This is a genomic window from Flavobacterium granuli (assembly GCF_900129705.1).
Taxonomy (GTDB): domain Bacteria; phylum Bacteroidota; class Bacteroidia; order Flavobacteriales; family Flavobacteriaceae; genus Flavobacterium; species Flavobacterium granuli.
On the sequence record NZ_FQWO01000008.1, the window covers coordinates 115,343 to 170,931 of the forward strand.

The 55,589-nt window shown below is 37.0% G+C and carries 39 protein-coding genes (1 of these 39 cut by a window edge); 31 read left to right on the forward strand and 8 right to left on the reverse strand.

Features of this window, described 5'->3' with window-relative positions; genetic code table 11:
- The 12 genes from tgt to BUB25_RS11565 all read left to right on the forward strand — a co-directional run.
- Positions 1 to 230, forward strand: partial view of a tRNA guanosine(34) transglycosylase Tgt gene (tgt, locus tag BUB25_RS11510; RefSeq protein ID WP_072944451.1) — the end only. The gene continues 901 nt to the left of window position 1, outside the view; 230 of the gene's 1,131 nt are visible here — the last part of the coding sequence; the start codon falls outside the window, past its left edge; its stop codon occupies positions 228 to 230.
- A 90-nt stretch (positions 231 to 320) separates the two neighbouring features.
- The gene (locus tag BUB25_RS11515) at positions 321 to 1,409 is read left to right on the forward strand and encodes an LptF/LptG family permease (RefSeq protein WP_072944453.1); all 1,089 of its coding nucleotides are present in this window, start codon (positions 321 to 323) and stop codon (positions 1,407 to 1,409) included.
- Entirely contained in the window at positions 1,396 to 2,277 is an 882-nt protein-coding gene (locus BUB25_RS11520; protein ID WP_072944455.1) for a DMT family transporter, read from the forward strand. The genes BUB25_RS11515 and BUB25_RS11520 overlap by 14 nt, the downstream gene beginning before the upstream one ends.
- Positions 2,278 to 2,383: 106 nt before the next feature.
- Positions 2,384 to 4,312 carry an LTA synthase family protein gene (locus BUB25_RS11525; protein ID WP_072944457.1) on the forward strand — a complete coding sequence of 643 codons (1,929 nt, stop codon included), beginning with the start codon at positions 2,384 to 2,386 and terminating at the stop codon, positions 4,310 to 4,312.
- Between the two features lie 221 nt (positions 4,313 to 4,533).
- Positions 4,534 to 5,487 carry an acetyl-CoA carboxylase carboxyltransferase subunit alpha gene (locus tag BUB25_RS11530; protein ID WP_072944459.1) on the forward strand — a complete coding sequence of 318 codons (954 nt, stop codon included), beginning with the start codon at positions 4,534 to 4,536 and terminating at the stop codon, positions 5,485 to 5,487.
- A 140-nt stretch (positions 5,488 to 5,627) separates the two neighbouring features.
- On the forward strand, positions 5,628 to 7,172 hold the full coding sequence (gene dnaB / locus BUB25_RS11535; protein ID WP_072944460.1) for a replicative DNA helicase: 1,545 nt from the start codon (positions 5,628 to 5,630) through the stop codon (positions 7,170 to 7,172).
- Between the two features lie 231 nt (positions 7,173 to 7,403).
- Positions 7,404 to 8,618 carry an asparagine synthetase B gene (locus tag BUB25_RS11540; protein WP_394336298.1) on the forward strand — a complete coding sequence of 405 codons (1,215 nt, stop codon included), beginning with the start codon at positions 7,404 to 7,406 and terminating at the stop codon, positions 8,616 to 8,618.
- Positions 8,619 to 9,012: 394 nt separating this feature from the next.
- Positions 9,013 to 12,249, forward strand: coding sequence for a glycoside hydrolase family 2 TIM barrel-domain containing protein (locus BUB25_RS11545; protein WP_211297013.1), 3,237 nt, complete (start codon positions 9,013 to 9,015; stop codon positions 12,247 to 12,249).
- Positions 12,250 to 12,268: 19 nt separating this feature from the next.
- Positions 12,269 to 14,890, forward strand: a complete 2,622-nt coding sequence (locus BUB25_RS11550) for a family 20 glycosylhydrolase (RefSeq protein WP_072944464.1) — start codon at positions 12,269 to 12,271, stop codon at positions 14,888 to 14,890.
- Between the two features lie 129 nt (positions 14,891 to 15,019).
- A complete protein-coding gene (locus BUB25_RS11555) occupies positions 15,020 to 16,702 on the forward strand; it encodes a DUF4091 domain-containing protein (RefSeq protein ID WP_072944466.1) in 1,683 nt (560 codons plus the stop codon).
- A 111-nt stretch (positions 16,703 to 16,813) separates the two neighbouring features.
- On the forward strand, positions 16,814 to 18,064 hold the full coding sequence (locus BUB25_RS11560) for a glycoside hydrolase family 27 protein (protein WP_211297014.1): 1,251 nt from the start codon (positions 16,814 to 16,816) through the stop codon (positions 18,062 to 18,064).
- Between the two features lie 139 nt (positions 18,065 to 18,203).
- Entirely contained in the window at positions 18,204 to 19,754 is a 1,551-nt protein-coding gene (locus BUB25_RS11565; protein WP_072944468.1) for a putative Ig domain-containing protein, read from the forward strand.
- 19 nt (positions 19,755 to 19,773) lie between these two features.
- On the opposite strand, the gene BUB25_RS11570 is transcribed toward BUB25_RS11565, so the two are convergent.
- Positions 19,774 to 20,643: an AraC family transcriptional regulator gene (locus BUB25_RS11570; protein WP_072944471.1), complete on the reverse strand. Its 870-nt coding sequence runs from the start codon at positions 20,641 to 20,643 to the stop codon at positions 19,774 to 19,776.
- A 112-nt stretch (positions 20,644 to 20,755) separates the two neighbouring features.
- Between BUB25_RS11570 and fucP the strand changes: the two genes are divergently transcribed.
- The 19 genes from fucP (at position 20,756) to BUB25_RS11665 (ending at position 48,751) form a co-directional block, all read left to right on the forward strand.
- A complete protein-coding gene (gene fucP, locus BUB25_RS11575) occupies positions 20,756 to 22,123 on the forward strand; it encodes an L-fucose:H+ symporter permease (RefSeq protein WP_244533821.1) in 1,368 nt (455 codons plus the stop codon).
- Positions 22,124 to 22,140: 17 nt separating this feature from the next.
- Entirely contained in the window at positions 22,141 to 23,796 is a 1,656-nt protein-coding gene (locus BUB25_RS11580; RefSeq protein ID WP_072944473.1) for a UxaA family hydrolase, read from the forward strand.
- Positions 23,797 to 23,863: 67 nt separating this feature from the next.
- Positions 23,864 to 24,628, forward strand: coding sequence for an SDR family NAD(P)-dependent oxidoreductase (locus tag BUB25_RS11585; protein ID WP_072944475.1), 765 nt, complete (start codon positions 23,864 to 23,866; stop codon positions 24,626 to 24,628).
- Between the two features lie 3 nt (positions 24,629 to 24,631).
- A complete protein-coding gene (locus BUB25_RS11590) occupies positions 24,632 to 25,369 on the forward strand; it encodes a (Fe-S)-binding protein (RefSeq protein ID WP_072944477.1) in 738 nt (245 codons plus the stop codon).
- Between the two features lie 89 nt (positions 25,370 to 25,458).
- Entirely contained in the window at positions 25,459 to 26,835 is a 1,377-nt protein-coding gene (locus tag BUB25_RS11595; RefSeq protein WP_072944487.1) for a lactate utilization protein B, read from the forward strand.
- 17 nt (positions 26,836 to 26,852) lie between these two features.
- The gene (locus tag BUB25_RS11600) at positions 26,853 to 27,437 is read left to right on the forward strand and encodes a LutC/YkgG family protein (protein WP_072944536.1); all 585 of its coding nucleotides are present in this window, start codon (positions 26,853 to 26,855) and stop codon (positions 27,435 to 27,437) included.
- A gap of 35 nt (positions 27,438 to 27,472) precedes the next feature.
- Positions 27,473 to 28,978 (forward strand): alpha-L-fucosidase, encoded by a 1,506-nt coding sequence (locus tag BUB25_RS11605; RefSeq protein WP_072944488.1) that lies wholly within the window; start codon positions 27,473 to 27,475, stop codon positions 28,976 to 28,978.
- A gap of 5 nt (positions 28,979 to 28,983) precedes the next feature.
- Positions 28,984 to 31,365, forward strand: a complete 2,382-nt coding sequence (locus tag BUB25_RS11610; RefSeq protein WP_211297015.1) for a family 20 glycosylhydrolase — start codon at positions 28,984 to 28,986, stop codon at positions 31,363 to 31,365.
- A gap of 44 nt (positions 31,366 to 31,409) precedes the next feature.
- Positions 31,410 to 32,741 (forward strand): alpha-L-fucosidase, encoded by a 1,332-nt coding sequence (locus tag BUB25_RS11615; protein ID WP_072944490.1) that lies wholly within the window; start codon positions 31,410 to 31,412, stop codon positions 32,739 to 32,741.
- A 10-nt stretch (positions 32,742 to 32,751) separates the two neighbouring features.
- Positions 32,752 to 33,603 carry a fumarylacetoacetate hydrolase family protein gene (locus BUB25_RS11620; protein ID WP_072944491.1) on the forward strand — a complete coding sequence of 284 codons (852 nt, stop codon included), beginning with the start codon at positions 32,752 to 32,754 and terminating at the stop codon, positions 33,601 to 33,603.
- Positions 33,604 to 33,610: 7 nt separating this feature from the next.
- A complete protein-coding gene (locus BUB25_RS11625) occupies positions 33,611 to 33,949 on the forward strand; it encodes an L-rhamnose mutarotase (protein WP_072944493.1) in 339 nt (112 codons plus the stop codon).
- Positions 33,946 to 34,773: an amidohydrolase family protein gene (locus BUB25_RS11630; protein ID WP_072944494.1), complete on the forward strand. Its 828-nt coding sequence runs from the start codon at positions 33,946 to 33,948 to the stop codon at positions 34,771 to 34,773. Before BUB25_RS11625 ends, BUB25_RS11630 begins: the two co-directional genes overlap by 4 nt.
- 9 nt (positions 34,774 to 34,782) lie before the next feature.
- Entirely contained in the window at positions 34,783 to 35,562 is a 780-nt protein-coding gene (locus BUB25_RS11635; protein ID WP_072944496.1) for an SDR family oxidoreductase, read from the forward strand.
- A gap of 174 nt (positions 35,563 to 35,736) precedes the next feature.
- Positions 35,737 to 37,068 carry an alpha-L-fucosidase gene (locus BUB25_RS11640; RefSeq protein ID WP_072944498.1) on the forward strand — a complete coding sequence of 444 codons (1,332 nt, stop codon included), beginning with the start codon at positions 35,737 to 35,739 and terminating at the stop codon, positions 37,066 to 37,068.
- A gap of 470 nt (positions 37,069 to 37,538) precedes the next feature.
- Positions 37,539 to 39,860 (forward strand): glycosyl hydrolase family 95 catalytic domain-containing protein, encoded by a 2,322-nt coding sequence (locus BUB25_RS11645; RefSeq protein WP_072944500.1) that lies wholly within the window; start codon positions 37,539 to 37,541, stop codon positions 39,858 to 39,860.
- A 24-nt stretch (positions 39,861 to 39,884) separates the two neighbouring features.
- Complete coding sequence (locus BUB25_RS11650) at positions 39,885 to 42,143, forward strand: glycoside hydrolase family 95 protein (protein WP_072944501.1); 2,259 nt, start codon at positions 39,885 to 39,887, stop codon at positions 42,141 to 42,143.
- A 120-nt stretch (positions 42,144 to 42,263) separates the two neighbouring features.
- Complete coding sequence (gene galB / locus BUB25_RS11655; protein WP_072944540.1) at positions 42,264 to 44,819, forward strand: beta-galactosidase GalB; 2,556 nt, start codon at positions 42,264 to 42,266, stop codon at positions 44,817 to 44,819.
- A 109-nt stretch (positions 44,820 to 44,928) separates the two neighbouring features.
- On the forward strand, positions 44,929 to 46,836 hold the full coding sequence (locus BUB25_RS11660) for a peptide-N-glycosidase F-related protein (RefSeq protein WP_072944503.1): 1,908 nt from the start codon (positions 44,929 to 44,931) through the stop codon (positions 46,834 to 46,836).
- A gap of 280 nt (positions 46,837 to 47,116) precedes the next feature.
- Positions 47,117 to 48,751, forward strand: a complete 1,635-nt coding sequence (locus BUB25_RS11665) for a beta-N-acetylhexosaminidase (RefSeq protein WP_072944505.1) — start codon at positions 47,117 to 47,119, stop codon at positions 48,749 to 48,751.
- Positions 48,752 to 48,885: 134 nt separating this feature from the next.
- On the opposite strand, the gene BUB25_RS11670 is transcribed toward BUB25_RS11665, so the two are convergent.
- The 7 genes from BUB25_RS11670 to thrS form a co-directional block, all read right to left on the reverse strand.
- Positions 48,886 to 49,308 carry a hypothetical protein gene (locus tag BUB25_RS11670; RefSeq protein ID WP_072944507.1) on the reverse strand — a complete coding sequence of 141 codons (423 nt, stop codon included), beginning with the start codon at positions 49,306 to 49,308 and terminating at the stop codon, positions 48,886 to 48,888.
- A 204-nt stretch (positions 49,309 to 49,512) separates the two neighbouring features.
- Positions 49,513 to 50,181 carry a DNA-binding transcriptional response regulator gene (locus BUB25_RS11675; RefSeq protein WP_072944510.1) on the reverse strand — a complete coding sequence of 223 codons (669 nt, stop codon included), beginning with the start codon at positions 50,179 to 50,181 and terminating at the stop codon, positions 49,513 to 49,515.
- Positions 50,182 to 50,192: 11 nt separating this feature from the next.
- A complete protein-coding gene (locus BUB25_RS11680; protein ID WP_072944512.1) occupies positions 50,193 to 51,911 on the reverse strand; it encodes an ATP-binding protein in 1,719 nt (572 codons plus the stop codon).
- Positions 51,912 to 52,074: 163 nt separating this feature from the next.
- Positions 52,075 to 52,419, reverse strand: coding sequence for a 50S ribosomal protein L20 (gene rplT, locus BUB25_RS11685; RefSeq protein WP_035633036.1), 345 nt, complete (start codon positions 52,417 to 52,419; stop codon positions 52,075 to 52,077).
- 100 nt (positions 52,420 to 52,519) lie between these two features.
- Positions 52,520 to 52,717 (reverse strand): 50S ribosomal protein L35, encoded by a 198-nt coding sequence (gene rpmI / locus BUB25_RS11690; protein ID WP_022827375.1) that lies wholly within the window; start codon positions 52,715 to 52,717, stop codon positions 52,520 to 52,522.
- Positions 52,718 to 52,833: 116 nt separating this feature from the next.
- Positions 52,834 to 53,391 carry a translation initiation factor IF-3 gene (gene infC / locus BUB25_RS11695; RefSeq protein WP_394336299.1) on the reverse strand — a complete coding sequence of 186 codons (558 nt, stop codon included), beginning with the start codon at positions 53,389 to 53,391 and terminating at the stop codon, positions 52,834 to 52,836.
- A 16-nt stretch (positions 53,392 to 53,407) separates the two neighbouring features.
- Positions 53,408 to 55,354, reverse strand: a complete 1,947-nt coding sequence (gene thrS, locus BUB25_RS11700) for a threonine--tRNA ligase (protein WP_072944517.1) — start codon at positions 55,352 to 55,354, stop codon at positions 53,408 to 53,410.
- Positions 55,355 to 55,589 lie beyond the last annotated feature (235 nt).

Sequence of the window (55,589 nt, forward strand, 5' to 3'; positions counted from 1 at the left end):
ATTTTTCTCCAATTGATGAAATGGGACATACTTTTGTAGATACTGAATATACTAAAGCATATTTGCGTCACCTATTTGCAGCCAATGAATATTTAGGAAAACAAATTGCGACAATCCATAATCTTGGTTTTTATATGTGGCTGGTTCGTGAGGCTCGAAAACATATTATTGCCGGTGATTTTAGATCTTGGAAAGAAATGATGGTGCGCAATATGAGTCAGAGATTATAAAAAAAATGTTTATTCGTTTATTTGTTTAATCGAATAAGAAATCATACGCTTTGCCTCTAAACAAATAAACGATTAACCGATTAAACTTTTATGTTAACAATAATAGACAAATACATCTTGAAGAGATACTTGGCCACTTTTTCGGCCATGTTGTTGATGTTTATACCTATTGGGATTATTATTGATGTTTCGGAGAAAATCAATTTCATGATTGAGAATAAGATTCCCTTTTTTGATATTGCGGTTTATTATTATAATTTCACAATTTATTTTGCCAATAACCTATTTCCGATATTCCTGTTTTTATCCATTATTTGGTTTACTTCCAAGTTGGCTAATAATACGGAGATTATTGCCATTTTAAGTTCAGGTATTTCGTTTACCCGATTTTTACGACCATTTATTATAGGAGCTTCAATAGTATCCCTTTTTGTTTTATTCTTAGGGTTTTCAATTGTTCCGGCTGCCAACGAAGGATTTAATAATTTTAGATACACCTATCTCAAGACAGGAGGTAAGGAATTGATGCGCGGCGACAATACCGATGTGTATCGACAAATAAGCAGCAACGAATTTTTATATGTGAATAGCTTCAATACAGAATCAAAAGTGGCATTTAATTTTGTTTTGGAAAAATTCGACAAAGAAAAGTTAGTATCAAAAATTACCGCCAGCAGAATAAAATGGAATCCAAAAGATAGTACATATACGATGTATGATTATTCAAAAAGAACCGTTGGGGAATTTGGTGATAAAATAGAGAAGGCATCGGAGAAAAATGCGAAGTTCAGTTTTGAATTGGAGGATTTGACACCGGTAGTTTATATAGCAGAAACCTTGAGTTTGAATAAACTGTACCGTTTTATTGATAAGGAAAAAAAACGAGGTTCTTCTAATATCAATGTTTACTTGGTGGTGTTGTATAAGAAATACAGTGTGCCAGTATCGGCATTTATTTTAACCGTTATTGCTGTTTCGGTTTCTTCAATGAAAAGAAGAGGAGGAATGGGAATGAATCTAACCATTGGAATTGCTGTGGCATTTGGTTTTGTTTTTTTTGATAAAATATTCGGCACTTTAGCTGAGAAGTCTACTTTTTCCCCTTTGATTGCCGTTTGGTTTCCAAATATTGTTTTTGGAATTCTGGCTATATTTTTACTACGCAATGCAAAACGATAAATTCAAAAGTTATTTAAATCTTCATTTAATTGTTTTTATTTGGGGTTTTACCGCCATTTTAGGCGCATTAATTACTATTTCTGCCGATGCTATCGTTTGGTATCGAATGCTTTTTGCAGCAGTTTTTTTATTCTTTTTTATAGCTTTTCAAAAGAAGACTTTTCGAATTCCTTTTAAATCTTTTCTGAAATTGATTTTTGTGGGACTGTTGATTGCGTTGCATTGGATCTTTTTCTTTCATGCTATTCACGTTTCTAATGTGTCAATAACGCTTTCTGTTTTCTCGTTGGGTGCTTTTTTTGCTTCGTTGTTAGAGCCTATTTTTTATGGTAGAAAAGTGCTTTGGTATGAGGTGTTCTTCGGTTTGATAATTATGGCGGGATTAGCGATGATTATGAAAGTAGAGGTGGGCTATATGAGCGGGATGATTTTTGCCTTGGTTTCTATAATTTTAGGTGTTTTGTTTACATTGATAAATGGGAAACTGATTGAAAAACATGATGCTACTGTTATTTCTTTTTATGAATTTCTGGCGGGCATGGTTTTTATTTCTGTTTATTTTTTATATCAAAATAAGTTCTCCGTAGAGTTCTTTGATTTGAACCTTAATAACTGGATGTTGATCCTGCTTCTTGCTTCAATTTGTACGGCCTATGCTTTTACAGCTTCGGTAAAAGTAATGGAGAAACTAAGTCCTTATACGGTGATGCTTACCACTAATTTAGAGCCTGTTTACGGTATTATTTTAGCGTATTTTATCATTGGCGGAAAAGAAAAAATGAGCTTTTCTTTTTATGTTGGAGCCGTGATAATTATTATAACGGTTATTTTGAATGGCATTATAAAGCACAGACAGAAAGATGTTTAAGTTGTTTTTTACATTTAATTTTGGTTTCCAATTAGAGTTTTTTTAACAGTAGGGAACAAATTAAATGTGATACCTTTGCAAAGTTTTACTAATTAATAAATACAGAATGCAAAAACACTTGCGCCTAAACGAGTACAAAGTCTTATTTTACAGGATAGCTTTAGCCTATTTATTTTATTTTATTGCCCGGGTTTTATTTTATTATTTCAATGCTGATTTGCTGAGAGTTGAGTCTGTTAGTGATTTTTTATCGCTTAGTTATTATGGATTGGCTTTTGATACTACAGCTATTTTATATATAAATCTGTTGTTTGTTGTTTTTTCGATTCTTCCTTTTTGGAAAAATACCAATACAGGATACCAAAAGTTTCTGTTTTATTTGTATTTCGGTACTAATTTACTGGCTTTTGCTACTAATTTTATAGATTTTATTTACTATAAATTTACTTTTGCCCGTACTACAACTGCCGCCTTGAATGTTTTGGAACATGAAACGAATAAAACGACCTTGTTTCTTAATTTTCTTGTAGAATACTGGTATGTTTTTGCGTTGTTTGTTTTGACTTCGGCACTTTGGGTATTTTTGTATAAAAAAATAAAAGTACAGGATTTTAAACCTACAGGATATGTGCCTTATTTTAGCTTTTCTACCGTTGGGTTTTTAATAATCGTTTTATTTGTTATTGGAGGAATTCGTGGTGGTGATTTCAAGAAATCCACGCGACCGATTAATCTGTTGGATGCCAGTCGTAATGTGAAAAATATTGTACATTCGGATATTGTTTTGAATACCCCTTTTGCTATAATTCGAACTTTGTTCTCTAATAGTTTTTTAAAGGTGGACTATCCTGAGGTCAATCCGCAAGTTATTGCTGATAAAATTCAGCCTGTAAAAAGCTATCATAACAATCCGAAAACCAAGCCGAACGTAGTGGTTTTTATTCTGGAGAGTTATGGACGCGAATATATTGGTGCTTTTAATAAAAAATCGAATATTCCGGATTATAAAAGTCATGCGCCTTTTTTGGATTCTTTGGCACAGCATAGTATGATTTTTACCAATGCTTATGCTAATGGAAGACAGTCCATTCACGGGATGTCATCTGTTTTGGCTGGAATTCCTTCGTTTAAGGATGCTTTTACTTCTTCGCCTTATCCAAAACAAAAAATAGAGTCGCTTGTTTCTACTTTAAAAGGAGAAGGATACAATACTTCCTTTTTTCATGGTGCGGCCAATGGTTCTATGGGATTTTTAGGTTTTAGTAAAATTCTGGGAATAGATGATTATTATGGAAGGACAGAGTTTAATGATGATTCTCAGTTTGATGGTTTTTGGGGGATTTGGGATGAGCCTTTTCTGCAGTATATGAAAAAAACTTTGGATACAAAGAAAACACCGTTTTTCGCTTCTGTTTTTACTGTTTCCTCACACGAGCCTTATGTTATTCCAGAGAAGTATAAAAAGCGTTTTCACGAGGGAGGCGTTCCTATTCATAAAGCTGTCGAGTATACAGATTATGCAGTGAAACGTTTCTTCGAAGAGGCCAAAAAAGAACCTTGGTTTGAGAACACCATATTTGTGATGGTGGCAGATCATTGTAATCAAATTTACTATGATGAGTATCAAAAACCGATAAATCGTTTTGCGGTGCCCATATTAATTTATAAACCAAATAGTAGTTATGTGGGAGTCGATGAAGATTTAGCACAGCAAATCGATATTTATCCTACTATTTTAGATATGATAGGTTATGATAAGCCTTTTAGAAGCTGGGGTAGAAGTTTGTTGGATAAAAAAAGCTCAATTCCATTTGTAATAAACTCTACCGGAAATATTTATCAATTCGCAAAGGGAAATTACATTTGTACATTTGACGGAAAGAAAGCCCTTGGTTTTTATGATAAAGAGGATAAAGCATTGAAGCATAATTTAATAAAGAAAAGAAATGCTGAAATGGATGAAATTGAGTTAAACTGCAAGGCTTTTATTCAAGATTATATGGAAAGAGTGGTCGATAAAAAACTGGATAAGTAGTAATTGGCTTATGTTCTTTGTGTTAAAGAATCAATAAATTAATTTCTGGCTATTATTTTTTAAAATTAAATCAAAAGCTGTCCTCAAGTATTGCTTTGACTTTGAAGTAAATTGCAAATTCAGACCGATAGTTTTAGGACATAAATTAAAAATATAGCTTTATGAACGATATAATATTTTATATTTGCAGTCCAAAATAAAAACAAAAACGCACAAATCCTATGGAATATTTAGATTTTGAGCTTCCGATAAAAGAACTAGAAGATCAGTTAGATAAATGCCTTGTTATTGGTCAGGAGTCAGATGTTGACGTTACAGATACTTGTAAACAAATCAACAAAAAACTAATAGATACTAAGAAGAAGATTTACAAAAATTTGACGGCATGGCAAAGGGTACAATTGTCCAGACATCCAAGTCGTCCGTACACAATGGACCATATCAATGCGCTTTGCGGAGATAGTTTTCTTGAACTTTTTGGAGATAGAAACTTCAAAGACGATAAAGCCATGGTTGGTGGATTGGGTAAAATTGGAGGACAATCGTTTATGATTGTTGGTCAACAAAAAGGCTATAATACAAAGACAAGACAATACAGAAACTTTGGGATGGCAAATCCTGAAGGATACCGTAAAGCATTGCGATTGATGAAAATGGCTGAAAAATTTGGAATTCCGGTTATAACGCTCATCGATACTCCGGGTGCTTATCCTGGACTTGAAGCTGAAGAACGTGGACAAGGGGAAGCCATTGCCAGAAATATCTTTGAGATGGTTCGTCTTAAGGTGCCTATTATTACAATTATTGTAGGTGAAGGTGCTTCTGGTGGTGCTTTGGGAATTGGTGTTGGAGACCGAGTTTATATGTTAGAAAATACTTGGTATTCTGTTATTTCTCCTGAATCTTGCTCTTCTATTTTATGGAAAAGTTGGGAATATAAAGAAATAGCTGCTGAAGCTTTGAAATTGACTTCTTCAGACATGAAAAAGCAAAAACTGATTGATGATATTATACCTGAACCATTAGGTGGAGCGCATTACGACAGAGAGGCTACTTTTAAGACAGTGGAGCATTATATTATGAAAGGTTATAATGAATTGAAAGACTTATCAACAGCAGATCTAATCGCTCAGAGAATGGATAAATACTGTAAAATGGGCGAATACAAGGAGTAAAATCTTACATTTTTGTAAAAAATCCGAAGCCTTGTTGTTTCGGATTTTTTTTTGGTTGTAAACAAAATTTGAGTACTTATAAACAATTCTTTGTGATAACTCAATAGCATTTTTTTTTAATTTTATGGTACATTCGCTATATGGAAAACTTCAAAAATATTAGTCCTGTTAAGGTAGATAAAACAACAATTATAAGCCTGGAAAAGGGGAAGTTACCACCACAGGCTATCGAGCTGGAAGAGGCAGTGCTTGGTGCTATGATGATTGATAAAAAAGGAGTTGACGATGTAATTGACATCTTGCAACCGGACGCTTTTTATAAAGAGGCACACAAACATATTTTTGAAGCAATAGTTCAATTATTTACAGATACACAGCCAATTGATTTATTGACCGTTTCGGCTCAATTAAGAAAAAACGCAAAACTAGATTTAGCGGGAGGTGATTTCTATTTGATTCAATTGACGCAAAAAATTTCTTCATCGGCCCATATTGAGTTTCACTCTAGAATTATTCTGCAGAAATTTATTCAGCGAAGTTTAATTCGAATCTCATCGGAGATTATCGAAGATTCCTATGATGATACTGCAGATGTTTTTGATTTATTGGATAAAGCCGAATCAAAACTGTACGAAGTTACTCAGGGTAATATTAAGCGTAGTTCTGAAACGGCTCAGAGTTTAGTATTACAGGCTAAAAAAAGAATTGAAGAAATAGCAGGGCAAGAAGGATTAAGTGGAGTAGCGACCGGTTTTGAGAAATTAGATAAATTAACTTCTGGATGGCAACCAAGTGATTTAATTATTATTGCGGCTAGACCTGCGATGGGAAAAACGGCCTTTGTATTATCGATGGCTCGAAATATGGCTATTGATTTTGGAATGCCTGTAGCATTGTTTTCGCTGGAAATGGCATCCGTGCAGTTAATCACCCGTTTGATTTCTTCCGAAACGGGATTGTCTTCCGAAAAATTACGTACTGGAAAACTCGAAAAACACGAATGGGAGCAATTAAGTACAAAAGTGAAAAACTTAGAAAAAGCACCACTTTTTATTGATGATACTCCTTCGTTATCGATTTTTGATTTAAGGGCCAAAGCAAGGCGTTTAGTTTCGCAACACGGAATACGAATTATAATTGTAGATTATTTGCAGTTGATGACTGCCGGAGGAAGCGGAAAAGGCGGAGGAAACAGGGAACAGGAAATTTCGACAATTTCTCGTAACTTAAAGGCATTGGCTAAGGAATTGAATGTTCCGGTTATTGCGCTTTCTCAATTATCGCGTGCGGTAGAGACGCGTGGATCCAGTAAAAGACCTTTGCTTTCTGACCTTCGTGAATCGGGAGCGATTGAGCAAGATGCTGATATTGTTTCGTTTTTATATCGTCCGGAATATTATAAAATTGACGAGTGGGATGATGATGAAGCTTCTCCAACTGCCGGACAGGCTGAAATAATGATTGCCAAACACCGTAATGGTGGTATTGAAAACGTACGTTTGAAATTTATTGGACATCTTGGTAAATTTGATAATTTAGAAGATTACAGTGGGAATTATGATGATTTGCCATCGTCTATGAATCAAGATGAAAATCCTTTTGCTACTAAAAATTTGCCATCAGCACATGAGGCTTTTGGAAGTAATTTAAATGATGATGATGACGATAGTGATATGCCGTTCTAAAAAAAAAGAAAAATCCATTAGAAATAATGGATTTTTTTTTGCCTGAATTCTGAATATGATGAATGAATTTCATTCGTTTAGTGTTATTATTGAGTTTTACGGTAAGTATGAATGCGTTAAAAAGCAAGGTTTTGAGGCGTTTAAATCGTATGCTTTTATATCTTTGATAGAAAATAGTTTAAAATGATGTTCAAAAGAGTATTATGTTTTCTTTTCTTGCTGATTTCAATAATGGCTAAAGCTTCCTTTATTCTGTTACCAATGGATGAAAAGACGCAAAAAAATCATCTTAAAGCTTATGGAATCACCTTTTGGTGTTTAGAAAAAAACTATAAAGCCAGCTGGTTGCTCAATTACCGTGGCGGATCGTTTTTACTTCCTGATGTATTAGAAATACGCAAAGAATGTCAGATTCGTGGCGTTAGTTTTGAAATCCTATCTGATGCTGAGCAAACCAATATATTGAACGAGATAGGCAGTCCTTCGCAAAATATGGAAGCGGTTATCCTGGAAAAAGCTCCTAGAATTGCCGTTTATACCCCTAAAGGAAAACAGCCTTGGGATGATGCTGTTACACTGGTTTTAACCTATGCTGAAATCCCTTTTACGGCTATATATGATGAAGAGGTTTTAAGTGATCAATTGCTGCTTTATGACTGGTTGCATTTGCATCATGAAGATTTTACGGGGCAGTACGGGAAGTTTTTTGGTACTTACAAAAATGCGCCTTGGTATATTGAGCAAAAAAATGAGGCAGAGCTTTTAGCGTCCAAATTGGGCTATACAAAAGTCTCGCAAGAGAAAAGTGCTGTTGCTAAAAAAATCAGGGATTTTGTCATTGGTGGCGGATTCATGTTTGCCATGTGTTCTGCTACTGATAGTTTTGATATTGCTTTGGTTGCTGATGGGGTTGACATTTGTGAATCCATGTTTGATGGAGATCAGAGCGATGCCAATTATCAGTCCAAAATGAATTTTGCTAATTCCTTTGCCTTTAAAGATTTTACCTTGGAAAGAAAGCCAGAAAGATATGAATTTTCAGATATTGATATGACAGATAAAAGAAGAATTCAGGTGGATAAAGATTATTTTAGTCTAATGGATTTTTCGGCAAAATGGGATCCTATTCCTAGTATGCTGTGTCAAAATCATACCCAACTGGTGAAAGGATTTATGGGGCAAACGACTTCTTTTGATTCCAGTCTTATTAAATCTAATGTATTGATTATGGGTACTTGCGAACTGAACGGAGAAGCGCGATATATTCATGGTGAGAAAGGAAAGGGAATGTTTACTTTTTATGGCGGTCATGATCCCGAGGATTATCAGCATCAGGTAGGTGATGCGCCCACAGTTTTGGATCTGCATCCCAATTCGCCAGGATATCGTCTGATTCTGAATAATGTGCTGTTTCCTGCAGCCAGGAAGAAGAAACAAAAAACATAAATATTGATTTAACCTTTAAAAGCCAATCATTTGTGATTGGCTTTTTTGTTTTTAGTGATAAATCACGGTTTTTTGGTAATTAAAATAGGATATTCTCTGGCAGTGGGAGTTTTTTTTGGAAATAAAAAAAAACTGGTAGGGACTGGTATATTTTATAGCTAAAGTATCCTATTTTTGGATTTGGTTTTTTTTTAAATGGAAATAAAATATCGTTAAATAAATGATATTGTAAATCTATTCAGTAAATAAATGCAAATAATAAGTTTTTTGTGTTAATTAAAAAGCAGCAGTTGTTATTTGTTGATGATTGATTTTGTAGTCATATTGAAATAAAACCGAATAGTGAGAGACAGCTAAGTCTACTAATTTAAAACTAAAAATGATATTAAAAGTTATGAAAAAAGCAAAGCCAAGCAAGATTGCCTATCGACAGATTCTTAGTAATAGTATTAAAATTAAAAGATTGGAAAAAATCACGATGCTAGTCGCTATGTTTTTTTTATCAGCTGCCAGTTTTGCTCAACTACCCGCCGAACTGCTCAATCCTGAGATTGTTTCTATAAATAGAATGCCCATGCGAAACAGTGCTTTTAGTTTCGAAAGCATGGAGAAAGCCAAGCTGTACGACAGAGAGAAATCGGCTAACTATTTCTCATTAAACGGAAGTTGGAAATTCAATTGGGTGCAAGATCCGAACCAGCGTCCAGAGAATTTTTTCGAAACTACTTATGATGATTCTAAGTGGACGGATTTTAAGATTCCTGCCAGTTGGGAAGTTAACGGTTATGGTTTGCCCATTTATGTAAACCAGCCCTATGATTTTGCCGGCCATAATTTACGCTATTCCAAAATGAATCCACCATTTGATATTCCTTTCAATAACAATCCGGTAGGTTCATATCGTAAAAAAATCACTTTGCCTGACAATTGGAAGGGAAAACAGATTTTTATTCACGTAGGTAACGCTAAATCCTGTCTTTTTGTTTGGGTAAACGGAAAAAAAGTAGGTTATAGTGAAGACAGTAAATTAGCGGCTGAATTTGATATTACAAAATTTTTGAAGCCAGGAGAAAACTTAATTGCTTTTCAAGTGTACCGTTGGAGTGATGCCAGTTATTTAGAATGTCAGGATATGTTTCGTTTTTCAGGAATCGAAAGAGACGTTTTTTTGTATGCGACAGAAAAATTGAACATTCGTGATACTAAGATTATCAGTACTCTTGACGATACTTATACAAATGGATTGCTTAGCATTGATGCCGAAATTAACAGCTATAAAACGGAAAAAGGACTATACAGCAAGAAAGACAGCTTAACGGTTGAGGTGCGTTTAGAGGATGCCAAAGGAAATGTGGTTTACCAAGATAAAACCAAAGATTTTAAAACCATATTAGGGAAATATAAGACGAACGTAGAATTTCAAACTACTATAAAAAACGTGCAAAAATGGACGGCAGAAACGCCTTATTTGTACCGTTTATACCTTACTTTAAAAAATGCAAAAGGTGCTGTGATAGAAGTAGTACCACTTCGTATTGGTTTCAAAAAAATAGAAATCAAAGGTGCCGATTTTCTGGTAAACGGAAAAAGAGTTTTCATAAAAGGAGTTAACAGGCATGAACATCATCCTACAAACGGTCATACCTTGAGTAAGGAAGACATGAGAAAAGATATGGAGATGATGAAGAAACTGAACGTTAATGCGGTTCGTCAGTCGCATTATCCGTCAGATCCGTATTGGATGGAACTTTGTGATGAATACGGTTTGTATGTGGTGAATGAAGCCAACATTGAATCGCACGGTTTGGGTTACGATTTGGATGTGACTTTGGCTAACAATCCACTTTGGAAAGAATCGCATTTGCAACGTATTCAGCGTATGTATGAAAGAGATAAAAATCATGTTTCGGTAGTAACTTGGTCTTTAGGAAACGAAGCCGGTGACGGAACTAATTTTTATGCCGCTTACGATTGGTTGAAACAGCATACGACTTTGCCTATTCAGTATGAAAGAGATATTAATTATGAAAGGCCAAATGATACGCATTATTCAGAGATTTTTTGCCCGCAATATATGTCTCCTGACGCTTTGTTGAGGTATTCAAAAAGTGATGCCAAAATTCCAAATATTCAAAGTGAATACGCCCACATTATGGGAAATAGTTTGGGTAATTTTCAAGATTATTGGGATGTGGTAGAAAATAATCCAAAACTTCAGGGAGGATTTATATGGGAATGGATTGACCAATCTATCGATACTCTTAAAAACGGCAAACGTATCAAGGCGTATGGCGGAGATTTCCCGCTAGAAGGACCAGTTGATGAAAATTTAAGCGATAATAATTTCTGTGTAAAAGGAGTGGTTACGGCTTATAGAGAAATTACGCCAATGGCTTTGGAAGTGAAAAAAGCACACCAAAACATTAAAACAAAATTCATTGGCAACAATACGATTGCCATTAAAAACGGTTTTTTCTTTAAAAATCTGGATAATGTAATGATGCGTTGGCAATTGATGGAAAATGGAATTGCCAAAGAAAACGGCATCATTAACACTATTTCATTAGAGCCACAAACTGAAAAAGAATTCAGATTAGCAATCAAAATAGCGCAGAAAGCCGATAAAGAATACCAGTTGAATGTGTATTATTCGCTAAAAACTGAAGAGCCTTTCTTGCCAAAAGGGTACGAGATTGCCGATGATCAGTTTGTACTAAAATCACTTCCGGCAGCTGCATTTACGCCAAAAACAAAAAAAGCTTTGGTCTTGAAAGAAACTAAAGAGCAGTGTACTATTTCTGGAGACAAATTTGAGGTTGTTTTTGATTTGAAAAAAGGTATCATGACGAGCTATAGTGTCAAAGGGGAGCAATTTATCGAGCAAGGACCAAAACCTTCATTCTGGAGAGCACCAACAGACAACGATATTGGAGCCGGATTCAATACCAGCCTAAGAAAATGGAGAAATGCCTATGATAATGCTACTGAAATGCAGACCGCTGTTTCAAAAAACACAGATGGTTCGGTTCAAGTAAAATTTACAACGAAATTGATTGACGGAGAGGCTTCTCACCAACAACTATTTACAGTTTACGGTGATGGAAGTATCAAAGTAGATAATGAATTTACGGCTATTAAAGGTAAAAATTCGTTGTTGTTGAGAGCCGGAAATGACTTGGTTATCAATAAAAAATTTAACACTATCAATTGGTATGGTCGCGGTCCTGGTGAAAATTATTGGGATAGAAAAACCAATACTTTCATTGGCCAATTCAAACAATCAGTAGATGAGCAGTATTTTCCCTATGCCAGACCACAGGAAAGCGGGAACAAAACCGAAGTGCGCTGGGTGACTTTTGCCAATGCAAAAGGTAAAAAAATCAGTTTTGCTTTTGTTGATCATTTATTGAGTTTTTCAGCCTTGCCTTATCATCTTGACGATTTAGATCCTGAAGCGCAAAAGAAACAATACCATAGTGGCGAATTGAATAAGAGAAATGAAATCTACCTGCACATGGACTTGCAACAAACCGGTATGCAAGGGATTGACAGCTGGGGCTCTATGCCAATGGAGAAATACAGAATTCCTTTTAAAAATTACAATTACAGTTATTGGATGAAAGTTGAATAATTAATTTTAGATAAAAAAAATGAAAAAACAGATTGTCTTTTTAGTATTACTTCTAGTTTTTTTTAGTGCCAATGCACAACAGAAAAAGGTGTCGGGATTAGTTCCCGGTACCGTTTTTGTTTTAAAAAAAACAACACTGCCGGATAGTTTGTTTTCTACCTATTATCATCAACGGCTTACTCATTTCAGAAGCCTGCCGATAACAAAAAATGATATTGTATTCATAGGAAACAGCATTACCGATGGAGCGGAATGGAGCGAATTATTTGCTGACAATCGCATCAAAAACCGTGGAATTAGTGGCGACATAAGTGCCGGAGTTCTGAACCGAATAGACGAGATTATCATCAGAAAACCCGCAAAAGTTTTTTTACTGATAGGGACTAATGACCTTCCAAGAAATACTTCGACCGATAGTATTTTTAAAAATATCACAAAAATTGCTGCTTATCTAAAACAGGAATCCCCTTCGACAAAATTGTACGTGCAAAGTATATTGCCGGTGAATGATGTCTATAAAAAATTTGGCGGACACACCAGCAAGGGAGAACAAATAAAACAGTTAAATGCCAGTCTGAAACAAAATGCAACGGCATTCAATTATACTTATATTGATTTGCATACTCCATTTTGTGATCAAAATGGAAAGTTGATAAAAGAATTTACCAATGATGGTTTGCATCTCAAGGGTGAAGGCTATTTAATGTGGAAGCATTTGGTTTATCCTTATGTTTTTGATTTGGAGTCAAAGCCTTCTTTATTGCCTAAACCACAACAGTTGAAATGGAATAACGGTTATTTTTCATTGACTGGAGTTACTACAATTGTTACAGATAATCCGGCTTTGGCAAAGGAAGCTTTGGTCCTGAAAAATGCGATGGAGCAAAAAGGTCTCAATGTTAAATTAGCCAATAAAGTGTCGGATGCAGCAAACTATATTCAGCTTCGTCTGGGAAAAGTAGCTTCGCCGCAAAATCAATCTGAGGCCTATCATCTGGAAACGGCCAAGGATAAAATTGTGCTTACTGCTAATAGTTCTCAAGGAGTTTTTAATGGGATTCAAACTTTATTGCAGTTAATGCGCGACAATGTTTTTGTTGATGCTGCTGAAATCACAGATTGGCCTGCTTTTGCTTGGCGTGGATTTATGGTCGATGTGGGAAGAAATTTCCAATCCGTTAAATTGTTAAAACAACAAATTGATGCGATGGCAGCTTATAAACTGAATATTTTTCACTTTCATCCTACCGAAGATATTGCCTGGCGTTTGCAAAGTAAGCTTTATCCGCAGTTAACAAATCCGGAATTTATGCTTCGCGACAAAGGCGAATATTATACGGAGAGTGATTTAAAAGAGCTGATTAATTATTGTAAAGAACGTTACATCACCTTAGTTCCGGAAATTGATATGCCAGGTCACAGTGCTGCTTTCAAAAGAGCGATGGGCGTTGATATGCAAAGCGATGAAGGTTTAGAAATTGTAAAAAACATCATAAAAGAATTTTGTGCGACTTATGACGTTCCTTATTTGCACTTAGGTGCCGATGAGGTAAAAATCACCAATCAGAAGTTTCTACCAGAAGTAATTGCCCTAACTGAAAGTTTGGGTAAAAAAGTAATTGGTTGGGAGCCGGGAGGCAATTTTACCGATAGCGTAATTCGTCAGCTTTGGATGGAAGGCGCGACAAAAGTTAGCAAGAACCAGAACATAAAATACTTAGATTCTAGGCATTTGTATTTAAACCACATGGATCCCTTGGAGAGTGTAGTTACTATTTTTAATCGCCAAATATGCAATTTAACCGAAGGTAATGAAAATGCTTTGGGTGGTATTGTATGCGTTTGGAATGATAGGGCTGTGGCCAATGAAGAAGATGTTATGACAATGAATCCGGTTTATCCGGGCATGTTGGCTTTTGCAGAGCGCAGCTGGCGTGGTGGTGGTAATGCGGGCTGGACAGCAACTATTGGTGAACGAGATAGTGAAAGAGCGATTGCTTTTACAGAGTTCGAAAACCGTTTGTTGGATCAAAAAAAGCAATATTTTAAAGGCTTAGATTTTAATTATGTGAAACAAGCCAATTTGGTTTGGGATATTTATGGTCCTTTTGATAATAAAGGGGATTTAACCAAAACTTTTGCACCCGAGAAACCAAAGTTTAATGCATCGAAAGAAAAACCAATGTACAAAGCCACCGGCGGGACTTTGGTAATGAGACATTGGTGGGCTCCGTTAATTTCGGGGGTTATCGAACAGCCAAAAGAAAATACGACTTGGTATGCTCAAACTCAAATTTGGAGTGATGAAGATAAACAGCAAGAATTTTGGATCGGTTTTAATAATTTTTCCCGTTCCATGAATACGGATTCTCCAGTGGCGGGAACTTGGAATAATTTGAATAGTTTAATCTGGGTAAATAATGAGTTGGTTAATCCGCCAATTTGGAAACGTCCTAACCAAAAAGGGGACTTGGAAATCCCACTAATTGATGAAGGATACGAATTTAGAGAACCAACAAAAATCACTTTAAAAAAAGGATGGAATACGGTGAGGGTAAAATTGCCGGTAGGATCATTCAAAGGGTCTAATTGGCAAAATCCGGTAAAATGGATGTTCACTTTTGTTGAGGTAAGTGAATAAAGGATTGCTAAACCTATAAGGTTTTTAAAACCTTATAGGTTTAATTTTTATATACAATCAAAATTTCTACAAGCTTTAAATAAAGACATAAAACAAGATTAGCTTTCAATATAAAAACAATATTTTAAAATGAAGAATATCTTATTAGTGTTTGTTCTGTTTGCGAGCCTCGCTACAAAGGCGCAAAACAAAGTCCAAACAAAAAAACAAAACCCGCTTTATATCAGTTTTACAAGCAGTAATAGCCGTTTTGCAAAAGATCTAAAGCCGGCTGTTTCTCCAACTAATAATTGGGAAACTACGGCTTGGAAAGGCGAAAAAATTCATACCCAAATTTTGGTTTGGGCAGATAGGGATATTGCTAAATTGACTTTAAGCATCAGCGATCTGAAAACTAAAGCCGGAAATCAGATTACCAAAGCCAATGCGAAAATCGGTTTTGTGCAGTACGTCATTACAGATGAATTTGGTGGTGGTTGTGGTCATCGAAAGCCTGAAGATTTCAAGTCCTCATTAGTGGCCGATCCTATTAATTGGGGATCTTCTATTGAGGTGAAAAAAAATAATCTGCAGCCAATTTGGTTAAGTATAAATATTCCGGCTAATACGACTGCGGGGCAATACAAAGGAATCGTAACTATAAATTCAGGGAGAAAAATTAGTTTGCCTATTGTTGTAAATGTGCTCGAGCACCTACTTCCGTCTGCCGATAAATGGAAGTTTGATTTGGATCTTTGGCAACATCCTGCCGCCATTGCCAGAGTACATAAGGTGGAATTGTGGAGCAAGGAACATTTTGAAAAAATGCGACCTTATTACACAATGCTTGCCAATGCCGGTCAAAAGAGCATCACCACCAGTATCATGAATGAACCTTGGGGACATCAAACCTATGATGATTTTCCAAGCCTCATAAAATGGGTTAAGAAAAAGGATGGCAGCTGGTTTTATGATTACAGTCTGTTTGACAAATACGTTTCTTTTGTGATGAGTTGCGGGATCACGAAACGCATCAATTGTTATAGTATGGTGCCATGGAAATTGTCTTTTCAATATTATGACGAAAGCCTTTCAAAAGACACCGAACTTGTTGCAAAAATAGGTTCTGACGAATACAACAGTTTTTGGTCATCGATGATAAAAGATTTTACGAAACATCTAAAGGAAAAAGGATGGTTTAGTATTAGTACTATCGCCATGGACGAAAGACCGATGAAAGATATGCAAACGGTCATTAAATTATTGAAAGATATTGACCCAAATTGGAAAATTGCCTTGGCAGGAAATTACCATCCTGAGATTGAAAAAGATATTTTTGATTACAGCATAGCATCGCGATTTGAGTTTGATGCGGCAATTTTGAAAGAGCGTACGGCACTAGGGAAACCAAGTACTTGGTACACTTGCTGCGAAGAAAATTATCCTAACGGCTTTACTTTTTCGCCGCCTGCAGAACACGTTTGGATGGGTTGGTATGCTGCCGCAAAAGGATTTACGGGTTATTTGCGTTGGGCTTATAACAGCTGGCCTCAAAATCCACTGACTGATAGTCGTTTTACGGCTTGGCCTGCAGGAGATACTTTTCAGGTATATCCCGGTCCTATGACATCGATCCGTTTTGAAAAATTGATTGAAGGAATTCAGGATTTTGAAAAAATACATATTCTTCAGCAAGGATTTAAACAATCAGGAAATCAGGCAAAAATAGACGAGCTGAATCAGTTGTTAAGCACTTTTGATTTGAAAATGTTGAAAGAGATTCCTTCCGAAAAAATTGTTGATGAAGCAAAATCAAAATTGAAGAAATTCTAATAATCCAATTGTGAGATTTTTAGCGGTAGAAAGAGTTTTTTTAGGTCAGATGTATTTATAAAATACGGTTTTCTGCTTGCGAAGATTTCAATAAAATAAAGAAAATAAAAAATGAAAAACCAAATTATTAGCCTTTTCGTACTGGCACTTTGCCTGAGTATTGGCACTGTAGAAGCACAATCTAAAGCAATTGACGGTACTTTATTAGCACCAACACCTCCCATGGGTTGGATGACCTGGAACTATTTTGCCGATAATATTAACGAAAAAGACATTCGCGAAATGGCCGATGCCATGGTGAGCAGCGGTATGTTGAAGGCGGGTTACAATCACGTATTCATTGATGACGGCTGGCAAGGTGGTCGTGATAATAAAAATAATATTATTGCAGATCCTGTAAAATTCCCTTCGGGCATAAAAGCGCTGGCAGATTACGTTCACAGCAAAGGATTGAAATTAGGAATTTATTCAGATGCGGCACCGCTAACCTGCGCGGGCTATACCGCCAGTTTAAATTTTGAAGAACAGGATGCCAAAACTTTTGCCAGTTGGGATGTTGATTATTTGAAATACGATTACTGCGGCGCTCCGGATGATATGGAGGTTGCCAAAAGCCGTTATAAAAAAATGGCCGATGCTTTGCGCAAAAGCGGTCGTGATATAAGTTTTGGTATTTGTGAATGGGGAGATCGTAAACCTTGGCTTTGGGCAGGGCAAGTAGGCGGGCAATTATGGAGAACCACTGCTGATGTAAGAGATAAATGGAAAAGTCTTACTCCTGTAAAGAAACAAAGTGAATTGCATGGAACCGGTGCAGGAATACTGGATATTGTTGATTACTCGCAGGATCATGCGTCTTATGCCGGACCAGGACATTGGAACGATATGGATATGCTGGTAGTGGGACTTTACGGTAAAAAAGGACCTTCGGGAGATTTAGGTGGAGTTGGATGTACCGATACCGAATACCAAAGCCAGATGAGTATTTGGTCGATTTTGAATTCACCATTGGCGGCGACTAATGATGTTCGAAAAATGAATGCCGAAACCAAACGTATTTTATTAAATGAGGAGGTAATCGCCATCAATCAAGACGCTTTGGGAAAACAGGCAGTTTGTAAAATTAAGAATGACTTGTGGAGCGTTTTTGTAAGACCATTGGCAAACGGTGATTTTGCAATTGCAATTCTAAACCGTTCGGAGGCTACACAGAATTCAAAAATAAATTTTGCTGAATTAGGATTAAACGGAAACTTCGAAATAAGAGATTTATGGGAACATAAGGTGATCGCCAAAGGCAAGAAATGGAACGGAAAAGTGAAGAGCCATGAAACAAAAATGTTCCGTTTGAAGAAAATATAACCCAGGCTTGATCTGGGCAGTGACAAATATTTAAACAAAAAGGGATGGGCTAAAGATAAAAATTCCTGTTTTCGGAGGAATACAGGAACTTTTATTTTTTGATGGTGTCCTAAAGAATACAAGCTAATACAATTACAACATGAAATGGATTATTTATTTTTTTACTTTTTTAAGTTTTGGACTCAACAGCCAATCTCAAGAAACAGCATTACTACCTAAAATAAATGGACCGCGTTTGTATGGTGCGCGTCCCGGCAAAATTTTTACCTACACAATTCCTGCAACTGGTGCTGAGCCTTTGAAATATGAGGTGTTGAATTTGCCCAAAGGAGTTAAAGTTAATAAGAAGAACGGAGTTATTTCGGGCGTTATAAAAGCGCCTGGGGAATATGTTATCAACTTGGTGGCCCAAAATCAATTTGGGAAGACATCAAAATCATTTACATTGGTGATAGGTGATAAATTAGCCCTGACTCCTCCTATGGGATGGAGCAGCTGGTATAGTTTTGGTCGCAATGTAACCTTAGATAAGGTGATTCGTTCCGCTCAGATCATGAAAGAAAAAGGCTTGCAAAAATACGGATGGAGTGTTATCGAAATCGATGACCCATGGACCAATCAGCCTGCCAAAAATGATCCTATTTGGGAAAAGTTAAAGCTGAAAGCCGATGGAGTTTATGGCTATTATGAAGGTCCGGATAATCTTCCTGAGAGAGTAGGATCGGTAAGGAATTCTAAAGGGGAATTGATTCCCAATAAATTTTTTACCAACATTAAAAAATTCCCTGCGATTATGCATGAAATGGGATTCAAGGCAGGAATTTACAGTTCACCGGGACCATTAACCTGCGGCGGTGTGGCTGGTAGTTATGGTTATGAATTTGTAGATGCCAAGTTCTTTGCAGACAGTGGTTTTGATTATTTAAAATACGATTGGTGTAGTTATGGCTCGTTGGCAAAAAATAATTCGAAAGAGGAATTGATAAAACCTTTCCGTCTAATGTCAGATGCCTTGCAAGCTCAAAAAAGGGATATTGTACACGCTCTTTGCCAGTATGGTATGGGAAATGTATGGGAATGGGGTAATGAAAGCGGCGGCCAACTTTGGCGCACCGAAGGCGACGTTCATGACAGCTGGCAATCCGTTCGAAATGCGTTTAAAAAACTTTCAGATAAAGCGGTTTATGTAAAACCTGGAAATTGGAATGATCCGGATATTCTGCAAATAGGAGCAGTTGGAGCACAAAGTTCCGGAAAAGCGGGCAAAAACCATTTGACATTTGAGGAGCAGCGAACCGTAATGAGCATGTGGTGCATGCTGTCAGCGCCTTTGTTGATTGGCGCCGATATGGAACAACTGGATGATGCGACTCTTAGTTTATTGACTAATGAAGAAATTATTGCCGTAAATCAAGATGCTTTGGGAAAAGCGGCTTCATTGGTCAAAACTTCAGATAATACAGAATTTTGGACTAAAGAAATGGAAGACGGCAGTTTGGTTTTAGGCTTGTTGAATCTTTCTAATGAGGAGAGGAATGTGAAATTTCCATTTTCTTTTTTACAATTGGACGGAAGTCAAAAATTGCGCAATCTTTGGACAAAAGTAGATTTGGGAACTTTTAAAGATGAATTTGAAACTGCTATTCCTGCTCATGGAATCGTGATGTTACAGCTAAGGAAATCAAATTAAAAACTTGTTTTTCCTTCTTTTAATTTCCTGCATTTTTTTTGTATTCTTTTGGAGTTGTTCCGGTTAGTTTTTTAAAAAGTCTGTTGAAATTGGAAGCTGTTTTGTAACCGCATTCATAGGCGATTTCAGACATGCCCATATCTGTTTCAAGCAATAATTTGCAGGCATTAGAAACCCTGATTTCGTTGAGGTATTCAACAAAGGGTTTTTTGGCTTTGAGTTTGAACATTCTGCAAAAAGAAGTAGGGGTAAGATTGGCAATTTTGGCAATTTCAACAAGAGAAATATCCTCTTTGTAATTTTTGCCGACATATTCAAAAACATCCGATAGTCGGTCGTTTTTGGCCTGATCATTTTTTATTGGGGAATAAGCTTCATTGTTTACAAAAGTGAGATCGGTACTTTCAGAAAGAATGGATAATATTTCAAAAAGGCCGATGATAATTTCGAAGTTCTTTTTCTTAACGAGTTTTTCCAGTTTTTTGGCAATCAGCTTATTTGTTTTTCCGTTTATGGATAAACCTCTTGCGCCCTGATTAAAAAGAGTATTAATTTTTTGAGCTTCTTTCAGTTCATAAAAAGCTGGTCCAAACAAATCTTTGTTAAAATAAACGACAATGGCTTTTGCTTTGAGTTTATTGATGCCTTGGTAGTAAATTTCGTCATTAAGCCATACGTGTGGAATGTCAGAGCCCAAAAAGACCATATCACCGGATTCAAAAGGAGCCACTGAATTGCCTACGATTCTTTTGCCGTAGCTTTCTTTTATGTAGACCAATTCAAGTTCAGGATGAGAATGAAAAGGAGATTGAAAAAATGATTCTTCCCGGGAAATAACCGAAATAGAACTGTTTAGATAGGACGTTATTTTTGTTTTTTCGATTTTCATTTCTGGGGTAAAGATAATTAATAATTAAATAAAGATAATATCGGATTAATAAATATATCTTAGTTATTATAACTTTCGCAATCTAAAATAGTATTAATTTAATAAAATAGCTATGGCATTAAATTCTCAGCAGACTCTGCAAAATAAAGCTATTTCCAGTGAAATGTCAATGGAAGAACTCTCTTTAAGTGAAATGGATTTCTCTGAAGACTCCGATCAAAAAAAGAAGCTTGCAAATGAAACTAAAAACTGGATGTTTCCATTTATATTGGTTACGAGTTTGTTTTTTTTCTGGGGATTTGTGCACAATCTGGATCCCATTTTGATTCCCCATTTAAGGAAAGCTTTCAGTCTTTCTGATTTGCAATCTTCGTTGGTAGATTCAGCTGTTTTTATCGCTTATTTTGTTATGGCTTTGCCTGCGGGTTATATCATGCGAAAGTACGGTTATAAATCAGGAATCCTGATTGGATTGATCTTGTTTGGTATCGGATCGATTTTATTTGTGCCTGCGGCCAATTCATTACAATATATTTACTTTCTGGGAGCTTTGTTTGTCATTGCCTGCGGATTGACCTTTCTGGAAACCGCTGCCAATCCGTATGTAACCATATTGGGACCAGCTGAAACGGCGACCAAAAGATTGAATTTTTCACAGTCTTTTAATGGATTAGCTGCTTTTATAGCTCCAACGGTTGTGGGACCAATGATTTTATCAGGTAAGAATTTGACCGAAGCCGAGATGGCAAGCATGCCACCACAGGAGTTAAGCGATTATTTGGCTTCGGAGGCCGCAAGCGTAAAAATGCCTTATCTTATTTTGGGATTGATTATTCTGGCTGTGGCGGTGATATTTTATTTTACCAATATGCCCGACGTAAAAGAAGAAGATAAAGAAGGAGCCGAAGGAGCCAGTTTTAGAGCTGCCTTAAAGTCGATGAAATTGAGATGGGGAATCTTGGCTCAATTCTTTTATGTGGGAGCGCAAGTTTGCGTTGGTAGTTTTTTTATCAAAATGGCTACCACTACAGCTGGTCTTGAGGAAGCCACCGCAGCTAAGTATTTAGGATTTTTTGGATTGACATTCATGCTGGGGCGTTTTGCTGGAACTTTTTTAATGCAATACATTCACCCAAGAAAATTATTAATAGCATATACGATTATCAATATTTTCTTGTCATTATTAGCTATAACGGGAACCGGAATAATAGTGGTTTATACTTTAATAGCCATGGCATTTTTTATGAGTATCATGTTTCCAACTATTTTCTCAATGGGAATTGACGGATTGGGACATAATACTAAAATTGGATCTTCATTGATCGTAATGGCAATTGTGGGCGGTGCCTTATTGCCTCCTGTATTAGGACTAATTTCAGATATTACAGGCAATATTCAATATGGTTATACAGTGCCTTTGACCTGTTTTGCTGTAATACTATTGTTTGCATTCAACGGGCATAAAACAAATAAAGCATAAATTCTATTTATAATAAGATGTTAGAAAACGAAGGAAAAAGATTAGTGGTAAAAATGCACCCAAAGGATAATGTACTGGTGGCTTTAACCGATTTAGCAAAAGATGAAAATGTGGTTTTTGAAAATGAAACCTATGTTCTTCAGGATGAAATTAAAGCAAAGCATAAATTTTACACAACTGATTTAAAGAAAGGTGATGAGGTAATCATGTATGGGGTTTTGGTTGGAAAAGTACAGAATGATATAGCCAAGGGCAGTTTGATGACAACCTCAAATCTGAAACATGCGGCTGAGCCTTATGGATATCGTGATGTAGATTTTGCATGGCAGGCACCTGATGTTTCCAAATACAAAGACCGAACTTTTAAAGGATATAAAAGGAACGACGGTCGTGTGGGAACGGCTAATTATTGGTTATTTATACCAACGGTATTTTGTGAAAACAGAAATCTGGATGTAATAAAAGAAGCGCTTCATAACGAATTAGGTTATTCAGTAAGCGATAAGTACACGCAGTATACGCACCAATTGTTGGAGGCTTACCAAAACGGAGAAGATATTGATTCGGTTGACATGCAGCTTGCGCCAACGACCAGCACGAATCGCGTATTCAAAAACGTGGATGGAATCAAATTCCTGAATCATCAGGGAGGTTGTGGCGGTACGCGTCAGGATTCGGCTACTTTGAGTTCGTTGTTAGCTTCTTATGCGAATCACCCAAATGTGGGCGGTATTACGTTATTAAGTTTAGGATGCCAACACTTGCAGGTGCAGGATTTTATGAATGACCTTAGAAAACAAAATCCATCGTTTGACAAACCTTTACTTGTTTTTGAGCAACAGCAATCAGACAGTGAAGAGCAATTGATTGCTGATGCCATCAAAAAAACATTTGAAGGATTAATTGAAATAAACAAACAAGAAAGAACGCCGGCTCCTTTGAGCGAATTGTGCATAGGCGTAAAATGTGGCGGTAGCGACGGTTTTAGCGGAGTTTCTGCAAATCCTGCCGTGGGTTACACTGCCGATTTGTTGGTGGCTTTGGGCGGGAAAGTATTATTGGCTGAATTTCCTGAATTGTGCGGAGTGGAGCAAAATTTAATTGACCGTTGCGTTACAGAGGAATCTGCTAAAAAGTTCATCGATTTGATGCAATCGTACGATGCTTTAGCACATAAAGTAGGTTCCGGTTTTCATATGAATCCATCACCGGGAAATATCAAAGATGGCTTGATTACCGATGCCATCAAAAGTGCCGGTGCTGCCAAAAAAGGCGGAACTGCTCCTGTGGTCGATGTATTGGATTATACCGAAATTGTTTCAAAACCGGGATTGAATTTGGTTTGTACTCCCGGAAATGATGTCGAGGCAACGACCGGTAAAGCTGCTTCCGGTGCCACATTGATTTTATTTACTACGGGATTGGGAACGCCAACGGGTAATCCGGTTTGTCCGGTGATTAAGGTGGCAACAAATTCAGTCTTAGCCAAAAAAATGAGCGATATTATCGATATTGATTGTGGTCCGGTCATCAGTGGTGAGAAAACCATTGAAGAAATGGGAGAAGACATTTTGGAATATTGCATCAAAGCGGCCAGCGGCGAAATTATCCCGAAAGCGGTCTTATTAAATCAGGATGATTTTATTCCGTGGAAACGCGGGGTATCATTATAGAAAATATAAGTTATAACAGCCAACATCTAAAAATCTAATATTTAATATCAAAAATCTAATATAAATGATGTTTTCATTACAAAATAAAAAAGCAGTAATTACCGGAGGCGGTAGCGGAATAGGAAAAGCAATTGCAGCTTTATTCGCAAAACAAGGTGCCGAAGTGCATATTGTGGAATTAACCGAAGAAAGCGCCAAAACGGCGGTTGAAGAAATAAAAGCCAATGGAGGAAATGTATTTTCGCATGCCTGTAATGTGGCCAATCAACAAGAGGTATTAGCAACATTCGAAAAAATAGGGAATTTTAATATTCTGGTAAACAATGCAGGAATTGCGCACGTAGGAAAGGTAGATACTACTGCTGAAGCCGACTTTGACCGCATTATGAATGTGAATGTAAAAGGGGTTTACAATTGTTTGCATGCAGCCATTCCACACTTTAGAAATTCAGGCGGAGGGGTTATTTTGAATATGGCTTCTATTGCGGCTTGGGTTGGGATTCCGGACCGTTTTGCTTATTCTACTGCCAAAGGCGCGGTGATGGCAATGACTTTATCGGTTGCCAAGGATTATATCAACGAAAATATCCGTTGCAATTCGATTTCTCCTGCAAGGGTACACACGCCTTTTGTAGATGGATTTATTTCTAAAAATTATCCGGATAATCAAGCCGAAATGTTTGATAAATTATCTAAATCACAACCTATAGGACGTATGGGAAAACCGGAAGAAATTGCTACATTGGCATTGTTCCTATGCAGTGATGAATCGGGTTTCATCACAGGTTCTGATTATCCTATTGACGGTGGTTTTATAAAATTAAACAACTAACTAATGAAAGTCGCCTTATTCATACCCTGTTATATCGACCAGTTTTATCCGCAGGTAGGAATAGCTACGCTACAATTATTAGAAAAATTAGGTTGCGAAGTTAGTTTTCCTTTGGAGCAAACATGCTGTGGTCAACCGATGGCCAATAGTGGTTTTGCCAGTTTGAGTAAAGGTTGCGACATTAATTTTGTCAAAAATTTTTCAGGTTTAGATTATATTGTGGCTCCCTCGGGAAGTTGCGTTTTACATGTAAAAGAGCATTTGAAAGACGAAGCACATCCTGAAGAAGCCCAAAAGATTCGAAACAACATTTATGAATTCAGTGAGTTTTTAACCGATGTTTTAAAAGTCGAAAGGATTAATGCCAGTTTCCCATACAAAGTAGGCATACACAACAGCTGTCACGGGCAGAGAGGATTGGGACTTTCTTCGATGACGGAAAGAATGTTGCCGGAATTTTCTAAACCCGAGCAATTGTTGGCGATGGTAAAAGGCCTTCAATTATCTAAGCCAAAACGCAACGATGAATGCTGTGGTTTTGGGGGAACTTTTTGCGTATTCGAAGAAGCCATAAGTGTAAAAATGGGTAAAGATAGAATTGCCGAACACGATGAAAATGATGTTGATTATATTACCGGAGGTGACACCAGTTGTCTGATGCACTTGGAAGGAATTCTGAAACGGCAAGGAAGCAAGGTAAAAACCATTCATATTGCAGAGATATTGAATAGTTCTTTATAAATTAGAAAGTTAGAAGAAATAAAGTAAACGAATAAAACTCCGTCCAGTTTTCCTCTCCTTTGGAAAGGGTTGGGGAGAGGAAAAAAGATATGAAAACAACGCATGCAGCATTAGCGGAAAAATTTATAGCTGACGAGCCCAGAACCAATTGGCACGACGAGACCCTGTGGTTTGTTCGTGAAAAGCGGGACAAGGCCGCGCATGGTTTGCCGGAATGGGAGCAACTAAGAGAATGGGGTTCGCAGATAAAAAACCACACGCTCTCCAATCTTTCCAATTATTTAAAAGAATTCGAAGAAAAGGCTGTTGCCAATGGAATAAAAGTGCATTGGGCTGCAGATGGAGATGAGCATAATAAAATCATTCACGACATTATCCGCAAACACAATATTCAAAAAATTGTGAAAAGCAAAAGCATGCTCACCGAAGAATGTCATTTGAATGAATATTTACAGGAACATGGAATCGAGGTGGTCGATACAGATTTGGGAGAACGTATTGTTCAATTCCGAAAAGAACCGCCAAGTCATATTGTATTGCCGGCAATTCACTTAAAAAAAGAAGATGTGAGTGCTACTTTTCACGAGCACCTTGGAACAGAAAAAGGGAATAACGATCCTCAATATTTAACCGAAGCGGCAAGACAACACTTGCGAGATAAGTTTGTCCAGTCGCAATTGGCGATTACCGGCGTCAACTTTGCCGTTGCCGAAACGGGCGGTTTTGTGGTTTGCACCAATGAAGGAAATGCCGATATGGGCGCACATACCGCTCCCGTACATATTGCCTGCATGGGTTTTGAAAAAATTATTCCAAAGGCCGAACATCTTTCGGTATTCCTGCGTTTGTTGGCCAGAAGTGCCACCGGACAACCCATTACCACTTATTCGAGCCATTTTCATAAACCCAGACCCAATCAGGAAATGCACATTGTCATTGTTGATAACGGTCGCAGCCGACAATTAGGTAGGGAAGATTTCAGGAATTCGTTAAAATGCATTCGCTGTGCGGCCTGTTTCAATACTTGTCCGGTGTACCGTCGCAGCGGAGGACATAGTTATCATACCGCGGTGGCAGGGCCTATTGGTTCTATTTTGAATCCAAATTTGGATATGAAAGCCAATGCTGATTTGCCATTTGCGTCCACCTTATGCGGCAGTTGCACTAATGTTTGTCCTGTAAAAATCAATATCCATGAACAGTTATGGAAATGGAGACAAATCATTGTTGCCGAAGGCTATGTTGCCGCAAGCAAAAAAATGGGAATGATGGGAATGGATTTTCTATTATCGAGACCAACGGTGTATCGTTTTGCAGGGAAAATGGGAAGATGGCTGATGCGAATTCTTCCTTTTGTGACCAACAATAAATTAAACGTGTGGTACAAACAAAGAGAAATGCCAGAACCACCAAAGGAATCATTCCGGGATTGGTATTTGAAAAACGGGAAAACGAACAAAAAATAAAGCAACAGCTAAAAAGCATGAGTGCAAGAGAAAAAATATTAAATGCCATAGCAAGCAATCAACCGGAATTGACGGCACTTCCTCTAATGGATAAGAATGTACTAATTCGTTATGAGGATGTCTATGCGCAGTTTAAAACGGTATTGGAAAGTATTGGAGGAAAAGTAAAATTGATTCCAAGCCTAACTGAATTAAAAGAACAATTAATTGCCGATAAGGCAAGCGGCAATTTTGTTGTAAATGCCATAGCGGATTTAGGCAAGCTGGACAATCAAGTGGCTTCATTTACGGCCTTGGACTTAGAAAAAGTCGAAAAAGCTTATATTAAAGGAACCGCGGGTGTGGCCGAAAATGGCGCGGTATGGATTTATGAAAGCCAAATGCTAAACAGGCTATTACCTTTTATTTGCCAGCATTTGATAATCGTAATTGATATAGCAGCTATTGTGGCAACGATGCATCAAGCTTATGAGAACATCGATGTGGCAAAAGAAGGTTTTGGCGCCTTCATTGCCGGACCGTCAAAAACAGCCGATATTGAACAGTCCTTGGTAATCGGGGCGCATGGTGCAAGAAGTGCGACTATTTATGTTGTTGGATAAAATTTTAATTTTTAAGTAATTTAATAAAATATAAAATGAAAAGCAGAATACAATTAGTGTTTTTAGTGACAATGCTTGCGACGACAGCTTTTGCGCAAACAAAAAATTTTGTACCCATCAACAAGTCAATGTCAGACGATGAATTGGTGAAAATAGCGGCTACTATCACGCCTACGCCACAGCAATTGCGCTGGCAGCGTTTGGAGTTAACGGGTTTTATCCATTTTGGGATTAACACTTTTACCGGCCGCGAATGGGGAAATGGGAAAGAAGATTCTAAATTGTTTAACCCAACTGCATTAAATGCAAAACAATGGGTAAAAGCCTGTAAAGATGCGGGAATTAAACAAGTTATTCTAACGGCAAAGCATCATGATGGTTTCTGTTTGTGGCCAACCAAAACTACAGAACATTCTGTAAAAAACAGCCCTTGGAAAGACGGAAAAGGGGATGTGGTAAAAGAAGTTGCCGATGCCTGCAAGGAATTGGGAGTTGGTTTTGGGGTTTATTTGTCGCCTTGGGATATGAATAACGCTTCTTATGGAACGGAGGCTTATAATGATTTTTTTATCGATCAATTGACCGAATTGCTTACCCAATATGGGAAAGTAGATGAGGTTTGGTTTGATGGTGCCAATGGCGAAGGTCCTAACGGTAAAAAACAGGTATATGATTTTGAAAGATGGTATGCCCATATTCGAAAATTGCAACCACAGGCAGTAATTGCCGTTTCTGGTCCTGACGTACGTTGGGTAGGAACCGAGAGCGGGCATGGTCGTGAGGAAGAATGGAGTGTGGTACCCGTTGGGAAAAAGAATAAATTTAATGAAGGTTCCCAAACCAAGGTCGATTCGCCGCCAGCCGGAGATATGATGGGCAGTGTTCTGGGAAGTCGCAGTCAATTGAGAGATGGCGATGCCTTAAAATGGTATCCTGCCGAAACGGATGTGTCGATTCGTCCGGGATGGTTTTATCATGAATCGGAAGATAAAAAAGTGAAAACACCGGAATATCTGAAAGAAATTTATTTCCACTCAGTAGGAAGAAATGGAGTTCTGTTATTGAATATTCCACCAGATAAAAGAGGATTAATTTCTGATTTTGACGTTGCTGCTTTGAAAACATGGAGAGAGAAATTGGATAATATATTCAACGTAAATCTTCTGAAAGGTGTCAAAGGAGCTGGAGCGGTAAAAAAAATAAAACCGTTGTTGGATGGTAATGATGCTACACATCTTTCATTTTCTATGAAGGGAAATAATAATGTAGTTGAAATGAATTTAAAAGGAGAAAAAACATTCAATGTGTTATTGCTTCAGGAAAATATCCGTGTTGGACAAAGGGTCGAAAAATTTATTTTGGAATATTGGGATAATAACCAATGGAAAAAAGCAGCCGAAGGAACCACTATAGGTTTCAAACGATTGTTGGAGTTTCCGGCTGTAACCACATCCAAAGTTAGATTACGCATTTTATCGGCCAGATTACAACCCGCCTTGGCCGAAATGGGATTGTATTTTGATAAAGAAGCAAAAAAATAAAGAGTATGAATTACAAGCAATATTTGGTCTTGATGGGTTTTGTTTTGATGTCTATGCAGGCATCAGCACAAGCCAAAATGACTAAGTCGGACTCGATTTACCTGAAGGAAAAAGTGGTAATGAAATCCTTTATTTCAAAAGGAACTTCATTTTATAAGATGCCGGATAGTCCTGAAGGATATTTGGTGCAATTAATTGGATCGGATAATCTTTCGGTAATCAGCAAGTCGGGAGCTATTTTCTGTCCGTTAAATACTATGACAGTCAATTTATTGTTCAAAGCAATTAAAATAGCTGACGGCGCCTCTATTGAGATTCCAATTGCTGTAAATGTAGAAGGGAGTTATAAGGATCAGGGCAAAAACGCAAAACCTTTTGTAATCCCTTCTTTGAGAGAATGGCATGGAGCAGAAGGTAATTTGTTGTTGACAGCCAAGTCACGAATTGTAGTGGATGCCAGATATTCAGCTACACTTATGCAGGCCGCAAAAGTTTTTCAAAACGATTTGTTTGCATTGCGCAAAATAAAACCAGAAGTTATTATAGGCATCCCGAAATACGGCGATATTTTTATCTCTTTGGACGGAAATTCAGAAGAATTGGGAGCCGAAGGGTATTCACTTTCGATAAAAGACTACGTTTCTATCCATGCGGCCCAATATAAAGGGGCTTTTTGGGGAACGCGCAGCATTTTGCAAATATTGGAACAAGATGCCAAGCTGAGTTCTTTGCCAAAAGGAATTTCAAGGGATTATCCTAAATATGAAGTTCGTGGTTTTATGCTTGATGTGGGAAGAAAATATTTCAGTATTGACTTTTTAAGGGATTACGTCAAGATGATGTCCTATTATAAAATGGGAGATTTTCAGCTGCACTTGAACGATAATGCTTTTGTAAAACATTTCAATAATGATTGGGACAGCACCTATAGTGGTTTTAGGCTAGAAAATGAGAAATATCCGCAACTGCCTACAAAGGGAGAATTTTATACCAAGAAAGAATTTATTGATTTGCAAGTATTGGCAGAAAGTTATGGGATAAATATTATTCCTGAGATTGACGTTCCTGCCCATTCTTTGGCCTTTTCTAAAGCTTTTCCGCAGATTGCAAGCAAAGAATACGGCAAAGATCATTTGGATATAAAAAATCCGGAAACCTATACCATTATCGAAAACGTGTTGAAAGAGTATCTGGAAGGAGATTCGCCGGTATTTCGTTTTAAGGAAGTGCATATCGGAACCGATGAATACGATAAAAAAGAGGCAGAACCTTTTAGGAAATTTACGGATCATTTCATCAAATACGTGCAAAGTTTTGGTAAAGACGTACGAGTTTGGGGCGCTTTGACCCATGCCCAAGGAACGACTCCGGTTACCTCAAAAGGAGTTACGATGAACGCCTGGTACAACGGCTATGCCGATCCTGTAAAAATGAAAGAATTGGGTTACCCTTTAATCAGCACGCCTGATGGTTTGCTGTACATCGTTCCTGCGGCAGGATATTATTATGATTATTTGAATATAAAACAGCTGTACAATAATTGGGAACCGCTAACCATTGGAAATGTAATTTTCAAAAAAGGAGATCCTTTTATCAGAGGAGGAATGTTTGCGGTCTGGAATGATGTTGCCAAAAACGGCATCACCGCTCAAGATGTAACAGATAGGGTATTTCCGGCACTTCAGGTTTTGAGCGAGAAAATGTGGACCGGAACAAATGCCGCAGTAGATTTTAATGGCTTTTCAGCTAATGCCAAAAATATAAACGAAGGTCCGGGTTTGAATTTGAGAGGAATAATTAAGGCTAAGGATTCTTTGGTGTTGAATTTTGCCTTAAAAGGAAAGGACAAGATTAAAGAAAAACAATATGTGAATTATGCTTCTGATGGAAAGCGAAAAGTACTAAATCTTAAACAAAAAGAGAGTTATGCTAAACTTCCTTATAACGAAATTGGATACAATTATACGGTTAGTTTTACAATAAATCCATCCGAAAATAATGCTGCCAATGCCGTTCTTTTTCACTCAAAACACGCGACTGTAAAACTAAAACAAGGCAATACGTCCAATCTTGGCTTTTCTCATGAAGGGAAAGATTATGATTTTGGTGTTGCGATTCCTGAAAATAAATGGACTAGCGTTGCAATTACTGGGGATAATAACTCAACGACATTATATGTGGATGGCAAGTTGGCTAAAAAACTCACAAGGGAGAAAATCCCAACAGGCTATGAAAAAGATTCAATTTGGGTAATGAAAACATTGTTTTTTCCTTTGAATACTATTGGAGACGGCAGCAATTCTTTTATGGGAAAAATAAAAAATCTAAAAGTATTCAATACAATTTTATCGGATGCGCAAATTCAGGCAATAAAAGAAGAGGAGTAAATGTAATATATGGCTAAAACTAACCTTAAAAAACTATAACCAATATGAGAAGATTACTATCTAATTTGTTCTTTTGTTGCTTTGCTACAATGGCATTACAGGCACAAACGTATACACCAACTGCTGAAAACCTGGCAGCTAGAAAGGAATTCCAGGATATGAAATTCGGAATGTTCATCCATTGGGGAGCTTCGAGCGTTTTGGGGAACGGAGAATGGGTGATGAACAATCGCAACATTGGAGTGAATGAATACGGTCGTTTGATTAATATCTTTAATCCGCAGAATTTTGACGCCAAAAAATGGGTGGCTACCGCCAAAGCAGGCGGAATGAAATACATCACTTTCATCACTCGCCATCATGACAGTTTTAGTAATTGGGACACCAAACAATCCGACTGGAAAATTACAAATACACCTTACGGCAAAGATGCCTTGAAACAATTGGCTGACGAATGTCACAAAGAAGGAATCAAGTTGTTTCTTTATTATTCGTTGTTGGACTGGTACCGCAGCGATTATCAATACGAAACCGGAAAAACCGGTAAAGGAACGGGCCGAACCCAAAAGAGTGATTGGGAAAGTTACATCCGTTTTATGAAAGCACAATTGACCGAGTTGTTGACCAATTACGGAAAAATTGACGGAATTTGGTTTGACGGACATTGGGATCAATTGGATAACGACCACGACAAAAGCTTGCAGTCAAAAGTCAACTGGCATTATGACGAAATTTACAAACTTATCCATTCTTTGCAACCGCAATGTCTGATTTCCAATAATCATCATCTGACTCCTATTCCTGGAGAAGATTTTCAGGCGTTTGAAAAAGATTTACCTGGAGGAAATTCCACTGGTTTTGGGGGGCAAGCTGTTTCACAATTACCATTGGAAACTTGCGAAACCATGAATGATTCCTGGGGATTTAATATCACCGACAAGAAATACAAATCGACCAAAGACTTAATCCATTATATGGTGAATGCTGCCAGCCTAAATGCTAATTTTCTGTTGAATGTTGGCCCAATGCCGGACGGAACCATCCAGCCGGAATTTGTTGCGACTTTAAAGGAAATGGGAGATTGGATGAAAATAAACGGACAAAGTATTTATGGAACCAGAGGAGGTGTTTTAAAAGCACAAGAATGGGGAGTGGTTACCGCCAAAGATAAAATTTGGTATGCCCATATTATCAAAACGCTAAAAGATTCTTCTTATATTTTGATTCCGGAGATGAAAAATAAAATAAAAAAATGCAATTTGCTCAACAGTAAAAAAGAGTTGAAATTTAAAGTAAAACCAGAGGGAACTTATATCTATTTAAAAGGAGTAGAATTAGATCCTATTGACACAATTATAGAATTACAATTACAATAAAATTTAGATTATGAAACTAATACGTTTTGGAGAAGCTGGTAAAGAGAAACCAGGGGTTTTAATTGGAGAAAAAAGATTTGATGTTTCTTCAATTGTTACCGATTACAATGAAGCATTTTTTGAAGAAAATGGATTAGAAAAATTAAAAACAGCCTTAGAAAGCAATCCTTCTTTGCCGGAAGTAGATGCTGCTGTTCGTTTGGGTTCGCCGGTGGCAAGACCGTCAAAAATTATTTGCATTGGCTTAAATTATGTAGATCATTGTTTGGAAACCAATGCGCCGATTCCGGCTGAGCCAATTATCTTTTTTAAATCGACTACATCTTTATGTGGGCCAAATGATGACCTTATTATTCCAAAAGGAAGTGAAAAAACAGATTGGGAAATTGAGTTGGCTTTTGTAGTTGGTAAAAAAGCAAGTTACGTAGAAGAAGCCGATGCTTTAGATTATGTGGCCGGTTATGCTTTGCTTAATGATTATAGCGAAAGAGCTTTTCAAATAGAGCGTGGAGGACAATGGGCAAAAGGAAAAGGATGTGATACTTTTGCGCCACTTGGACCCTTTTTGGCTACTCAGGATGAAATAGCAGACGTTAATAATATTCCTATGTGGTTAACAGTTAACGGAAAAAAATTCCAGAACAGTAATACTTCAAATTTGGTTTTCAAAATACCGTTTTTGGTTCATTATTTGAGCCAGTTCATGACCTTGCTTCCGGGCGACATCATCAGTACGGGAACGCCTCCTGGAGTTGGTTTAGGAATTAAGCCGGAGCCTATTTACATTAAGGAAGGTGATGTTATTGAATTAGGGATGGAAGGATTAGGCTCAAGCAAACAAGTAGCAGTAGCTTACAAATAATAGTTTTATGGCAGCACAAAAATATTGTTTGGCTTTGGATCTGAAGGAGGATCAACAATTGATGGCCGAGTACAAAGCCTACCATCAAGAAGTTTGGCCGGAAATTATAAAAAGCATCAAGGATTCAGGAATTGAGGTACTGGATATTTATTGCGTCGGTAACAGAATGGTTATGATAATTGAAGCCAACGAAGATTTTTCTTTTGAAAAAAAATCAGCAATGGATGCCAATAATGCTAAGGTTCAGCAGTGGGAAGAATTGATGTGGAAGTTTCAACAGGCTTTGCCATGGGCAGAATCTGGAGAGAAATGGATGCTGATGGAAAAAATATTTGAATTGAAATGAGGATAGACAGCCATCAACATTTTTGGAAATACCATCCAGTAAAAGATGCCTGGATTAATGAAGATATGAAAGTGATTCAGCGGGACTTTTTGCCCGCTGATTTACTGCCATTACTCGAAGCCAAGTTTATGGATGGTTGTATCTCAGTTCAGGCTGACCAAAGTGAGGAAGAAACTCATTTTTTGTTGCAGTTGGCAAAAGAAAATGATTTCATCAAAGGAGTTGTAGGCTGGATTGATTTAAGAGCGGAGAATCTGGAAGCAAGATTGGAGTATTTTTCGAAATTCAAAAAACTGAAAGGTTTCCGACATATAGTTCAGGGAGAACCGGAGGTTGATTTTTTGCTTCGGGAAGATTTCTGCAACGGAATATCCAAATTGGCAAAATATAATTTCACTTATGATCTATTGATTTTACCAAAGCATTTGCCTTATGCCACCGCATTGGCAAAACGTTTTCCTCAGCAATCTTTTGTAATAGACCATTTGGCAAAACCGGATTTCAAGCAAATCGATTTTGCCGTGTGGGAGAAAGAGATTAGAGCAATAGCGGCTTGCCCGAATGTGATGTGTAAGGTTTCGGGCTTGGTTACCGAAGCGGATTGGAACAATTGGATAAAATCCGATTTCACCTTTTGTCTGGATGTCGTTACAGAGGCATTTGGGATGGATCGCTTGCTGTTTGGCAGTGATTGGCCAGTGAGTTTGCTGGCAGCATCCTATGTGGAATCATGTGATATTGTCGAGCATTATTTTTCAAAATTTTCGAATGAGGAACAGGACAAATTCTGGGGCGGGAATGCCATAGCATTTTATCACTTATAAAAAAAAGAAATGAATTTAGATTTAAAAGACAAAGTAATTATCGTAACCGGCGGAGCCAAAGGAATTGGTTTGGGAATCTGCAAAGTCTTGGCTGCCGAGGGAGCCATTCCTTTTATCATTGGAAGAAGTGAAGCCGATAATTTGAAAGCAGTCAGGGAAATTGAAGCTGCCGGTGGGATTGCAAAATACACTCAAGGCGAATTGACTAATCCCGAGGATTGCGAAAAAGCGGTAAAACAAGTCGTGGCCGAATGTGGTCGTATTGATGGTTTGATCAATAATGCGGGAGTCAATGACGGTGTTGGGCTCGAAAGCGGGAATTACGAATCTTTCATGGCTTCATTGCATAAAAATCTGGTACATTATTACCTGATGGCACAATATGCCTTGCCCGAATTGAAAAAATCCAAGGGAAGTATTGTCAATATTGGTTCAAAAACGGCTGATACCGGACAAGGAAACACCTCGGCTTATGCGGCTTCCAATGGTGGAAGAAATGCCTTAACCAGAGAATGGGCAGTGGAATTATTGAAGTACGGAATTCGTGTCAATGCCGTTATTGTGGCCGAATGTTACACACCATTATATGAAACTTGGATTAAAAGTCTTGAAAATCCGGAGCAAAAATTAAAAGAAATTACGGCCAAAATTCCGTTGGAAAATAGAATGACAACTACTGAAGAAATTGCCAATATGGTTGTTTTTCTTTTATCGGAAAAATCCAGCCATACTACGGGACAGTTAATTTATGTGGATGGCGGTTACACGCATTTGGATCGAAGTTTGTAAAGAAAAATCATATTGTTTTTTGATTGTAATTGGCGAAATGATAATTAAGGATTAAATAAAGATAATATTGAAGTAATATATATGTTATGATGGTAATATCTTTCAGAATTAGAATAAAGTGATAGTTTGGTAAAAACAAAGAATGGTAATTTGTTAATATAGTACATAGTCAAAATGATAAAAAGAATAATAATGTTGGCTCTTTTTAGCGGAGCTTTTTTTAGCGCTAAGGCACAATCCAAAATAGATCCTAATACCATTAAAGATAAGATGCAATGGTTTGCCGATGCTAAATTGGGTATTTTTATTCATACAGGGATTTATTCGGTAAATGGTATTGGAGAATCTTGGAGTTTTCACAACAAAGAAATCTCTCATGCTGATTACATGAAACAATTAAAAGGATTCACATTAAAGAATTATGATCCGGCATATTGGGCCGATTTGATTAAGGAAAGTGGTGCCAGATATTCGGTTATTACCACAAAACACCATGATGGTGTGGCGCTGTATGATACTAAAATGAATAATTTGAGTTCGGTAAAGGCGACACCGGCCAAAAGAGATATAATTAAGCCTTTCTTTGAAGAATTGCGCAAACGCGACATAAAATGTGGGGCTTATTTTTCACTAATTGATTGGACGCATTCGGATTATCCGGGTTTTTTAAAAGATAGTTCCCGTTATGAAATAAAGAATGATTATGGACGTTGGAATAAGTTTAGGAATTTTTTTCAAGGACAAATAAAAGAAATAAGCACAAAATACAATCCTGATTTATGGTGGTTTGACGGAGATTGGGAGCACAGCGCTGAAGAATGGGAATCACAGAAAACGCGTCAGATTATGTTGTCTAGAAATCCGGCTACAATTATTAACGGACGTCTTCAAGGCTATGGGGATTATGATACTCCTGAGCAAAATTTCCCGGTCAACAGACCTACATTTAATTGGTGGGAATTATGTATGACAATCAATGATAATTGGGGGTTTCAGCCAAATGATCAGAACTGGAAAACGCCTTATGAAGTAATAACCATATTTGTGGATGCGGTTGCCAATGGTGGGAATTTGCTTTTGGATATTGGTCCAAAAGAGGATGGAAGTATTCCTGAACAAGCAGTAACAGTTTTAAAAGAGTTGGGAGCTTGGAATAAAAGAAATGGAGAGGCCATATTTAATACTGTGGCAGGAATAGATAAAGGCCATTTTTATGGACCTACGACTTTGTCTAAAGACAGTACAACGCTGTACCTATTTGTTCACGGTAAAGCCACCGGTCCTTTAATGCTTAAAGGATTGGATAATAAAATTGAAAGCATAACTGCTGTAGGAAGTGGTGCTAAACTCTCTCATAAGGTTGTGGGGAAAATTTCATGGAGCCCGGTTCCGGGATTGGTCTATATAGATGTGCCAGAAACAGCATTGGATAAATATGTAACAGTTTTAAAACTAAAATTAGACAAGCCTATTAAATTATATACAGGTCAGGGAGGACTAAAATAATCACCAATTATTTTACTATGCATGGTAATAAATTTGTTTAGTGAAGTAATATTTGCCTGATTTTTGCTAGTTATTATGAAGGAGCATCGCTGGAAAGCCAAGAGGGATATTGTTTAATCGCAAAATCCCTCTTTCTATATTCTAAAAAAAACAGCAATGCGTTTGAAGGAAAATAAAGTTTGGTTTAATCGATTGTAGAATGTTTTTGGATGAGGTTGTTTGAATTGAAATAAGCATACTTTTTGCGAGAATCCTAGTGTAATCAATAAAAGTAGAGATTGATTTATGGCAGTTCATTAATGTGTTTTAATACTTGTTTTTTGAATTTTAACAACCTAAAAAGAAATAAAAGTAGGCTTTCTATTTTGGATTCATAAGAATGTCCATTATTTTCGTCTTTTAAAATCTATTGAGCCAAAACATAAATACTTTAAAACAAAATGTTGGGCCGATTAATAATATTATAGAAAATGAATTTAATTTCCAAATCGCCTTTTTTTATTAAGTTATTGCTTATTTTTTTACTCAGTTTAGTGGGACAATCAGTATATTCTCAAAAATCAAAGAAAAGTTTTGTCCCAAAGTACAAGGCGGTATTCACTTCTCCGGCTAAGTTAATTCCAACAGCTTCTGCTCCGGATGCTCCTATTGCCGGAAATGGAGATGTAGGAATCGTTTTTGGAGGTACACCAGAAAAGCAGAGTATTTATATTTCTAAAAACGATTTTTGGAAAGCGAAGAAAGGATATCCTGACGGAGGACTCAGTTTACCGGGAGGATTGAATATTTCGATTCCTGAATTAAAAGGAGCAACATTTTATGCGGAACAGGTACTTGCTAATGGAAATATCAACGTAGTTTTTAAGAAAAAAGGGCTCACCTTCACATTGAAAGCATTTGTTCCTTCAGATAATAATGTGGTGATTATTGAAATGGCAACATCAGGTAGAGAATCGTGTAATGTAACACTGGATATTTGGTCACAAACAGGTTTCGAATCACATAATGAATCGGGAGAAAAAGAAGGACTTTTTTATGCCGTTCGCCATTTTGATTCTCCTGATCTTGACTGGCCTTCTCATGTTGCTTTGGCAATGAATGTTATTGGAGCAACTGGTAAATCATTTGAACTAAATTCATCTTCAAAGGTAACTGTTGTTGTAGGGGTTTCCAGTAGTTTAGAAAGTGAGGATTATCTTAATGTTGCTTGTTACAGAGCCCAAAATTGTACACCAAAAATAATTCGAAAACTGGATGATATCAATAATTTGTATTGGAAAAATTTCTGGGCAAAATCACATATTGAAATTGGCGATCCTGAATTGGAAAAATATTATTACGGTTCACAGTATTTATTAGCTTCTTCTAGTAGAAACAAAAACTTTGCGCCAGCGATAGGTGGGAATTCCATTACTGCAGATGCAATACGTTTTTGGGAAGGGGACTATCATACAAATCACAGTTATCAGGCTTCTTGGTGGGGAAGTTATTCGTCAAACCATGTAGAACTAACGGATCCTTACGAAAAGCCGATCCTGGATTATATGGAAAAAGCAAAAGGACACGCTAAAGAATTGATGAAATGCCGCGGAGTTTATTATCCAATTGGTATTGGACCAAAAGGATTTTCTTCGTCGATGTATCCACTCACCGAAGAGGACATGATGGCAAATTATGGTATTAAAGATTTAAATATTGAAGGAGGACACATGTTCTGCGGGCAAAGGAGTAATGCGCTTTTTCTGTCTGTCAATATGTTTCAACGTTTCTATCATACTTATGATAAGAGATATGTTCAGAAGGTATATCCTTTTATCCGTGAAGTGGCTAATTTTTGGGAAGATTATCTGAAGTATGAAAACGGGCAGTACAATAATTATAATGATAATTTTTGGGAAGTTGGACCATGGACTGATAATTGGAGAAGTGACTTGAAGTCAGGGGACATCAATAATACCAGCACTTTAGGAATGTTGAGAATGTTTTGTAAGGGAATTATCGAAATGTGCACTTTTTTGAATGTCGACAAGGATCGAATAGGAAAGTGGAAACACATTCAAGAATATTTGCCTGCTGTTCCTACTGTTGAGACCAACGGGGAAATTCGAATTAAAGCCGCCGAAAAAGGAACAGGCTCCGGAAGTGATAAAAGGACAAAGCCCGGATTTGGCAGGGTAATGGCATATTCGCTGGTATTTCCTTCAGATATTACAGGAGTAAAATCGACTCCTGAATTTGCAGAAACGCTTCGTAAAGAAGTGGAACGATGGGATACAAATCCTGGTGGTGATAGCGGTTGGACCAATCTAGAGAGTGGTTTCGAAACCTATTTTACCACTGCGATACGAGTAGGTTATGATCCTGAAAAGGTATTGCAAAAACTCAAGGAAAGGATTAATAAAACCGCTCTGCCTAACTTTTTGATAGCTCAATCTGGAGGAGTCACAGAAACGCTAGGGGCAATTCCGTCTTGTATCAATGAAATGCTGTTGCAGAGTTATGAAGGAATGATTCGTGTTTTTCCGGCATGGCCTGCTAGTAGAGATGCGAGTTTTGAAGATTTGAGAACATATGGCGCTTTTTTGGTTTCATCTGCAAAGAAAAATAATGAGGTTCAGTATATAAAAATAACCAGTGAAAAGGGGAGAACTTGCATTGTTGAAAATCCATGGAATGGAAAGAAACCAATTGTTACCGAAGATGGGAAACCCATAACTCCGAAGATAAATGGAGATTTAATTAGTTTCCCAACCCAACAGGAAAAAGTGTACCTGATAAAATATGAAAAATAATAATTTGAAAACTAATAAATAATAATGTCAAAAAAACTCTTTTCCTTTTTTATTTTGGGAATCCTATTTGCAACAGGAATTTATGCTCAAAAGAATAAGTCCTTAAAACTTTGGTACAAAGAACCCGCCCAAAAATGGTCATCTGAAGCATTGCCGATAGGTAATGGAAGGATGGGAGCGATGTTCTTTGGCGGTGTAAATCAGGAAAAGATTCAATTTAACGAGCAGAGTCTATGGTCTGGTGACAATAATTGGGACGGAGAATATGAAACCGGAGATCATGGTTTTGGCTCTTATCGCAATTTTGGCGAAATCACAATCGATTTTGCACAACAGAATCAGGCTTCAGCTTATAGTCGTTCGCTGGATATTTCAAATGGGATTCATCAGACAACATTTACTCAAAATGGAATACAATACAGGCGTGAGGCTTTTGCCAGTTATCCTGATCAGGTTTTGGTTTTTAGATATACTACCGATAAAAAAGGGGCTTTATCCGGAAAGATTTCACTTACTTCAGCTCAAGGAGCGATAAGTAAAGCAAAGCAAAACAACATTTTTTTTGACGGAGAAATGGCCAATAAACTGAAATATGCTGCTGTTTTACGCATTCAGCATCAGGGAGGAAAGATAAAAGTGGAAGGGAACAGCCTGAGCTTTGAAAACTGTAATTCATTGACTTTACTTCTGGATGCCAGAACGAATTATAAAGCGGACTTCAAATCAGATTGGCGTGGAAATGATCCTTTGCCTTTAATTGAAAAAGAACTGCTTGCAGCTCAGTCAAAATCTTACAAAAAGTTGCTCAAGAACCATGTACAAGATTTATCGGGACTTTTGGGACGAGCTGTAATAAATATTGGAACAACCGCTTCAGATTTACTGCTTTTACCTACTGATGAACGTTTAAAAAAATATGCAGGCGAAAGTGTCGTTGCAGGGACGAAAGATGGCTTGAAAAAACAACAAGAAGGAGGTGAAGATCCTGATTTAGAAGAAACCATGTTTCAGTATGGACGTTATTTGTTGGCAAGTAGTTCGCGTCCTGGCGGCCTACCAGCTAATTTACAAGGATTGTGGAACGATAGCAATACACCAGCCTGGGCCAGCGATTACCACAACAACATTAATTTACAGATGAATTATTGGGCGGCAGAATCAACCAATCTTTCTGAATGTCAGCTTCCGTTGATTGATTTTATTGTAGCGGCTCAGGAATCCTGCCGTATTGCTACCCGAAAAGCATTTGGAGAAAATACACGCGGTTGGACAGCCAGAACGAGTCAAAGTATTTTTGGAGGAAACGGTTGGGATTGGAATATCCCGGCTAGTGCTTGGTATGCTCAGCATGTGTACGAGCACTGGGTTTTTACTCAGGATAATGATTATTTGCAAAAAACGGCTTATCCTATAATTAAAGAAATTTGTCACTATTGGGAAGATCATCTTAAAAAAATGCCTGATGGTTCTTTAATGGTGCCTAATGGTTGGTCTCCGGAACATGGTCCTCGCGAAGACGGAGTGATGATGGATCAACAATTAGTCTGGGATTTATTTCAGAATTACCTTGAAATCGCCAAAGTACTAAACATAGATTTAGATTATCAACAAAAGATAGCAGATATGCAGCTGCATCTGGCTCCCAACAAGATTGGCAAATGGGGACAATTACAGGAATGGCAGGAAGATCGTGATGATCCTAACGATGAGCATCGACATACTTCGCATTTATTTGCGGTATATCCGGGACGTCAAATCAGTATTTCTAAAACGCCAGAATTGGCACAAGGAGCAATCCTTTCGTTGCGCAGCCGCAGTGGGAATTACGGAAAAAATGAGCATACTCCATTCACAGCCCAATCAACTGTTGGAGACAGTCGGCGATCCTGGACATGGCCTTGGCGCGGTGCTTTATGGGCGCGTTTAGGAGAAGGGGAACGCGCCGGAATTATGATTCGCGGTTTACTCACTTATAATACCTTGCCTAATCTGTTTTGTAATCATCCTCCATTTCAATTGGATGGAAACTTCGGAATTCCGGCTGCCATGACTGAAATGCTATTGCAAAGTCACACGGATGAAATTCATTTGCTTCCAGCTATTCCAAAAACTTGGGCCGAAAAAGGATCGTTTTCGGGACTCCGTGCCAGAGGTGGATATGAGGTAGATTGTAGCTGGAGTGATGGGAAAGTGATTGATTATAAGATATATTCATCTCAGCCGAGTAACGTAAAGTTAAGGGTGAACGGCGAGCTAAAGGAAATTATCACAAAGGTAAAATAAGAGCTGCTGTTAGAGGCTCTTTCAATGAACTGTATATATTATACATAAAATTCAGCTATTCAGCGAAAGATTAAAATTTAAAAAAAACGTATAAAATAATAACTAAACAGAATGAATACTATGAAAAAGAGGCAGGGAATGAAATTACTAATGAGGGTAATGATAGGGATCAGTTTATCGATTCCTTTTTTAGCAACAGCACAAAGCACTGCGTCCATTGAAAGAATGGGTGCTGCAAATACCGAATCTTTTGATCAAGGCTGGCTTTTTTCCCGTTACGGGTTACAGCCAGATGGTACAAGAATTGAGGAACCTAAAAATCTGGAAAGTGTGAGTCAGAGCGATGCCGCATGGCAGAAACTGGATTTGCCTCATGACTGGGCCATTAGCGGACCATTTCGAAGTGATCTAACCGGAGAAACAGGAAAACTTCCGTGGAGGGGAATTGGCTGGTATCGCAAGCATTTTAATGTGCCGGCTACAGATAAAGGGAAACAAATTTTTGTTGATTTCGATGGAGCTATGGCTAATGCCAAAATTTGGCTCAACGGACAATATGTAGGAACCTGGCCTTATGGTTACAGTTCTTTTCGAATGGATTTAACGCCTTACCTGAAACCAGGTCAGGAAAACATAATTGCAGTGCGTCTTGATACTGAAAATTGGGATTCCCGCTGGTATCCAGGTGCAGGGATTTACCGACATGTATGGTTGGTAAAAACAAACCCGGTTCACGTTGGCCATTGGGGAACTTATATCACAACGCCTACAATCACAGATAAAAAGGCTTTGGTGAAAATGGCAGTTACTGTCAATAATGAATCCGCCAAAAAAGTGAATGCTTTGGTGCAAACGACTTTGTTTGAAATGGATATCAATAATAAGCCAAAGAAAAAAGTAGCCACAACTAAGGCGGAAGTAATCGAATTGGCTCCAAGTTCTACTAAGGTTGCAGAATTTCAAACTACTGTTATTAATCCAAAAAAATGGGATATTGTTAGTCCTAATCGCTATTTGGCACAAACTACGATCAGTATTGATGGCAAAGTTGTGGACACCTATAATACCCCATTTGGTATTCGTACGATAGAATTTTCAGTAAGCAAAGGTTTTCTTTTGAACGGTAAAAAAGTAGTAATTAATGGAACCTGTAATCATCATGATTTAGGAGCTCTTGGAGCAGCCATTAATACCAGCGCCTTGAGAAGACAATTGAAAATCCAAAAAGAAATGGGCGTAAATTCTTTACGTACCTCACATAATCCACCTGCTCCTGAATTATTGGAATTAGCAGACCAAATGGGATTTTTGGTATGGGATGAGGCTTTTGATAATTGGAAAGAAGGCAAGAAGAAAAATGACTACAATAAAATTTATGACGAATGGCATGAGAAAGATTTGAAAGCACTAATTCACCGCGATCGCAATCATCCGTCTGTATTTATTTGGTCGATAGGAAATGAAGTTCCACAGCAAAGAGATGTCGAAATAACGAAACATTTGGCTGATATTGTAAAAAGAGAAGATCCTACTAGACCTGTTTCTAATGGTTACAATGACCCAGACGCAAGCCGTGAAGTTGGTTCGCCAGTTTCATTGGATTTGATGGGAGTGAATTATTTCTTCAGTCAACAAGCAAAGTGGGAAGCTGATCCGCGTTATAAGAACATGCCTACGATAGGAAGTGAAACCGCTTCTACTGTGAGTTCCCGTGGCGAATATTTTTTTGATGATAAATACAATAAAAAAACCTGGCAAATTTCATCCTATGACGATGCGCATCCGGGTTGGGGTTGTACACCAGATGAACAATTTAGAACCAATGCGAAATTCCCAAAGATGCTAGGAGAATATGTTTGGACAGGTTTTGATTATTTAGGAGAGCCTACTCCTTATAATTCAGATGATACGAACCTGCTTAATTTTAGATCAGACCCTTCTAAGATGGCTGAATTGCAAAAGAAATTGGAAGAAATAAAGAAAAATAATCCGCCTTCAAGAAGCAGTTATTTTGGAATTATCGATTTGGCAGGTTTTCCAAAGGACCGTTATTATAGTTACCAATCGCAATGGAAACCAGAATTGCCTATGGCTCATATTTTGCCACATTGGAACTGGAGCGAAAGGTTGGATTTAATAACACCGGTTCACGTATATACTTCAGGTGATGAGGCAGAATTATTTTTGAACGGAAAAAGCCTTGGCAGAAAAGCCAAAAAACAAGGAGTGGATTTCCGTTTGATTTGGGATGACGTAAAATATGTTCCGGGTGAATTGAAAGTCGTGAGTTATAAAAACGGGAAAAAATGGGCAACTGATACTGTGAAAACTACAGGAGAAGCAACAAAACTTACGCTTTCAGTTGATCGTAATACGATTGCGGCTGATGGAGTTGATTTTGCTTTTGTTACCGTGAAAGTTACTGATAAGGATGGCTTGACCGTTCCTCGTACACATCCTTTAATTGAGTTTTCTATTGAAGGCGATGGCGAAATTGTTGCTACTGATAATGGAGATGCGACAAGTTTTGTTCCGTTTCAAAGTCACGAAAGACCTGCTTTCAACGGAATGGCATTAGTAATCGTAAAAGCTAAAAAGGGACATAAAGGCCAGTTTACCGTTAAAGCTAAAAGTAATGGATTAGAAATGGGCAAGGTTAATGTTTCCGTAAAATAAAGAACCCAAAAAGAGTTTGTGAAAGCGCATTTTTTCTGTTTTAAATTTATTTTTAATCGGAGAAAAATGCGCTTCATTGCTTAGAATTATTAATGTTAAAATATTATTTATGAAACGTATATTGATTTTACTTGTTTTTTGGGCTTCAGTTAACTCTTTTGCCCAAAAACCAAAAGTAATAAATGTAGTAACACACAATCGAACTACAATTATTTGTGATCCGGCTAGTGGTTCAAAATCATACAGCAAACCGGGAATTTTTCCGTCAATAAAAACGCCAATTCGCAAAGTGACCATGAACGTAACTTTGGGTAGTCCCGACAGTCTTTTTACGGCACATTGGGATTATCTGGATCACATTAGACTTCGAAAAAAAGGCGGCAAAAATGGAGAATCGATAAATTATGAACTAGGGCGGATGCTTACTCCATATGGTAGTGTTTATAATAAAGGCTGGCAATGGAAATGGAAAGTTGATGTGACAGATTTTGCACCCTTTTTGCGCGACAGCTTAGAAATTGAATATGTGCATTCAGGTTATGAGGACAAAACCGTTGGTTGGGCTTTGACTATTGACTTCGAAATTGTCGTTGGTCCGCCCGTCGTTGTTCCATTGGGCATAAGCCCGCTTTGGAATGCCGGTTATAAATATGGCGACCCGAAAGAAAAAATAGAAGAAAATCTACTCCCGATTGATTATGTATCGGTCGCTGGTGCCGAAATGAGCCGCATCCGCATCCAACATACGGGACATGGAATGGATAAACCAAAAGGATGCAGCGAATTTTGTCAACGTTGGCGCGAGCTAAAAGTCGATGGTAAAGTTGTTGATCATCGCAATATGTGGAAAGATTGCGGGGATAATCCGCTTTATCCTCAGGGCGGAACATGGATTTATGATCGCGCTTATTGGTGTCCGGGAGATTTGCAGGTTCCGGATGTGATTGATGTGATGACAGGCCCGGGAAAACATAATGTGTCATTAACAATGGAGCCTTATGAAGCTACCGGAAATGTTCAGGCGGTCGAAAATATCTCTGCCTATTTGTTCCAATATTCAAAACCAACACATAAGGTAGATGTTGCTGTTGATCAAATTATGGTGCCTAACAACGAACAGCAATATACTCGCCTGAATCCGGCAAGTTTTAATCCCCGTTTTGTTATTCGAAACTTGGGATCCGAAAACCTGAAGTCCGTAGTAGTGACTTATGGCACAGAAGGTTTTCCTAATGAAGAGTTTCATTGGAAAGGAAATCTGAAATTTAACCAGACGGCCGATATTGTAATTCCGGGAGAAATACAGTCGAAAGCGGGAATGAATAAATATACCGTAAAACTTTCCAAGCCTAATAGTACCAAAGACGGTTGGGAAGGGGATAATGAGTTGACAACATCTTTTGTTTCTCCCGAGGTATTGCCAACTGATTTTGTTATTCAATTCTTGACCAATAATAAACCAAAAGATAATACAATCATTTTGATTGGCGAAAAAGGAGATACCATCTATCATAAGTTGCCAACTGATCTTGAAGCAAACACTCTTTATAAGGATACCATAAGGCTGAAGGAAGGGAAATATGAATTATGCCTGATTGATAGTGCAGGGAATGGTTTACAGTTTTGGGCGGAACCCAAAAATGGTGATGGCTATTTGCGCATGTTTGATATGAATGGCGAACTGATTCATGCATTTGAAAGTGACTGTGGAAATGGGGAAAAACTGAGTTTCACGGCTTCGCCAAATTTTGTGGCCGATAAAACACAGGCAAAATATGCTTTTTCATTGTATCCTCGATTGGTTACTGATAAAACAGAACTAAATGTGGTCTCAAATAAAACAAGTCAAATGACTGTCTTGATTACCGTTAATGGAGTTGTTCACGAAAAACATGAATATATCGCTATTAAGAATGGATCATTGACGTATTCTCTGGCTAACTTACCCAAAGGAAGGATTGTCTTAGAGGTTTTTATGGATGGAGTGAGCAGGTTTAAAGGAAGGTTAAACAAGTAACGATTATAGAATAAAAAGTCTGGATTGCGAAAGTGATTTGATTAGGGTAGAATTTTGATAAAGCTGTTTTTTGTTATCTTTAAGGGATATAAACTATGGTAAAAATCAGATTCTACCCTTTTCTATATTCTGTATAGGTTAATTTAATCCATAAACTGGTAGGTACTGTTGTGTGGTTCGTTTAATATGTTTTATTTTCGGCTTTGGATTAAATTAATGCCTTATAATTCATTTAACAAAAAAATAAAGAGTAAAAACAATAATAATTAAAAACAAAAGTATGGTAAGATCATTTTTATTTTCACTTCTTTTATGTAGTGTAATGTCCTTTGGCCAGGAAGTAAATATTATTCCTCAACCGGTGCAAGTCACTACAAATACAGGAAGTTTTGTCATTAACCCTAAAACAAGTTTAGTGGTTTCGAACAAAACAGATAATGCTACTGCTGCTTTTTTGAATGAATATTTGTCAGACTATTATGGTTTCAAATTGCCTATAGTTAAGAAAGCTGCAAAAAACTACATCAAATTCAATAGTCTTAAAAACGTTAAAGGACTAAAAGCGGAAGGTTATAGTTTGAAAAGTGACAGTAAGGGAGTAATAATAGCAGGGAACTCTGCTATTGGAACTTTTTACGGTATGCAAACATTGATTCAGTTACTTCCATTAGAAAAAAGCGATGCTTTAAAGATTGCTGCTGTTGATGTGAAGGACGAACCTCGTTTTGTCTATAGAGGAGCAATGCTTGATGTAGCGCGTCATTTTTTTCCGGTTTCTTTCGTTAAAAAATTCATCGATTATTTAGCATTGCACAAATTAAATTATTTCCATTGGCATTTAACCGAAGATCAAGGATGGAGAATAGAAATAAAGAAATATCCAAAATTAACAGAAATTGGTTCTCATAGAAACGGATCTATTGTGGGGAGATATCCTGGAAAAGGAAATGATAATACTCCGGAAGGGGGCTTTTATACACAAGAAGAAGTAAAAGATATTGTTAAATATGCTTCGGATCGTTTTATTACCGTGATTCCGGAAATCGAAATGCCGGGACACAGTAGTGCCGCAATTGCTGCTTATCCTATGTTAAGTTGTTTTCCAGACGAGAAAACAGAAATACCTGCCAATATGATTTCAGAAAAAAGCAAACAGGAATTGGCAAATGGAAAGGTGAAATTGGTTCAGGAAACATGGGGTGTTTTTACCGATGTTTATGCGCCAACTGAATATACGTTTAAATTTTTGGAAGATGTTCTTGATGAAGTGATGGCTTTGTTTCCATCAAAATACATCCATGTTGGTGGTGATGAATCCCCTAAGGATGCTTGGAAAAGAAGTGAATTTTGCCAGCAATTGATAAAAGAGAAAGGCTTAAAAGATGAGCATGAATTGCAAAGTTACTTTATTCAACGTATGGAGAAGTACATTAATAAAAAGGGAAGAACTTTAATTGGCTGGGATGAAATCCTTGAAGGAGGGCTTGCGCCAAATGCTATTGTAATGAGTTGGAGAGGTGAAGCAGGTGGAATAGCGGCTGCCAAAGAAAATCATCAGGTTATTATGACTCCTGGAAGTCATGTGTATTTAGATCATTCACAGACTAAAGAAGAAACAGAGGTTACTATTGGAGGATTTACTAATTTGGAAAAAATTTATAGCTATGAGCCAATTCCAAAAGAACTAAATGAGCAACAAGCGCAATATGTATTGGGTGCTCAAGGGAATATTTGGACCGAATATATGCTTAATCCTGCCAAAGTGGAGTACATGATATTTCCTCGCCTAAGTGCGTTAAGCGAAGTCTTATGGTCTCCAAAGGAGAAAAAAGACTGGCCTGCTTTTCAAACGAAAATTGAAACCCAGAAAAAAAGATATGATATGTGGGGAGCTAATTATTATAAAGGAAAATAAGATAACTCCCAATTGATTTGTAATTATTGTAATGCCCTCTCATTTTTTGAGAGGGCATTTTTATTGTAATAAAAATTAATGAAAAATTAGTATGTCATCTATGTTGCCAAATGATCCTGAGTAGTTTTTTTTTGTTATTTGAATTTTAGTTTATATTTAAATCCGTCAATATCAGTTGCGATTAGTTTGTTATGACTAACTTGTTCAAGAACAATTTCTATTTCCGTGTCTTCTTTTCCAATCAAAATTCCAATACCATTTTTACCCTCAATAATTATTTTGCCTTGAACATGGTTTCCTTCCTCATCAGTTCCGAAAACATATTTATTGTATTTTAGTGAATCTGTGATTTTAGTAGATGTCTTTGTTTTTTTGGTTACGGTGGATTTATCTATTATGTTTTTTTCATTCAGGATTGTTTTTTTTTGTTCGCAGCCTATATTGATTATGGCTAGGAAGATGGTGAGTAGCTGTATTGTTTTAATTTTACAAAGCATCTTTTTAATTTTATTCAAAAGTACTTTTACTTGGAAAAAAAAGTTTACGGGAAACCTCATTTGGTAAGCTTTTTATTGAAATGCTAGATTTCTTGACCCATATAGTTTGCTGAAATTATTAAGTGTTAATTTCTTAGACCAATTTTAAAGTATAAAAAGCAATGGTTTTTCACCTGTAATATTAAAATGAATCGCAGTTGTTATAAAAAGAAGTTATTTCTTTTTGGAGACAAGGTGGGTTTAATTAACTAAAATTAACCATTTTTAGATCAATCCTAGATCTTTGGCAATAGCTACAAGATGAGTAGTATTATTAGCTTTAAAGTAGATTTTGAGTTTGTTGATGCGCTTCTCGATGCTACTGCTTCCATTAGGAGTTATTCCAGTTTTTTTGAATTCAGAAGCGATTTCATCCAAGGTAAGGCCGAACGACAATGATTTTAAAAGAGAAATATCATAAGCTTCGATTTCGAATATTGCTTTGTTGTTTAGCACATGAGACAATGCAGCAGAGATGATTTTGGTTTCATCGCTAAAAACATTTTCGACAGTTTTTTTGAGCTCAGGAATACTATTTCTTCCTTTGGAAACATAGGCATTAATACCTAAATTATTAAAAAGGGATTTTATTCTATAGGATTTATCTTCGATAGAAAATACAATTGTTTTGATATCGGTCTGAATTTTTTTCACTGCGGTAATCAGTTCTTCACCGGAAGTTAATCGGTTTTCACGATGGTCAGTTTTGAATGATAAGTCGCTAATAAGTAAATCGTAAGGAGAGTCGTCCAGAATTGCTTTCTTGATTTTTAGTAAGGCATCATCACAGTATTTTGCATGATGAATTTCTGAAATGGAAAGCTCTTCTAATATTTGAACGACCGCAATACTGATACTGTCTAAATCTTCGGCTACTAAAACTTTATTGAACATAATGGCTACGGTTATATAGGTAATGTAAAGCTTGTTTTGAACCCTTTATGGGATTTAGTATCAAAAGTAATAGTTCCATTTATGGATAGAATACGGTTTTCCACATTTTGGAGTCCATTTCTGATGTTTTTTTTGTCAAGTACTGCTCCAAGGCCGTTGTCAGTGTAATCTATTTGTAATTTATGTTCGTTTTTTTTGAAAGTAATTACTGCTAAATTACATTGGCTGTGTTTTTTCATATTGACAAGTAATTCCTGTAATACGCGGTATATAATGATTTTTTTAGTGTTTTCTATTTTTGTCCAATGTATGGAATCAAGTCCGTTTACTATTATATTTACTTCATTGGTATTGAAGCTTGAGATTAATTCTTTAAGGTTAGATGCAAAATTTGAGCCAGTTTCAATAGTGCTATTTTCTTTTGAAATGTTTCGGGTTCTAGAGTAAATGGTATCAAGATTTGTGAGTAATATTTCCTTATTTTGACTGGAGGATAAATCCTGTGTTTCGGCAAAAGTCATGACGTGGTAGACATCATTGGCTAATTCATCGTGCAGTTTTTTTGCAATTCGGGTTTCGGTGTTATATGAAGTTTGAATTTTCTCTCTTTTGTTTTTTGCTATCAAAAAATAAGAAATGAATAGTGTCGTTAGGAGTCCTATTGTCACTACAAAATAAATGAGTAAATTTTTATTTTTTTCTTGTTCTAAATGTAGAACCTTTTGTTCTTTTAGTTTTATATTTTCATCTTTCTCCTTTTTAGAATCGTATTTAATTTTAGCAAATTGATTCTTCATCTTTTGCCTTGCTTTATTTACACTGTCATTGATGCGCAGGTATTGTAAGGAGTATTTTTTCGATTGACTAGAAGGACTGTTTTTAATTAATAATTCTAAACATTTCAGGCGGTCATCAATACTTTTTATCTCGGTTGCTTTTTTATAAGTTAATAAGGCATAATCTGTAGCTAGCTTTGGATGACTTTTACTATAGTATTCAGCAAGATGATAATAACTCGCCATCATACCCCAGTTATCTAATATTCGTAATCTTATTTTGAAGGATTGATTTAAATAATTAAGCGCTTTTGGATTACCTGTTTTAAAATAGGAATAGCCTAAATTATCGAGTAGTCTAGCATAAATTTCCGGACTATTTATTAGCTCTTTTTTTAAAGTTAACGGTAAAATAATTTTTATGGCGTTATGGAATTTGTTTTGATCTATATAAACTAGCGCTATATTGCTTTTTACACTTATTTTTTCAATTGTGTCTGTTTTTAGACTTAATGCTTTATTAAAATAATATAATGAATTGTCGTAGTCAGAGGTATACAGGTAATTATTTCCTAGTGCATTATAGATGTTCCATTTGCCATTTGGATATTTATCGGTGTTTTCTATAAAAGGAAGAGCTTCGATTGCTGTTGCTTCACCACCGGAATAATCTCCTGAAAAGATATGAATTTGAGCCATCCATGCTATTGTATGGATGATTCTGGAAGTATCTTTTTCCTGAATAGATTCTTGTTTGGCTTGATTGAAATAGTAGTAGGACCTTTCAAGGTTTGTATTTTGAAAATGTTTGTAGCCCAGTTGTAAGAGTGTGTCTATTTTGGGATAGGTCTTTTTTTTGGTTATGGTTTGTGTTTTTTTTTCACAGGATTGTAGGACAATAAATATTATCAGTAATACAATATAAATGGGGGAGTATCGCTTCTTTGGTATCATTGCTCGAAAATACAGAAATTAATTAAAATACAGAAAAGTAATGACTCATATTGTTGGGGTTTTTGTAAATCGATTTTAAGGCCGTTAATAAATAAAAAAACCTCAATCTTTCGATTGAGGTTTCTATATAAGTAAGTAGTCTTAAATTGAGTTGATAAAACGTTTATTTTACTTTGTTAAGTACAGCTTTGAAAGCTTCAGGGTGGTTCATAGCTAAATCTGCAAGAACTTTACGGTTCAATTCGATTCCGTTAGCTTTTACTTTACCCATGAATTGTGAATAAGACATTCCTTCCAATCTAGCTCCAGCGTTGATACGTTGAATCCATAAAGCACGGAAATTTCTTTTGTTCACTTTTCTGTCACGGTAAGCGTAGCACATTGCTTTCTCTACCGCATTCTTAGCAACTGTCCAAACGTTTTTACGTCTACCAAAGAAACCTTTGGCTTGCTTCATTATTTTTTTTCTTCTTGCTCTTTTAGCAACTGAATTTACCGATCTTGGCATAATTTTATTGTTTTTTTGTAGCAGGCGTCCCGAATTAAATCAAGAGAACTTAATGGCCATACTCCAAGGTTATTTTAAATTGTTTTAACCTAAAGAATTATTAGATAATTCTTAATTGTTGTTTGATGCTTTTCATATCTGTTTTGTGAACTAGCGCTGAGTGTGTCAAAGCTAATTTACGTTTTTTAGATTTTTTAGTCAAGATGTGACTTTTAAAAGCATGCTTTCTTTTAATCTTTCCAGAACCAGTAACTTTAAAACGTTTCTTGGCGCTAGATTTGGTTTTCATTTTAGGCATTTTTTCCTAGTGTTTTAATTTATTCTTACTTACTTATGTCTTGGTCTGAAAGTTTAAAAGTCAAAAGTCAAAAGTCAGTTTATGACTTTCGACTTTAAGACTTTCTACTTTAAGACTTATTTCTTTTTCTTCGGAGCAATGAACATAATCATTCTCTTTCCTTCCAGAACTGGCATTGCTTCTACTTTTCCAAATTCTTCTAAGTCTGTCGCCAATCTTAATAATAAGATTTGACCCTGATCTTTATAGATGATAGAACGCCCTTTAAAGAAAACGAACGCCTTTAATTTGGCACCTTCTTTTAGAAATTTTTCAGCATTCTTTCTCTTGAATTCATAATCATGCTCATCTGTTTGAGGACCAAAACGAATTTCCTTAACAGTTACCTGTGTAGATTTAGCCTTAAGAACCTTATCACGTTTCTTTTGTTCGTAAACAAATTTCTTGTAATCCATGATTTTACAAACTGGTGGCTCTGCATTTGGAGAAATCTCAACCAGATCTAATTCAAATTGGTCAGCTAATCTTAAAGCCTCTGAAAGTTTAAAAACTCCAGGCTCAATATTTTCACCTACAAGTCGTACTTCTTGTACACCACGAATAAGATTGTTTATTCTGTGTGCATCCTTTTTTTCTACGCGAGGTTGATAACCTCTGTTGCTTCTTATTGCTATGACTTTATAATTTAAGTTAAACTGTAAATACTTTTAATGTTTTTTTGATTTCTTCGTCTACTATCGAAGCAAATTCTTCTATTGTAACGCTGATGTTTCCTTTTCCTTCCTGTCCATGGCGACGTATAGAAATGGTACCGTTTTTTTCTTCTTCCTCACCTACAATCAACATGAACGGGATTTTTTGCATTTCTGCATCTCTAATTTTCTTCCCTATTGTTTCACTTCGGTTGTCAATGAGGGCGCGAATTTCGTGATTTTCTAGCAAATCTAAAACTTTTTTGGCATATTTTTCATATTTCTCGCTCAAAGACAATATTATAGCCTGTTCTGGCATTAGCCAGAGTGGGAAATTTCCTGCTGTATGTTCTAAAAGAATGGCGATAAAACGCTCCATGGAGCCAAAAGGAGCTCTATGGATCATGACAGGTCTATGTAATTCGTTATCAGAACCTTTGTAGGTCAATTCAAATCGTTCTGGTAGGTTGTAGTCTACCTGAATTGTACCTAACTGCCATTGTCTTCCTAGGGCGTCTTTTACCATGAAATCCAATTTCGGGCCGTAGAAAGCTGCTTCGCCGTATTCAACAACGGTATTTAACCCTTTGTCACGGGCTGCATTTATGATGGCGTTTTCTGCTTTTTCCCAGTTTTCATCGCTACCTATATACTTATCTCTGTTTTCTTTGTCGCGAAGCGAAATTTGAGCTGTAAAGTTTTCAAATCCTAATGAGCCAAATACATAAAGAACTAGGTCAATAACTTTTTTAAATTCGTCGTCCAGTTGTTCTGGAGTGCAGAAAATATGAGCGTCATCTTGAGTGAACCCGCGAACGCGTGTCAATCCATGTAATTCACCACTTTGTTCGTATCTGTATACGGTGCCAAATTCAGCATAGCGTTTAGGTAAATCTTTGTAAGACCAAGGTCTAACATTGTATATTTCACAGTGATGAGGGCAGTTCATTGGTTTTAATAAGAACTCTTCCCCTTCAGACGGTGTGCTGATGGGTTGGAAGCTATCTGCACCATATTTAGCGTAATGCCCAGAAGTTACATACAATTCTTTTTGACCAATATGTGGTGTTACTACTTGTTCATAACCTGCTTTTTTCTGTGCCTTCTTTAGGAATTGTTCTAATCTTTCTCTTAATGCAGCTCCTTTAGGTAGCCATAATGGTAGGCCTTGACCTACTTTTTGTGAGAAAGCGAATAGCTCTAATTCTTTTCCTAGTTTTCTGTGATCGCGACGTTTTGCTTCTTCGAGTAAAGCAAGGTATTCTGTTAGATCTTTTTGTTTTGGAAATGAAGTGCCGTAAACACGCGTTAGTTGTTTGTTCTTTTCGTCTCCGCGCCAGTAAGCTCCCGCAACACTCATGATTTTTATTGCCTTGATGATGCCAGTGTTTGGAATATGACCACCTCGACACAAGTCGGTAAAAGTATCGTGATCGCAAAAGGTAATCGTTCCGTCTTCAAGATTCGAAATCAATTCTGTTTTGTAAACATTGTCTTTGTAAAGTTCTAGAGCTTCGGCTTTGGAGACCGGGCGAAGTTTGAACTCGTGTTTACCTCTCGAAATCTCAAGAACACGATCTTCAATTTTCTTAAAATCAGCTTCTGTGATCTTTTGATCTTCAAAGTCTACATCGTAATAAAATCCGTTCGATATTGCAGGTCCAAGTGTTAGTTTAATACCTGGGTACATTTCTTCTAGAACCTGTGCCATTACGTGTGATGTAGAATGCCAGAAGGCTTTTTTTCCTTCTTCGTCATTCCATGTATATAATATAAGACTGCCATCCGTGGTTAAAGGTGTGGTAGTTTCAATGGTTGTACCATTAAAAGAAGCTGAAATTACATTTCTAGCAAATCCTTCACTAATGCTTTTTGCAACATCCATTGGGGATGCTCCAGGAGCAAATTCTTTAACTGACCCGTCGGGCAAAGTAATCTTAATCATTGTTTTGTAAATTTTAGAATGCAAATATAAAGTATTAGCAAAACACATACAATATATATATAAGGTTTGTTGTGTATTATAATGTGTATGAATTAATGATTCTTTAAATATATTGATGGCAATATTTGTTTCGGTAGCTCCTTCCTGCTATTCGCTACAATCTTCCAGTCCGAACGCCGTCCTGGAAGGATTTTCGCTGCTATCAGGGCTAGGGGGTGGTTTTAAAATCTACTTT

What these genes read in the sequence shown, in the direction of transcription:
- BUB25_RS11515 (WP_072944453.1), top strand. Translation starts at nt 321, where the DNA reads ATGTTAACAATAATAGACAAATACATCTTGAAGAGATACTTGGCCACT.
- BUB25_RS11520 (WP_072944455.1), top strand. Translation starts at nt 1,396, where the DNA reads ATGCAAAACGATAAATTCAAAAGTTATTTAAATCTTCATTTAATTGTT.
- BUB25_RS11525 (WP_072944457.1), top strand. Translation starts at nt 2,384, where the DNA reads ATGCAAAAACACTTGCGCCTAAACGAGTACAAAGTCTTATTTTACAGG.
- BUB25_RS11530 (WP_072944459.1), top strand. Translation starts at nt 4,534, where the DNA reads ATGGAATATTTAGATTTTGAGCTTCCGATAAAAGAACTAGAAGATCAG.
- dnaB (WP_072944460.1), top strand. Translation starts at nt 5,628, where the DNA reads ATGGAAAACTTCAAAAATATTAGTCCTGTTAAGGTAGATAAAACAACA.
- BUB25_RS11540 (WP_394336298.1), top strand. Translation starts at nt 7,404, where the DNA reads ATGGCTAAAGCTTCCTTTATTCTGTTACCAATGGATGAAAAGACGCAA.
- BUB25_RS11545 (WP_211297013.1), top strand. Translation starts at nt 9,013, where the DNA reads ATGAAAAAAGCAAAGCCAAGCAAGATTGCCTATCGACAGATTCTTAGT.
- BUB25_RS11550 (WP_072944464.1), top strand. Translation starts at nt 12,269, where the DNA reads ATGAAAAAACAGATTGTCTTTTTAGTATTACTTCTAGTTTTTTTTAGT.
- BUB25_RS11555 (WP_072944466.1), top strand. Translation starts at nt 15,020, where the DNA reads ATGAAGAATATCTTATTAGTGTTTGTTCTGTTTGCGAGCCTCGCTACA.
- BUB25_RS11560 (WP_211297014.1), top strand. Translation starts at nt 16,814, where the DNA reads ATGAAAAACCAAATTATTAGCCTTTTCGTACTGGCACTTTGCCTGAGT.
- BUB25_RS11565 (WP_072944468.1), top strand. Translation starts at nt 18,204, where the DNA reads ATGAAATGGATTATTTATTTTTTTACTTTTTTAAGTTTTGGACTCAAC.
- BUB25_RS11570 (WP_072944471.1), bottom strand. Translation starts at nt 20,643, where the DNA reads ATGAAAATCGAAAAAACAAAAATAACGTCCTATCTAAACAGTTCTATT.
- fucP (WP_244533821.1), top strand. Translation starts at nt 20,756, where the DNA reads ATGGCATTAAATTCTCAGCAGACTCTGCAAAATAAAGCTATTTCCAGT.
- BUB25_RS11580 (WP_072944473.1), top strand. Translation starts at nt 22,141, where the DNA reads ATGTTAGAAAACGAAGGAAAAAGATTAGTGGTAAAAATGCACCCAAAG.
- BUB25_RS11585 (WP_072944475.1), top strand. Translation starts at nt 23,864, where the DNA reads ATGTTTTCATTACAAAATAAAAAAGCAGTAATTACCGGAGGCGGTAGC.
- BUB25_RS11590 (WP_072944477.1), top strand. Translation starts at nt 24,632, where the DNA reads ATGAAAGTCGCCTTATTCATACCCTGTTATATCGACCAGTTTTATCCG.
- BUB25_RS11595 (WP_072944487.1), top strand. Translation starts at nt 25,459, where the DNA reads ATGAAAACAACGCATGCAGCATTAGCGGAAAAATTTATAGCTGACGAG.
- BUB25_RS11600 (WP_072944536.1), top strand. Translation starts at nt 26,853, where the DNA reads ATGAGTGCAAGAGAAAAAATATTAAATGCCATAGCAAGCAATCAACCG.
- BUB25_RS11605 (WP_072944488.1), top strand. Translation starts at nt 27,473, where the DNA reads ATGAAAAGCAGAATACAATTAGTGTTTTTAGTGACAATGCTTGCGACG.
- BUB25_RS11610 (WP_211297015.1), top strand. Translation starts at nt 28,984, where the DNA reads ATGAATTACAAGCAATATTTGGTCTTGATGGGTTTTGTTTTGATGTCT.
- BUB25_RS11615 (WP_072944490.1), top strand. Translation starts at nt 31,410, where the DNA reads ATGAGAAGATTACTATCTAATTTGTTCTTTTGTTGCTTTGCTACAATG.
- BUB25_RS11620 (WP_072944491.1), top strand. Translation starts at nt 32,752, where the DNA reads ATGAAACTAATACGTTTTGGAGAAGCTGGTAAAGAGAAACCAGGGGTT.
- BUB25_RS11625 (WP_072944493.1), top strand. Translation starts at nt 33,611, where the DNA reads ATGGCAGCACAAAAATATTGTTTGGCTTTGGATCTGAAGGAGGATCAA.
- BUB25_RS11630 (WP_072944494.1), top strand. Translation starts at nt 33,946, where the DNA reads ATGAGGATAGACAGCCATCAACATTTTTGGAAATACCATCCAGTAAAA.
- BUB25_RS11635 (WP_072944496.1), top strand. Translation starts at nt 34,783, where the DNA reads ATGAATTTAGATTTAAAAGACAAAGTAATTATCGTAACCGGCGGAGCC.
- BUB25_RS11640 (WP_072944498.1), top strand. Translation starts at nt 35,737, where the DNA reads ATGATAAAAAGAATAATAATGTTGGCTCTTTTTAGCGGAGCTTTTTTT.
- BUB25_RS11645 (WP_072944500.1), top strand. Translation starts at nt 37,539, where the DNA reads ATGAATTTAATTTCCAAATCGCCTTTTTTTATTAAGTTATTGCTTATT.
- BUB25_RS11650 (WP_072944501.1), top strand. Translation starts at nt 39,885, where the DNA reads ATGTCAAAAAAACTCTTTTCCTTTTTTATTTTGGGAATCCTATTTGCA.
- galB (WP_072944540.1), top strand. Translation starts at nt 42,264, where the DNA reads ATGAAAAAGAGGCAGGGAATGAAATTACTAATGAGGGTAATGATAGGG.
- BUB25_RS11660 (WP_072944503.1), top strand. Translation starts at nt 44,929, where the DNA reads ATGAAACGTATATTGATTTTACTTGTTTTTTGGGCTTCAGTTAACTCT.
- BUB25_RS11665 (WP_072944505.1), top strand. Translation starts at nt 47,117, where the DNA reads ATGGTAAGATCATTTTTATTTTCACTTCTTTTATGTAGTGTAATGTCC.
- BUB25_RS11670 (WP_072944507.1), bottom strand. Translation starts at nt 49,308, where the DNA reads ATGAGGTTTCCCGTAAACTTTTTTTTCCAAGTAAAAGTACTTTTGAAT.
- BUB25_RS11675 (WP_072944510.1), bottom strand. Translation starts at nt 50,181, where the DNA reads ATGTTCAATAAAGTTTTAGTAGCCGAAGATTTAGACAGTATCAGTATT.
- BUB25_RS11680 (WP_072944512.1), bottom strand. Translation starts at nt 51,911, where the DNA reads ATGATACCAAAGAAGCGATACTCCCCCATTTATATTGTATTACTGATA.
- rplT (WP_035633036.1), bottom strand. Translation starts at nt 52,419, where the DNA reads ATGCCAAGATCGGTAAATTCAGTTGCTAAAAGAGCAAGAAGAAAAAAA.
- rpmI (WP_022827375.1), bottom strand. Translation starts at nt 52,717, where the DNA reads ATGCCTAAAATGAAAACCAAATCTAGCGCCAAGAAACGTTTTAAAGTT.
- thrS (WP_072944517.1), bottom strand. Translation starts at nt 55,354, where the DNA reads ATGATTAAGATTACTTTGCCCGACGGGTCAGTTAAAGAATTTGCTCCT.